Here is a 54,246-nt window from a genome sequence, read left to right as displayed (position 1 = left end):
AGGCTAGAGGCTATGGCTAAACGTTGCTGTTTTGCATAGCGTTCAAGTGCTTGATTGACAGCGTCTCTGATTTCGTCCTTGAGACCATTTGGTACTGAAATATTTAGATTTGTAATTGTTACACGGGCGTCTACTTCAACGGGTTTATGAACCGTAATTGGCTTTGGAGTTTTAAAGGCACCCACTTTATTTGTTGCCTGCATTTGTCCTGTTTCAATGACACTTGTATTAAAACCACTCTTGCGTTTTTCAGGTGGGGTATTTGTAAGCACTACTGTATCCAGCAGTTTTTTTGCCCGTGTATTGGTTTCATCGGTAAAGGTTTTAATGGTTTGGGTTGAAGTTTTGTTAATTGAAACATTAAACCCTAACTTTTTTTTCATCCAATTAGGCATCCAGTTGGTTAATTTGCTTATCATGCCGCTAAACCATTCGGACAAGGTTTACCACGTGCTTTTGATGCCGTCTCACAAGCTATCAATGAGATCGGATTTTATCTCCAAAAATGCATGCAACTCACGAGCATTTATCGTTTGAACTGTATCCTGCTCAATAATTTGTTCTTTAATTTCTATAAGGGTATTCATAAAGGACTCCTAGTTGTTAGATGTTTCTTAATGACACTTTAAAAGAGCTCTGGGTGCTAAGAAACATGGGCAACTAGCCCGTCGTTATATTTTCCCCGTAAAGGGTCTTGTATAGTGTAACTATACCCGACAAAGTTATTATATGCGTGTAACATACAACGAGTCAAAACTTTAATTGGCGGAGAAGATATTGTTCCAGCAATCCGTTCGCTAGTTGCTTTAAAGTGTTTCTTAGGCACCTGATTCGATTATTCATATCGCTGTAATAATGTCACGCAGCAATATCACTTTTTTCTAAAAATTATAAGCACATCTTTACTTTATTTGTCGACTCACTTTAAATTTTTTGGCTTAGTTTTTTATTTATAGTGGAGGGGGAAATAATGCTCGATACGCTTGATACAATTGCGGTGATCGTATACTTGTTATCATTCCCAGTGATGGTTGTCGGACTTGTTTTAGTGTGTATAAAAAAATGGCGGAAAAACGGACTGAAAACTCTTGGTATTGGAGTTTTATTATTTCTCGGCTCTGCAATATTAGGTGCGTTTTTTTTTCACAAAATCGAACCAGATCAAGTTACATACAATAATGAAATTTTTTCCTCCTCCTCGACTTCATTAATATATGTTGCTACTCAAAATGAAAGCGTGAAACAGGTACTACCTGAGAATACTGATAAGCAAAGTATCCATGTTCAAGACAAAAAGTCAGACGAAAATAATGGTCTAGGTTTTTGGGGATGGTTCAGGTTAATTTTCTTTGCATTTATTGCTTTGTCTATTTTTGTTCATTGGCAAGATAGACGCAAAAAGCGTTTTAAAGAAAAAGTTTCAGAGCAGGTTTTAATGCCTCCCCCCCATATCCACCCTTCTTCTGATTTATCAGTTGTTAATAAAATGTCGCTGGAACTTGAAAAAAAACGGTTAGAAAAGAGGGTACAGATCTTTCTCCTTTGTGTTCTGTTGAGTGGAGGCATTGTGGTAACAGTAACTATTACACCATGGTTATTAGTACCCATTCTTATTGTTTTAATTTTTGTTATTATTGCCTATCGTGAGGCGAAAAAGGAAAAAAACTTTGAGCAAGAAGTTTCTCTGTGGCAATCAGATATTCCTCCCTCTAATTTTGAGGAAGCATGTGAAATGTTTCAAGAACTTGATGCAAGTGAATATGATTATCGTTTAGCAAAAAATGAAAAACTGTTGGGAGTTCAAGAACGCGTTACCTTCAATATTGGCGAAAAGACTCCAGCTTTAGGACGTCTTTTAGTAACAAACCAAGCTATTGTATTTGAAAGCCCTGAAGATAATGAAAGGACTACTTGGGCAGGAATTGCATCAGTCACTATAACATACCAAAGATGTCACATCAGTCACCGTACTGGCGCACCATGGAATTACCGATTTAGTGCCATTCCAAATCCAAGGTTTGCAGCAGTAATCCGGGCTCTTGGGCAGCCTTATTGATTTTTAAACACACAAGATAAAGTTGCGTCCATTTTTTATCTCCCGCAAGATAAGCTTATACATACCAGATTCTGAGGCTTGGACATCTGTGATCACGAAGTGCTCTTGGGAAGAGGGAGCTTTGCTGTTTTTAGGAACCATCACAATAACACTATCTTGAGGGTTTGGTGGCACCCGCCCCCAATATCATTGATACAAAGATCAAGTTCCTTTCTTGCAATTGTGGTAGGGATTCTGCCACCAGCGTCCGATTCTGAATGCTTAATGGTGTAAATCGCTGTGATACGAAAAGATTGTTGGTTGTCCTTTCGCGTGTAGATGATGGGCTGCCCAAAAGTGTTGCGCACATCTTTAACCATTTGGTTTAGCAGCCCGTGCCATCGCATGTTATTTCGCTCCAATCACGGCTTTAAACAGCATTTCTGGGCGTGTGCAAATGTAAAGCGGATAGCTGTAGACCTCCGGTTTTACCCATGCATTACGGTCGTGATCAACGATCAGCATGGTGTAGAGAGGCTTTCCAACCGTGTTGGCAAAATCCAAGCTTTCACCTAGTGCAAAGGTTTTTTGGAAGACACCAGGCGCATCAACAGGGAAGAATTGACATTCATCAGGCTTAATTCCTATGGTGCGCTTTGTTCCAGCCTTCGCACTTACATTATAGTTGTGAATACTCCGGTAATTAATGAAAGTGACACCTGCAAAGTCAAAACTGCCAAAGCTGCCCGAGCCAAGAGCGCTTGGTGTTGCAACACCTCCGGCGCTATTAAGTGTCTGTGCTAAGGCTGTGTTTAAATAGGTCTCACGAATTGTTTTATGGTTTTTCAACTTGGAAAAGAATTCATTTCCACAAAGCCCAATAATGCGTGAACGATCAGAAAATGCTCCTTTTGAAGCCTCAATCATCCTCATAATGACTCGATCAACATTGTCAGCAACATTGGTTGTCTCAACATTTAGTTTAAAGTCAATGGGCTTTGGTGGTGTGATTTCCCATTCTTTGTACCAATCGACAATCACGGAGCCATCAGCATCAAGGACAACACCTTGAACAGCGCCAAGCTGCATATTTTCCCATGTCAATTCGATTTCAGAAATCAGTTTCTTTTGTTTTCTGGCAATATATTTCATTGCTGTTTCTAACTGATCTTCTGTGCCAAATTCACGACGGTTTTGGATTTCTTCTGATTTCACTGTATCACTTTTGGCAATCCGTGTTGTTTTGAAAAAGCGAAGATTACGCCCCTCTCTATCACCTTCTGCCAAAGGTGCGCCACGTTCGCTGGTTTGAATAAGCGAAAATGTATTATCACGCCGTTCAATCCCAACCACTGTGGTACTGGTTTCAACTTCCTCAAAAAGATTAAGAGAGCTTACAAGACCAGGTTGAAACTCATAGTTTTCAATGGCTTTCATCATTGTGATGCTTGAGAAAGCATCATGTTTAAAAAAATTCATATCCATGTGTGCATTCTCCTATCGCAATAGAATGTTGTTCTTGTCTTCTAAAGACTGAATGGCTGCTTTCTTTTGCTCATCCGTGATGGCATCTGGCCATAGCAGTTCAGAAGCTTTTACAGTGCATAAGCGTGCTGTAATCACGGCGCGTTGATCTGCGCCTGTTGCGTCAATAGTGGCAAAAGAAAAATCCCTGCCGGTGTTTGACTGCCATCTGCTGCTGCTGGATTAAGGGGGATGTATTTTTCTGATGCTTGAGGAATGGGGTTTTCGGCGTATCAGATAAGCCAAACATTTTGCGGTTGAAATTAAACTCCAATTGTATTGCACTGAAATACAGTTACAAGAGGAGAGATCATTATGGCTGCTAGTCGTATGGTTCAGGCGCGTGTACCAGAAGAAATTCAAAATATCGCTAATCAAGTTATTCAAGCTTCAGATTTATCAGTAAGTGATGTTGTGAGAGTGTTGATGACGCGTATTGCACAAGATAAAGCTATTCCGTCCTTCTTGTTTCAACCCGATGCGGAAACCATAGCGGCTTTTACGGAATTAGATGAAGGCAACTTAAAAAAGTTTCATTCCGTAGACGAATTATTTGATGATCTATGTGGACGATTGAACGCACCACTATCTCCAAACGTGATTTCAAGCGTGAAATGAAAGGACGGTATCGGCATCTTTTAGATATTGATTTGCGCCAAATCATTGCAGCATTAGCAATTGACCAGCCTTTAGAACCTCGATATCATGACTATGCATTGACTGGGAATTGGAGCAATTATCGAGATTGCCATATTCGACCTGACTTAGTGTTGATTTATCGCTTGATTGGTCAAGATCGATAGGTTTTAGTATGTCTAGGCTCTCATTCAAAACTTGATCTTTAAACTACCTCCCCATTTTTGAGAATGGAGAGGGGAGTTATGTTTTTAGCTAAGCAGCTTCCACAACAGGGCTCTCCAAAGTAGGAGCATAAGCTTGCAATAACGAATTCATGCTATGCGGGAGTTCTGAAGTTCCAAAGCCTTTAAGAACTGCTAGAATCTTTGTAATATTCGGTACCTCATCTTGAAGTTTTAAAATCAAAGCTTTTTCTATCACACCCATAATGTTAACCAGAGTACTACAATTTTTTTTATCTACATATTCACAATTGACAAACTGAAACAAAGCCATTCACACATTACATAAAAAGTTGGTATCTACCTTCATTGCATACCCCCAAAGATATTTGTTCTCTCAAACATGCCAATCCTTTTGGTGTAATTTTTGTTGAAGGCAGTATCTTTTCTGTAGCATCAGGTCCTTGAATAGTGATAGCAGGATAATCCATAAATCCTTTCTTGATTTTATCCTGATAGGGTAATAATGGACCACTTGGAATACGGCGATACACCCAATCATGTTTATGTAAGTAATCTGTTAAGTCCTTTGGCCGTACTTCAAAAATTTTTTCCGCTTCAATAAGACCGAACAAACCATCAGAAGGCTTTAAATCCTCAAGCGCGTCTGCTTTGGGTGCTATTCTGCGATGATGCTACTTTCTGTTCGATTTGATTTTGTAGGTGATTCAAGACGCCAAGTAATGCTTCGGGCTTGGAGTAATCGATTTGCGGTGTCGCTACTTGTTTTGCAAGCTTTTCACATTCGATAAAATACTCTTTTACTTGATGACCTTTATCATTACGCTCGATCATTGAAAGGTGTTTTGCCATGTCTAAGGTGAGGTGATATTCCATGCTTGGACGCCCACCTTTTTCTAAATTTTTAGAAAAAGCTATAAGTCTATATTTTCTCGAAATTTGCATTCTTTAATACGATTTTTAATCCAGTCTGCAAATTTTGATGTAATTTCCAAAAACGCATGCAAATCACGAGCATTGACGGTTTGAACAGCCTCTCTATCAATAACCCGTTATTTAATTTCTATAAGAGTGTTCATAGTGAACTCCTATCGATTAGAGGTTTCTTATTGACATTCCAGAAGAATGCTGGGCGCTAAGAAAGACGGTCGATAGTCCGTCGTTACGCTTTCCCCATAAAGAGTATTGTATAGCGTAACTACACCCGACAAATCCATTATATGCATGTAGCATATAATGAGTCAAAGTCCCTAATGTGCGGAGAAGAGATTGTGTCGGTAATCTATCCGCTATCGATTTAAGGTGTTTCTTAGGCACCTGATTCGAAAATATACATTGACGCAATAATGTCGAGAATAAAAATAATTTCCATCTCAAAATAATTATATACTGTACAGTGTACATATTGAAATCATTATTTATCAATGAGTTAAGTGTACAATGTACAGTTAATTTGAAAATTCTGTCGCTAGCGATAGTTTGCGCAGCCTGCCCCGTAACGAAGCTAACTCGCTGGGAAGTATCTTTTATATTTATTTTATTGACTTTTTTATAAAAAAACAAAGCATAAGTGATAATCTGTTTTTAAAATTGCAATCAAAGTGTGTAATGCATAAACTCATAAGGATACGGGATAGGTAGATAAAGCTTGAGAACATTATTTAGCTTTCTTATTAGCAGCGTATTCTTGACGTTCAAGTTGTCTCTGTATGTTTTTAGTTAATCTTTCACTGGTATATTGTGCGATAGAATTTGCAATTTCTGGCTTGGACATCACTCCAGCAATTGATGGTCCTTCTTGTTTTGCAATGGGGAATTTACCTCCGTCTACTCTTTGAAAAACATTACTCTTCATCTTTTTTAAATCAACACGCTTTGGAAAATTTCCACCCTTAATAAAACCATGAGGCAAGATTTCTTTTTTCCAAACATTGTGTAAGTTACGCCGCGTTTTGTTTTTTTTTGCTTGAAAAAATTAAGAGGTATCGGTGTTCCAGAACCAATGATATCTGTCTTGAGAAGTTTTGTTTTATAGCGGCTTTAGCCAAGGCGTTTCACCTTGGCAAGCAAAGCGAACGGAAAAAGCAAACCGAGAATGCTTTAAAGACAGCAACAACGCGGCTTGAGGTGGAAAATGAAGTTAATCAAAAAAGTGATGCTGGTGTGCGCTCTGAACTTTCTCGTTGGGTGCGCGGCAAATAGGTCTGTTTCTTGTGGTGGCTGGTTGCCCATTTATTTGGATAACAAGGATGTTGCGGTCATCAGTTCCAACCTTGCAAGAGATATTTTGAAGCATAACAAGCAGGGAGCCCATTTATGTGGTTGGAAAGATGGTCAAGAAACGAAGCAGCAAAGATAAAGGTCTTACAGAAAAAGAACAACAGCTCCTTCATGAGATGATAGAGACCTATCAAGGCTTAAAGATGATGTCACGTATCATGAAATTGATTGCCTTCATCCTCTTTATGTTTGTAATAGATTTTTCCCGTTTTGTGGACGCCGTAGAGAATAGCTTCTCACACCTCAAAAAGTGGATAACAAAAAAGTTAGATATCCAAATCTCTCCTTAAAAAATATGATGAAACAAGAATTTACACAAATATTGTTTGCGTGGATGGGGGGTAAACACTATCTGCGTAAGAAAATTATACCGATTTTAAATAATATTGGCCATGAAACCTATGTTGAACTATTTTTAGGTTCAGGTTTTATTTTTCTAAACAAAAGACCAGCAAAATATTCCGTTATTAATGATCTGAATGGAGAGATCACGAATCTGTTTCAATGTGTTCAAAATGACTTTGATGATTTAGCCAAACGACTAGAATGGTTTGTTTCTCCAACGTTGTGTGATGTATGGGAAAAAAGATTATGTCTCTTTTAGTTTTGGAAGAAAAAAGCTTACATTATTTAATCCCGATAAGCTTTTAGCAAGGATGCGGCGTGTTAGACAGAAGCTTCTTGATACGACGATCTTAAATTTATCGTGGGAGCGAGTTGTCGAATTTTTTGATGCCCCCGACAGTTTATTTTACCTAGACTTGCCTTATCTTGTAGAGAGGAGGTATTACAGCTCTGGGAATTTTGTTGAAGATGATTTTGTGAGGATGGCAAAAGTTCTCAAAAGCATCCAAGGAAAATTTGTCTTGAGTCTGAATGATAGTGATGAGGTTCGAGAGATCTTTAGGGATTTTGACTTTTTAGAATTAGAGACCCTTTGGACATCTGGTTTTGCTAAAAAAAACTCTTCGAAAAGAACTCTTGATTCGTAATAACTGAGGAAATCATAAAAAGATTTGTTAGAATCAGAAGAAATATTTTTTCTCTAACAGGACGTTTTTGATGCTTACATCCTTTGGTAAAATTTTACGGAAACTTTGTCTTGATCACTCAGAACGCCTCTTAGATATGGCTAAGAAATTAGACATATCTGTAGCATTTTTATCTTTTGTATAGATCAGAAAAAAATCTGTTCCTGTAGGACTGGAGGAAAAGATAATTGAACTCTATGCTTTAGATCAAGGGGTAGCAGAAATTTTGAGAAGAGAATCGGATGCTTGTCGCACAAGTTTTACAATCAAGACTTCTGATCCGTTGAGGCGTGAAATTGTTGGCATGTTTTCTAGATTTATAGATATTTTTACACAAGAGGATTTAGAAAAATTCAAACAAATACCAGAAGTAATTCGCGAATCAAAAAGAGAGAAAAATGCTACCTTTGTAGAGAAATGTTAAAAAACCCTATTCCTCTAACTTTATTCAGACATCCCTCACAGTAAAAAAGATGTATAAATACAGCAAGTTATAGGATAAGAAAAAGAATCTGGTGGGCGTGACAGGGATTGAACCTGTGACCCCTACGATGTCAACGTAGTGCTCTCCCGCTGAGCTACACGCCCATTCATTGATGTTGCATACACCATATAGAATGATAAACGTCAATGCCTAATTTCGTTTTCTCTTTCAAGAGATGCAAATAACTTAAAAAAATACTTTTTAAGCAGCGATAAGGATCTTTTCAACCTCATTGACGAGTTCACGTAAGTGAAATGGCTTAGAGAGAACCTTTGCATCAGGAGGGGCATCACTATTTGAATTGAGTGCTACCGCTGCAAAACCTGTAATGAACATTACTCGTAAATCAGGGTCAATCTCAGTAGCACGTCGTGCGAGTTCGATTCCATCCATCTCTGGCATCACAATATCAGTCAAGAGAAGGGAAAATGGCTCTTCTTGTAAACGTTCATACGCGCTAATACCATTATCGAAATCGGCGACTTCGTAGCCTGCACGTTCTAAGGCTTTTACGAGAAAGCGACGCATATCGTTATCATCTTCTGCGAGCAGGATTCGTTTCATGATTATGTTCCAATGGCTCCATTTGTCAGAGTTTTGCCGCATCAATTATACAATATAGAGTATTTATAAAAAAGACGGTAAAATGCTCATAATTGAAATGAATGGCAAAATGGTTAATTCTTACATTCTTATTCAGAATACAGCATATTCGTTGTGAGTTGGTTAAATTCAAAATATATGTGATTTTGAAAAAAGAAGGGGTTCTCTAAAACTTTTAAGATGATTCATTGCTATCTTTTCTTTTAAATTCGCTGATTATTATCAGAATTTCATTAAAAAACTTATGAAAACCGTTACTGTAGGGACTTGCTATATAGAGAAATTAGAAGAATATTATGTTAATTTATTGTTTTTTAAAAATTCTCTTAAGAAATAGAAATTTCATAGTTATTTGTTTTTATAGAGATTTGTAATAAATATTATAAGTGCGCTTTATTTTCAGTTTTTTCCTTAAATAGATGAAAACTATTATTTTTCTAGATATAATATTAAATTAGCACTTAATAATAGATCAAAAATAGTATTTTGATGTTTTATTTATAAATATGTATCATGTTATATTAAGGTAGATTTATTATCTTCATTTTATTAATTATACAAAATATTTTTTTATTAAGTTATTTTTTATGATGTAAAATAATTTTGTTTAATGTAACGATATACTTTGTATATTAGTTTTTTATTAGAATGCGTGGTAAATATTTAGGTCATGGCTTGCCTGTAGAGGCTAGAAAACGAATCATATGAGTGGTTGGAAAGTAAAATCCATTATATTAAAAAGTGTTTGTAGATCCAACGCTCGTAGAAATTTTCTTTTTTATGGGGTGGAGCGGAAATTAAGATTTAGTGTTATTTTACAAATACATTATCGGGAATAAATGCATCAAATGCAGCCCAAAATTGCTTTTTATAATTTTCGTTAACCATAATTGTATCCAGTTTAGCGCCTGTAATAGTAATACTTTCTGTCAGGCGTGTGTGTTGGCATAATTGCCGCACTTCAATGTTGTTTGCAATATTGTTTTGATTGGCTAGAATAAAGAGTGTTGGAATTCGTAAATCTCCGTGGAGTACATTTCTCTTCATAGAATCGATCGCATTAAATACCGATGCCATCCATTGGGATGTTGGGGGCTTAATGGAATGGAACGGCACTTTATGCATGTGTTCCGATTTTATATTGTTTTGTTTTTTTTTGTTTAATTTTTTCCCATCTTTCGCTGGTATAAAGCCAAGACCTATATCAGAAAGAAATTGTGTTAATTTATGTTGAAAACCATTCGTTTTATTACCGAATGGAGCAAAAAGGGGAGAAACACAGAGCAATTTATTAAACTGATAATTAATGAGATCTAATCCGCTAAGTGCTATCAATCCACCTATACCATAGGCGAGCATAGAGTAAGGAGGCGGACAATTAGGATAAACAATATTTTTAAGAAATTTATATAAGTCATTAATATCATTATTTATATCAAAACAATGATGTCGGCTTTGTTTTCTTATCTTGAAGGATTTTTTTTCTTGATCAAACCAGTCAAATATTGCTGTATGAAAACCGCGTTTAGAAATTTCATTTATTAATAAAAAATATTTTTCTAAAGTACTTGCGTAGCTTTTGAGAATAACAATTGTTCCCTTAGATTTTTCCACCTCAGGATATGTTATCGCAAAACGAATTTCGTGATCTATTGCTATTTTAAGAGTACCATGATGGATATTAGGAGGAGTGGAAGCCCAGTCTATGGGATAAATAGGTGTTTCCAATTGAAATCCTTTACAGTGTATTTGCCGCTTAGTGCAACGTGAGATAATGAGAGGACTTTGACATTTATGTAATGAAGAAAAAGGATTTAAAAAGGGGTATATTGCTTTTTAGATAGTTTTTATCAATTTAGGTTCCAAAGAGTTGAAATAAAGAAAAACAATTACCAGATAATATAGTGTGGTTGCCATGATGGGGCCGCAGGTTCACAAGTAAGTTTGCCATTTGGGAACTTTGTGAATTAATTATAAATTATAGTCGCTCTAGAGGAGGGCAATATTATGCGTCAAGTAGATTTTTCACCATTTTATCGTTCCACAGTAGGTTTTGATCATCTTTTTAACTGGTTTGATTCTAGAAGACAACCAGATGAAGTTTCTTCTTATCCCCCTTATAATATCGAGCGTTTAACTGAAGATTCTTATAGAATTTCTATGGCTGTTGCTGGTTTTTCTCAAGATGAAATTGATATTGAAACGCATTGTAACCAGCTGATCGTTAAGGGAAACAGAAAGTCTGAAAATGATGATGAAGAGCGAGAATTCCTTTATCGAGGCATTGCTTCGCGTGCTTTTGAACGGCGTTTTCATTTGGCTGATCATGTTAAGGTTATTGGAGCAGAACTTGGAGATGGGCTTCTTCATATTCAGCTTAAAAGGGAAATGCCAGCTGAATTAAAACCCAAAAAGATAACCGTACAGATGTCACCATCCATTACAAAAAATGATAATAGCGACATTGTCGTGTAGGAAAATTTAGAAAATATAAGACCGAATAATTATAAATTTTTCTGAAGAATAAAAAACGCGAGGCAAAAGGTCTCGCGTTTCGTGTGTGTGTTTTCCTAAGAACGAAGCTTATTTTAATAAAACAGCTTATTTCGAGTTTGTGATAAAATGTTATTGCACATTATTTTACGTTGAAGAAAAAATTCATGTATGTGCTAATTGAAATGCATAATAATTCACTTTTTAAGTAAGCTTATTTTTTATTTTATAGCATTTGAAAAATGGTCGGAGCGGCGGGATTTGAACCCACGACCCCTTGACCCCCAGTCAAGTGCGCTACCAAGCTGCGCTACGCTCCGAGTTTGTGTAAAACGATTAAATGACTGTTTCTTTAAAGGCAAGAGAAAAAATAAACAGAATAAAATCTAAAATGCTCTTGCACTTAGAGCTTTTGAAAGTAAAAAATTTTGGACATCAATATCTTGTTATCAATTCAAGATACGTAACAAATCTGTAAAATTCTTTGTAATCATTTTGTGAAGGGGTAAGATTGGTGGATTTAGGGGTATGAATTGGAGAAGGAGGGGAGAAAATGAGTACGGGGGGTATATTTTTTCCTTATCTAATCGTTACTTTTCTAAAAAGATAAAGATTTTTAAAAGGAGAGGAGTGAATGTATGGTATTGAAACGTTTTCCTTTGTTTAGAGTTTTTATAGACGAAGTATTTTGTGTTTTATGTGGACAAAAAATTGTAAGTTCTGGATTGTATAATCATAAATCTCATTTTATGGGTACGCGTTTTTATCCAAATAAACAAGGTCAGAATACTTTAATTTAGGTTTTGTTGTTTTTTTTCTAAAATACTAGATACAATATTATAGAGGAAAAACTTTCAAAATGTTTATTGAACTAAGAAAAGAGTAAACCATGAGCCGTTTTTCGGTAATAAATTTGACGGAAGCAGCAGTGGATCGTGTTAAAGCGATTATGGATGCAAAAGATGCACAGGGTATTCTTGTTGGTATCAAAAAAGGTGGTTGTGCAGGGATGGAGTATACAATTACTCTTGTCAAAGAAAAGGGGATAGATGCGGATGTTGTTGAAGTGAATGGTGCCCGTGTTTTCGTAGCACATGATGCGGTATTATTTTTATTAGGGGCGCAGATGGATTATGAAGTGACAACGCTTCGTTCTGGTTTTGTCTTTAAAAATCCTAATCAAGTTTCAGCATGTGGGTGTGGCGAATCGGTGGAACTTCGTCCTGCTACGCAGGATCAATATAAAACAAATTGAGCTGAGCTGAATTATAATTCAGTAATTTTAGAGGGACTTGTTCTTTGAGGTAGAAAAAATCTAATATTTTTATTGTTCATTTTTAGCTTGTTTCCAAAGTGCTTCCATTTCATTCAAGGATGCGTCAGTGAGTGTTTTAGATTGAGTGGATAGCTTTTCTTCAATATAGGCAAAACGGTTTCGAAATTTTATATTCGTTTTTTTTAATGCTTTTTGTGGATCAATCGCTAAGTGGCGTGCGAGATTAAGGAGAATAAAGTAGAGATCTCCAAACTCTGCTTCTATCTCTGAATTTTGTTTATTTTTGATGGCTTCTTTGAGCTCTTCGAGTTCTTCTTCTATTTTTTCAAAAACTTTATCACTTTTTTTCCAATCAAAACCTACTTTAGCTGCTGCTTCTTGTAAAGCAAGTGCCTCTTGGTTTGCTGGCTGGATTTGTTTTACTTGTGCGAGTATGCTTGTGGAGGAATTGTTGTTTTTTTCTTCGCGCAATTTTTTTTGTTCAACCTGTTCTCTTTTTTTTATATATTCCCACTCTTCTTTTATAAATCCTCGTTTTTTTTGCTCGGCATTTCCAAAAACGTGAGGATGGCGTCGAATCATTTTTGCCGTGATTGCATAAACAACATCTTCAAAAGTAAAGCTGCCTTCTTCTTGTGCAATGGTAGCATGATAGATAACTTGTAAAAGAAGATCTCCAAGTTCTTCACAGAGATCCTTTCGGTTTTTTCGTTCAATGGCATCGATTACTTCGTAAACTTCTTCGAGCATATAGGGTATGAGGGATTCAAAAGTTTGTTTTTTATGCCAGATACAACCGCTATCAGAATTTCGTAATGCAGTGATAATTGCAATGAGATCTTTGATGTCTTTTGAAGCTAACATTTGCACTTCCTTTGTAAGCAATAGAGCCTTATGTTAGGTGTCCCAACGTCTATGTAACCACATCCATTGTCCAGGATATTCACGGACCCAAGATTCAACAATATCATTTAATTTTTGCGTAGAAGCAGCTATATCGATATCATTTTTTTCATCACGTGGAAGTTCTATATGTTCATATAACTCTAAACGATGACGTCCATTAGGCAAACGAATACAACGTGCTGGATAAATATCACAGTCATATTGTCGAGCGAGTTTTATAATTAAGGGATTTGTTTTAAGAGGTCTGTTAAAAAATGTTCCCATGATACCGCGGCGAAATTTTTGATCAACGAGCATACCAACATTTTCACCTTTTTCTAATTTGGCTGCTAATGCCCATGCTGCACCGGCCTTGGAGGGAATAAGATGCCCCATAGAAGTTTGTCGTGCTTTAAGGACTCGTTTGGCAACATAGGGATTATTGGGTGGTCTAAATAATACTGTAACATTAAGATCAAAACTTTGTGCACAAATAGGCAGAAGTTCAAAATTTCCAGTATGTGCGGTGAAAAAAATATGTGGTTTTTTTTCATTTTTTAATCGCTCAAATATTTCAACGCCTTTAACCTCAATGAAACCTGGCTCGTCTGCATGAGGATCAAAATCAAAAATTTTATCAAGAAAAATATATTCGGCTAGGAAACGTCCTATATTTTCCCACATTTCTATTGCAATTGCATGGAGTTCTTGCTCTGTTTTTTCTGGATATGCACCTCTAAGATTTTTAAGTGTGATTTGATGACGATGTAAAAGGGGACCAATTTTTTTTACCAACCAAGAAAAAAAAGAGACTCCCATTTTGGCAGGAAAGCATTTTAGAATAAATAAAGAACCAAAGAGCAGATATGCCCATAACAAGTAGGATATTTTTTTAGCTATAATTTTAATAAGATATATGAGATTTTTAAGAGAAAGCTTCATCATGATTTAATCGATTTTAAGGATAATTTTACCAAAAACATCACGGCTCTCCATTCGTTTTAAAGCTGTATCAATTTCATCAAGCTCAACAATTGTATCAATGACAGGGTGTACAGTTTTTTCTGCCATTTTTTGCATGGCATTTTTCATATTTTCCATACGGCAGCCAAATGAACCGAATATCTTAAGTTGTTGTTGGAATAATTGCATGAGATTTATTGGTGCTGAAACACCAGAGGTAGAGCCGCAAGTCACTAAGCGTGCTCCTTTTTTCATACATAACAAAGAACCGTTCCATGTATCTACACCAACATGCTCAAAAACAACGTCAACACCTTTTTTTTGGGTTAATTTACGCACCACACCTTCAAAACGATCTTTACGATAATTAATCACATGATCTGCTCCAAGAGAGTGTGCTTTTGCAATTTTTTCATCTGAACCTACAGTTGTGATAACTGTACAGCCCATGTGTTTTGCAAGTTGAATGGCTGCAGAGCCAATACCTGAACCACCAGCCTGTATCAGGATTGTTTCTCCTGCTTGTAGTTTTGCGTTATCGAAAAGCATATGTTCTACGGTACCAAAAGTAATTGGAGCAACCGCTGCCTGCAATTCATCACATTGGGGAGGTGATGGAACTAATAAACGTGCTGGCAAATTGACAAGCTCACACGCAAATCCATCAAGGTGAAAACCGTAGACTCCCTTTACATGACTGCAAAGATTATCTCGTCCTTCATGACAAGCTTGGCATACTCCGCAGGTTTGTGCACCATAAATTGAGACAATCTGTCCAAGTTGGAGATGTTCAACGCCATCTCCTATTTGTATAACTTCACCAGAGGCTTCTGCACCAATGATGAGGGGCATTTTTCTTTTCGCAAAAGCCATGCCACGCCATCCCCATACATCAATATGATTAAGAGCAACGGCTTTTATCCGCACAGTTACTTCACCTAGACTAGGTGAAGATGGCGGGGAAATATTAGTGATTTCAAGCCGACGATCATCGAAGAGTTGCAGTGCACGCATTACCATTCCCTTTAAATATGTTATTAGGTTAGCGTTATAAAATTTTATTATTAAAGGATTATCCTTTATATGCAGTGATGACAAGACTCATATTTTGACCACCAAATCCAAATGAGTTGGACAAAACTGCATTGACACAGGCTTTACGGCTATGATGAGGAACAACATCTAAAGGGATATCAGGGTCAGGATTATCATAATTTATTGTAGGTGGAAGTATCCCCGATTGAATGGTTAAAAGCGAAAAAACCGCTTCTATTGCACCAGCAGCAGTTAATGTATGCCCAATCATTGATTTATTAGAAGAGACTGGAATATGCTCTAAAAGATCACCGAATACTGTTGATAATGCAAGATATTCCATTTTCTCATTTTCAGGTGTGGAAGTTCCATGTGCATTAATATAATCAATTTCATTGATGGTTATTTTTGCATCATCTAAAGCTTTGCGGATGGATTCAATTGCTGGTGATGCATCGGGTTTTGAACGAGTACGGTGAAAATCATCGGCTGTTTCTCCACAGCCAGCTAAAATTCCTAAAACTGTAGCATTACGGTTTAATGCGCTTTGAAGAGATTCAAGAACAAAAGCACCTGAGCCTTCTGCCATAACAAATCCATCCCGATCACGGCTAAAGGGTTTTGCTGCTTTTTCAGCAGGATCATTTTGGGTTGAAAGAGCAGATAGTAACGAAAAACGGATGAGAGATTCTGCTGAAACTGATCCATCTGTCGCAATTATGAGAGCTCGATTTGTCTCTCCCCGTCTAATAGATTCAACTCCTAATTGAATTGCTGTTGCACCAGATGCACAAGCAGTGGAAAGTGTAACAGGAAGTCCTTTTGTGCCAAATGTTTTTTGAAGTTTTTCTGCAATTGCACCAAATTGTGTGGCTTCAAAAAGCGTTTCATGGAGTTTATTCTTACAGACTTTAAGAAGGTGTGCATAAGAAGGTTCACCATTGAATTCGTCCTCTTGATCAAGACTAAAACGTGCGGTCCATTCAAGTTCAACAGGAGGAGCAGCTAGAAAGAGTGGTCCATTAAAATTTTTTTTATCAACAGCAGCTTGTTCCAAAGCTTCTTCAGCGGAAAGATGTGCAAGCTTCTCAGAAAGAGCTGAAGCACCAAGTGTACTTTCTTTGAGAAAATCAATTGTTCCAGCAATATATGTATTTAATCCCTCAACGGGAAAACGTGTTATTTTGTGGATACCGCTTACACCGCTTGTTAATTTTTGCCAATTTTCATGTTTTCCTTGTCCCAGTGATGTGACGATGCCTGCCCCAGTTATTGCTACAAGTGGACGTCCAAAATGATCATGATATTTCACTATAGAAATTCCCTTCAAACAGCTGTAAGACGCACAATACCTTCAGCTCTTTTTATACCAATAGTTGTAACAAATATTTCACGTACTTCTTTAGAAAAAGGTTTTTCATGAGGACTTAACGCTGGAAAACTGTGTTTTTTTTCAATTGAAAGTGCTGCAAGAGCTAGAGCTAGAGGAAATTGTGCTTCCCGCATATAACCAAATAATGTTGTAATGCCACGGTAAGATAGATCAGCATTATCAAGAGCATTTTGTTCTGCTTTTGTTGCTTCGTGAGCTCCTGAGGCTGCTGAAATGGCTAGGGCAGATTTAGCGCCCGCAGTTTTTAACATTGTTGCAATTGATTCTCTAAGTGGAATTTTGGTTCTATCTGTTTGGTTTGTAATAATTTGGCTAATTTCAGCATAAGCACGTGCGTTGCGCTTTTTTGCATGTTCTCCACTTTCAAGAACTAGGAAGATACCACCAGAACCGGCTATGATACCGCCGCCGGGGTGGATTTTACGATCCCACACTGGGCTCCATCCATTATGGGTTAAAAGACCACCAAGTTCATGCGCCAACAACATATCATAACTTTGTGCATTATAGGAACCTCCTACAAGAGCATGGGTACTTTGACCTGATTTAATGCGAGCTACAGCAATTTGAAGAGCAGAAAGCCCACTGCCTTCTTCTCCCATAAATGTACGAGATGATCCAGTGACTTTATGAACAATTGAAATGTTTCCTGCCAAAAGGTTTGAAAGTTGTGCCAAAAATAATGTTGGACGAAGTTCGGTTGAAAGAGCAACATTTAACATAGAGGCATGATCGGCAACTGCGCGCGCTTTAGAAAGAATCTGTGTATCAACAGTAATATCACGCTCTCCTCCACTTGCTGCTACAATCATGTCCATTGTTGAAGTGAGGTGTTCATCATTTTTCATGCCAGCATCATCAAGAGCAAGACCAGCCGCATAGGTACCAAGACGCTGCCATGTTCCCATTTGCCGTTGATCACTTTTTTTAGGAATTTGTAAACTCCAATCAATTTCGGGCAATTTATGAACCGTGTAGGGTGAAAAAGTTGTACAATCTAGGTTTGGTGTACGGATTGGATCATTTAAGAGATTCCAATGTTGATCAACTCCTTCCCCCAGAGAGCTTATGAGGCCTATACCAGTGATGAATACAGATTGATCATGCATGGTGAAAAAACTACTCCGCCTGTTTTAAGGCAACGAGATCATCAATTTTTGCACAAAGGTTTTTAAGAACAAAGTATTCTTCTGTTGCAACAGTACCTTCGTTGACTTCTTGTGTCCATTGTTCTAGAGGGACTTTTATTCCGAAAGCTTTATCAATAGCGAAAACAATATCAAGAAAATCAAGACTGTCGATTCCTAGATCGTCAATTGTATGACTTTCAGGTGTAATTGTATTGCGATCAATTTCACTGATTTCTGCTATGATATTAGCAACTTTATCAAACGTGGAAGGCAATGTACGGATTCCTTATTATAGAGTTAGTAAATTCAAAATACATTTAATATCGTTCTTCTAGCCTTTTTTCTCTTAAAAAAAAAGACTTAATCCAGAATATAGCTATCTTTCTCTATAGAGAAAAGAGGTTTACAGTACATGAAACGCTATATCTCAATATTTAAAAAACTTTGAAATTTTATTGCGCATTTATTTTACGAGACTATTTTTTCTATTGGCTGCAAGGACAGCAAGGGCTGTTATATTAACAACTCCCCGTGAAGTTACTGAGGGCGTTAAGATATGGGCGGGACGTGCTGCCCCGATTAGAATAGGACCAACATGGAGTGCATTTGTGAGGCTTTTAACAGTGTTGAGCGTGATATTGGCTGCATCAAGTGTTGGAAAGACAAGCAAATTAGCTTCACTTTTAAGACGAGAATCAGGAAAAACACGATCACGAAAAACTTTGGAAAGGGCAGAATCACCATGCATTTCACCGTCTGCTTCTAAATCAGGGTGTAATTTGGCAAGAATTTCTGTTGCACGTCGCATTTTACGCGCACTTTCTGTGTTTTTAGAACCAAAGTTTGAGTGTGATAATAAGGCTGCTTTTGGTGTTATTCCAAATGCTTCAACTTCTTGAGCTGCCAATACAGTCATTTCAGCGATTTCTTCTGCAGAAGGATTTTCGTTGACGTAAGTATCTGTGAGGAAAAGAGTACGTTGTTGAGAGATAAGCAAACTCATAGCAGAAAAACGATGAACATTAGGATCAAGACCGATAATTTGTTCAATCAATTCAAGTTGACGTTCAAAACGTCCTTCTAAGCCGCAAATCATTGCATCTGCTTCTTCACGCATGACGGCAAGGGCAGCAATAGCCGTTGTTGATGTTCTTACTACTGTTTTTGCCATTTCAGGCGTAACACCACGCCTTCCTGTATAATGAAAAAATAAATTAACATAATCACGAAAACGTGGATCATCTTCAGGGTTGGTTAATTCAAAATCTATACCAGGACGAATTCTTAAACCAAAGCGTTTTAATCTCGCTTCTACGACATGTGGACGGCCGATAAGGAGAGGCGTTGCGGTTTGTTCTTCAATGACAACTTGTGCTGCACGAAGGACGCGTTCATCTTCACCATTAGCATAGATGACGCGTTTACGTTTTGCTGTTTTTGCTGCAGCAAAAACAGGTTTCATTGTTAAACCAGAAAGAAAGACAAATCGATTGAGGATATCATAGTAGGCTTCCATATCTTCAATGGGACGAATGGCAACACCAGTTGCCATTGCTGCTTTAGCAACAGCGGGAGCAATACGCAGTATTAAACGCGGATCAAAAGGAGAGGGGATCAGATAGTCTGGTCCAAAATTGGGTGGTTCTTTTGAGTATGCACGTGCTACAACATCTGAAGTTTCTTCACGTGCAAGGGCAGCAATCGCATGAACAGCGGCCATTTTCATTTCTTCATTAATTGCACAAGCACCTACGTCTAATGCACCACGGAAGATATAGGGAAAACAAAGGACATTATTAACTTGATTGGGATAATCAGAGCGTCCTGTACAGATCATTGCATCTGGTCGTATAGAGCGTGCTTCTTCAGGCATAATTTCTGGTACTGGATTAGCCAGCGCTAAAATGAGTGGATTTTGAGCCATTCTTTTAAGATATTCAGGCTTTAAAACACCACCCGCAGATAGGCCTAGAAAAATATCCGCATCATCAATAATATCAGATAAAGTTCGTGCGTCCGTTTTTTGTGCGTAATTGATTTTCCAACGATCCATAAGGGTCTTGCGACCTTCATAAACAACCCCCTCTAAGTCACTAAGCCAAATATTTTCAACTTTCGCCCCAAGACGAACCAAAAGATTAAGACAAGCTAGGGCAGCAGCACCTGCACCTGAGGTAACTATTTTTGCATTTTCAATTTTTTTTCCTGAAAGAGTTAAGGCATTTAATACAGCTGCAGAAACAATAATGGCAGTTCCATGTTGGTCATCATGAAAAACTGGAATATTCATTTTAGCACGAAGCTTTTCTTCGATATCAAAACATTCAGGAGCCTTAATGTCTTCAAGATTAATACCACCGAATGTAGGTTCTAAGGTTGATATCGTTTGTACCATTTGTTCTATATCGAATGCATCAATTTCAATATCAAAAACATCAATATTCGCAAATTTTTTAAATAAAACGGCTTTGCCTTCCATAACTGGCTTTGAAGCGAGTGGACCAATGTTTCCTAAACCAAGAACAGCAGTTCCATTGGATATAACAGCGACTAAATTAGCACGGGAGGTATATTGAGCAGCAAGATTGGGATCTTCATGAATCGCAAGACATGGTGCTGCAACGCCTGGAGAATAAGCAAGAGCTAAATCACGTTGATTATCAAGAGGTTTTGTTGCTTGTATTTCCAATTTTCCAGGTTTTGGGTGTTGGTGATAAAAAAGTGCGGCACTGTCAAGTTCAGCTTTTGGTGAACTGAAATCACTATTTCGTTCTCTAGACATTTTTATGATATCCAAGTTAGCGTATGTGTATATGAGATGTTCCATCTACGATAAGGTTTTGTCCACTAATAGATCCTCATTTCTCTGAATATCAAAATGCATGAGCATGAGCAAATTCTTCTGGATCGTAAAACCAGTTTGATGATTCTTTTTGTTTGTGTGCATGAATAATTTCATTGATAGCAGCACATTTGTTTTTCTTTCCTTAATAAAACTCGTAAAAGTTGATTATTTTACAAAAAAATAAAATATTTTCTAACGATTACATTATCAAGCCATTATTTTTTTGCAATGTTTACAAAATAAGGAAAGAACAGAAGAACGGTTCCTATCAATTTCATCCATTTTTTATAAAATATATATTTTATTTAAAGTTTTATACGGAGGTAGAAGAAATTTTAAATAACAATTTGTAATTTATAAATTGTTTATTCAGCTATTTTAAAGGAAACTGGAACGTTGAGAATGGAAGTTGTGTTGTTCATTGTTCAATTGGATTCTTAATAGTGAAAGCTGTATCTTTTATATACTGACAATTATGTGTTTTAATAAACAAAGATGTGGCTGAAATGGCTGTAATTGCGGATTTGATACATGAAAATCATATGTTTAGCATAACGCTTTTCTTTATAATTTATAATGCATCATTTCGTATGTTGAATGAGAAATTTGAATACAATAAGATTCTTTTATTTAAAATTCACCTAATATAATAAAAAATATTCAATTACATAATTCAAACGAGAGTAATGTGTGGATAAAAAACGTTTGAAAAATAAATAGAAATGTTTCTATGAGCTATTTTAATATAAGAGCATGGGATTTTTTCACAATTAGCAAAAATAATTATTACCTATTTTGTACCTTTATGAAACTATGAAAAATAAAGGAGTTAAGAAAAAGATAAGAAAATAGAAAATATGCTTATCATTCTTAAAGTGATATGTTGTTTGATAAGTCATTACGCTTCTTTAGGGTTATTGCTTAGGATATCAAAGAAAACCGCATGCCAATTATTCCAGCCTTTGAAGTACAAAGCCGTAGTTGAAAGCAAAGTACTCTACGATGAGCCATTAAAACAACTGGAGAGGAAAAAAGTGGAAAAAATATCTTTTTCCACTTTTCTTATTTTTTATTGGATTCGACCACTTGCATGAGCAAGCATAGTATAAACTTTTCCGGTATCTGATATCAGGTATTTGCGAACTGAGCTGGAAGAACCAGAACTACGCGATATATCACGTAAGAGCTTTTCGAAATCTGTAACATATTGATTCACTGAACGTTTAAACTCAAAATCGCTCATATATTTTCTCTTAATCATTTCAAATATTTTTTGTCCATTTAAGGTATAAAGGCGTTCTGTTACGATGTTTTTTTGTCCACGTTGATAATGATCCCATAGCTCAACAATGGCATTGTGATTAATAGCTTTCACTATACCAGAAGCTAATGAATTAAGAGAGCTGTTTGCAGGAGATGGTTTTGTTTGCACTGATGTTAAAACATCATCACTAGGGGGAGCATCATAAAACGTTTCTTCACGTGAAGCTCTTTCTAAGAGATTTGACACCCATTTATTTGGTCTTTTTTTGCTTTGATCTTGTTGCAAAATAGGCTTAGGTGGTACGATCTTTTTAACGGACTCAGTGGAATTGTCATTTCTTTGATTAAACATTGATGATGCAGGAAATTCTGATATCAGCTGTTTTTTTGCGCTCTTTTGATCATTTTGTATAACACTGACTAGATCTTGTAACGCTGTAATCTGTTCATTCAAAGCTGTGCGAATTGTTTGCGTTGTTTCTTTTGTCTTTTCTGGAAGTTTTTTAACATTTTCATTGATATCATTATTAATCTTTGAAAGCTCTAAACGAACTTCATCAGCGGAGCGACGTATGTCTTCTGCTGCTTCTGAAAAACGCGTCGATGCTTCACTAACAAGCCTATTAAGTGATTGTTGGAATGAATTTGTGGAGTTACGTGCATTCTTATCAGAGCGTTCAAGTGCTGAGTTGAAGATTTTTTCATAATGTCCAATCAATTGATTAATTTCATGAGACTTTGAAACAAGAGCATCGCTTAATACAGAAAGCATATTATGTTTTTCTTCAAGTGTTGCACTAAGTGAATTTTCAGACTGTTCAAGAACATGAATAGTTTGGGAGAGTGTTTTTGCATGTTCACCAAAACTGCTCGTTATATGATTAATTTGTTCAAAGGTATTCTTTGAAAGTCCTTGCAGAATTTCAACATTATTATTGAGCGCTTGATTTGAGGCTGACAAACGCTCTGCTACTTGGTCCGTGTTGCGGAAAAAATTATTCGCACTCTCATTAAACTGACCATCAATATTTTGAACAGCTGATAATAAAACATTACTATTTTCGTGAAAATTGTAAATTGATTGATTCAACTGTGTTAAGACGGATGAGACATTATTAACAAGTTCTTCCTTCATAACCGTTATTGTTTGAATTGTTTCAGAGTTAGCTTTGGTTAAGCTATTCACTAAAAATTCATTATGTGCATAAATTCTTTGTTCAGCTTCTTGTGTGGAGAGAGAGAGTTGTTCACCGATATGCTGTGTTAAAGAATCTATTGATTCTGTCGTATTTTGCGCTGCTTGATTTAAGTGATTTGTCAGCTCTGTTATTTTTCCAACATGTTTTGAAATTTGTGTTGCTGTTTGATTTTCTGCATCTTCCAGACGGCTCGTTACATCAGAGAGCTGATACCCTAAATCATTTTTAAAATTTTGCATAGAGTGATGAAGAACATCACAGCGTTCATTAAGAACTTGCTCTATTGCTGTTGTTGATGTGTGAATGGTTTCATTCAATAATGCTTGTGCATTATGACTGGCTGTTGCGAAAGCTTCGACAGTATGCGCTGTTTGTTCAGACAGAACGGACAGAACTTTTTCACTGGTATCATAAACAGTTTTTTTGACATTTGATACAATGCGATTGCCTGATTCTGAGAGAATATTTTCTGCTTGTGCAGTAACATTTGTAACAGATGAAAGAATTTGTTCACTCGTAGAAGAAAGAATATCAGAAGCTTTTATAATCTTGTTATGCAGATTATCTGTAACTGTATTAACAGAGTCTTCTAAGGTTACACGCATATTGTCAACACTGCTTTCCAGCGCTTGTTGAATTATCTGACTTTGCTCATTATTAAGCATGAGAGACGTTTTTAACGTGTCAGAACGTTCCTCAATAACAGATGTTTGCATATCAATGGCTTCACAGATTTGGCTAAATTTTTCAGATAATGTTTCCTCTAGCGTTGTTGTCCGTTCAAAAATCTTGTGTGCACGATCTTCTAGATCTGTATCGAATGATTCCATACGTGTTTCAAGGGTTTCAAAGAAAACACCACTCGATTGAGAGAGAGTATTCTTTAAAATTTCGGCATGGCTTTCAAGGTTTTTGATATGATCTTGAACCGTTTCAGTAATGTTCTTATTATTGGCAACAAGTGCACTCTCAACTAAATCTATTTGTTGTTTCAATGCAACATCGACACGTATATCACTTTTTGCAATGAGGTTATGGATTGTTTCCATGCGTTGCTCAAGTGTGCGTGCTTGATCGGCAAGAACTTCATTGAGAGAAAAACTATTAATCGCTAAAGAGTCACGCAGAGCATCGGCACGGATATCAATATTTCTCGCTTGTGCTTCTAAAGCATCTTGGGTTGTATTGCAGCTTTGTACAATGACATCTTGTAGTTTTTCAGTGCATTGAATGATGTTTGTGATATGATTTTCAGCCTGTTTATCAACGACTTGAATATTGTCAGCCAAAACTTTTTCAATATGAGAAGTATTTTGGGACAAGACATCAATTTGATTTCTTAATGTATCCGCAATTTTATTCTTCTCGTTATCGAGCATGTCTGCCATAAGAGCTCGTTGATCAGAAAGTTGTACTTTAAAATCTTGTGAACGTTCTTGTATGATATCAACAATGGCATTGTCGACATACTGAATTTCTTCTCTCAGACTTTCTTTACTTTTATCAATTGCAGAAAGAATAGCTTCACGTCCATTTGTAAATGCATGGGTAATGTCTGCTGTTTTTTCCTGGAGGTTTTCATTTATTTTCAAGACATGAGATTCCAAGAAGTTACCAAGTTTTTCAGCATTATCTTCTAAAGCTTGACTGCGTTCTATAAAGGAATCAATGATCGAATCACTATGTTCTTTAAGAGAAAGATCAACAGTTGCTAAACGTTGTTCAAAGGCTCCAATTGCTTGCGAGGTTACGTTATCAAATTTAGAAGAGAGTTTATGTGCTTGGTCGTCGAGCTTTAAGATCTTCTCATCAAAATTCTGTAGAGATTGATTATTACGATCAATAAGAGCTTTATCCAAGGCTTTAAACTTTTCATCGACAGCGTGCAAAGTTTGATCTGTTACTGCCTGTATATGTGTTGCAATTTTAGCAACATGTACTTCCGCTTTTTCAGCTGTTTCATTAAAGGTTTTTTCTATTTGCTTTTCATTATGATCAAATCGTTTTGCAAAACCATCGAAGTTTTTTCCTAATTCATGAAAAAAATCTGTGTTTTTCTGCTGAATTTGTGTTGTTGTTTCGTTAAATTTTTCAACAAGCTGATTTGTTACGCCATCACCGGCATAGGAAAGTTTTTCAACAAGGTCTTCACCTTGTTTTTGTAAAGTTTGAGAGAGAGTTTGTGCAAGCTTTTCAACATTGGTTACAATTTTAGAGGTAACTAAACCAAATTCATCACTCAGTTGTTCTTGGGTTCCTTTAATTGTTGATTGTACGCGATCTGCGTGATTCAAAATGGCGATGCGTTCATTGCTCAATTCTTTGATTAATGTGTGAATACGTGATTCATTCTCAGCATAGGCTTGTTCTAGGTTGTGAACTTCACCTTGTATGATTGCTTCAAGTTCAACAGCACGTCCGAGGGTACGTTCAATACCTTCGTTCATTGCCGCTACTTCTTCACGAATGGTTTGCCCTATAGCAATAGCTTGTTTTTCAGATAAATGTTGTGGTTCACTAAGGCGTTGTGCAGCATTTGTCATAAGAAGAGCAATGTTATGCAAGTCGTTTGAACGTTTTGTTAATTGAGCAACGCCCCAAGATATAAGGATAGGAATTGCTGTTCCGGCTGCTACAGCGAGTCCTGTTGGGGATGTAACAAAAGTGCTGATATTGGATAAGGAGCTGAGTCCGGTAGGTGCGAGCTTATGCGCAATAAAAGCTCCTCCCGTTGCCCATAAAGCACTAAGCGCTGTTGTATACCAGTAGACTCGAGAGGAAGAACGCTGCTTTAATAGTCCAAAATTTACAGGGGTTGTTATATCATCATTTGCAGGAAGAAGTTTTGTAGACAACAATGTATTATGAACAGTTCCACCTGAAATATCAGGTGAAGGTTTTGGAGCAAAAAGCTGTTCAACAACGGATTTATCAACAACAGCTTCATCATGAATATTAGAAACAAAAGTTGACGTACCGTTTTCAGCAAAGAATTCTTCTTCTGCCATTGCAATTTTTTGAATCAGATCATCGACATTAACAATATTTTCAGAATTATTGGATGATATTGTTTCAAATTCTGTGTCATTGAAATCAAAGTTCATAGCTTTTGTGAGGGCTTCTTCAACTTCAACTTCAAATGTTTGCAATTTGGTTCTGCGTGCCATACTCGCCTCGTACTCTTACAGACGGAAAAGGGATACGTCCTCTTCCACATAATTTCTACATACTAGCTGTTAATTATTTAGAAAGGAATATGCTTAGGAAAAAATTTTAAAAACTTATCAAGATAAAGTTAACGCGGTTTCTTATACCCTGTTTAAAAATGTTATAAAATATAGTAAAAACAATTTATTATTTGAATCTAACAAAAACAAAAATACTGTTTACAACTTGTGTTTATAAAAAACTTTATAAGCCGCTAGTCTTTGAAATAAGGATAATTTAATGGCGGTTATATATACAGTAGGGTGGCGAATACCTCTCTATTAATACCGATGATCGTTAATAAATATTGTTGTCCGTTTACTTTTATTGATTCTAAATGAAGCAGCTTCATCATCACATATAGTCTGTAATAGCTTAGGATGTATAAAAGTATGCCTTTGAATTGTAAGCTCATAAAGTGGAAAAATTTTTAATTTAATATAGCTTTTCGTAAGTTGCGCTTTATTATTGCCTTAAAGAGCCGTTTTTTCTCTAATTTCAGTTGTTTGTTGCTAAATTTTGAAGCTTCTACGTTGACAATTGGATATTTTTCAGTCGATATGCATGCACGAATATTTTATGCAATCGAGATGAAGGTGTAAGAATAATGGCAGAGCGATCACAACACCTGCAAGATGTGTTTTTAAATACGGTGCGTAAGCAAAAAATTTCCCTTACAATTTTTCTTGTCAATGGCGTTAAACTCACAGGTATTGTAACTTCATTTGATAATTTTTGTGTTCTTTTACGCCGAGATGGACACGCGCAATTGGTTTATAAGCATGCTATTTCTACGATTATGCCTGGACAGCCTGTGCAGATGTTTGAGGGTGAAAGTCCTGAGTAAGCATGTCATTTTAAGATAGACCTCTTATCCCATTTTAAAAGTACTTAGATTGCTATGATAAATGAAAATGAGAGATTAGGAGGGATATTTTCGCAGAATACAGGACAGGTGCGCGCACTTGTTTTGATACCAATTTTTCAAGAAAATAGAAGTGAAAGCTCTTTGAGAGAGTGTTCGATATCTTCTCGTGTTAAAGAGTCATTAGGCTTAGCGTGTGCTATAAGGTTAGAAGTTGTTAATTATGAAACGATTAATATTGCAACGCCTCGCTCTGCAACTCTCTTTGGAAAAGGTAAAGTAGATGCGTTAACCTGTTACATAGATGAATATTCTATTGAGCTTGCGATTGTAGATCACTTTTTAACACCAGTACAGCAGCGTAATTTAGAAAAATTATGGAATTGCAAAGTTATCGATAGAACGGCTTTGATTCTTGAAATTTTTGGGGATCGTGCACGAACAAAAGAAGGAGTTTTGCAAGTAGAGTTAGCGCATTTGTCCTATCAAAAAGGGCGACTTGTGCGTAGTTGGACGCACTTGGAAAGGCAACGGGGGGGGCGTGGCTTCTTAGGTGGACCTGGTGAAACGCAAATTGAAGCAGACAGGCGTCTTTTACAAGAGAAAATTATTCGTATTCGACGCGAATTGGAAACGGTTATTAAAACACGTGCACTTCATAGAGCAAAAAGGAAAAAAACATCTTATCCTGTTGTGGCACTGGTAGGATATACGAATACAGGAAAATCAACTCTCTTTAACCGTTTAAGTGGTGCAGATGTTTTAGCAAAGAATATGTTATTTGCAACGCTTGATCCGACTTTGCGCAAAGTTGTTCTTCCCCATGGAAAAACTATTCTTTTGTCTGATACTGTAGGGTTTATTTCTAACTTGCCAACAAATTTGATTGCAGCTTTTAGAGCAACCCTTGAAGAAGTGGTTGAAGCGGATCTCATTCTTCATGTAAGAGATATGTCAGATCTTGATCATCGTGCACATGCTCAAGATGTTTTAGAAGTGCTTTCAAGTCTTGATATCGATATTGATGATATGGAGCATATCATAGAAGTTTGGAATAAGATTGATATGTTGGATGAGCAGGCATTGAATGTTTTACAAACAAGCGCAAAAACACGATTAAATCCTGCTCTCATGGTATCAGCGCTTAAGGGGGATGGACTCGATCAATTATTAAGAGCCATTGAAAAGCGAATTTTTGGAGAGGTGCAAAGCATTGAATATCTTTTAAAACCTCATGAAATGTCGCTTATCGATTGGTTTTATGAAAACTCTGCGGAAATAATGCAAGAAGGACATGATGATGGGTCTGTTACCATTAGAGCCGTTATTACTTCTGAAGCAAAAAAACAATTAGAGAACATCAAAAAAAATATGAATTAAGTTCTTTAAAGCTATTGCTGAACATTTGTGCTTAAATTTTATGTTTTTATTATCTGAAAATAATATGACAGCAAGTTAAGAGGATAGTTACTACTTTCTCTTAATAAAACAATATGAAGAAGTATTTTGCTGGTTAAAATAAAGATGAGTCTTAAGTGTAATAAAAGACTATTCGTACGTACCGTATGGCGAAGCATTTTGATTGTTTTGCTATTACAAGTGCTATGTATATCTTTGATTTGGTTGTATTATTTTGTCCAGCCCCGTGGTTACCAAGCAACTTTAATATTTTCATTATCTGATTCTGTAGGAAAACCGTTACCAATCAAAAAGCAAGACAATGTTATCGCCTTTTTGTTTTCACAGCCTATGTTCTTCAATGATTCGCAATTTTCTTTAAGTGCTTTTAATAAGAAAAAAAATCATGAAAATATCCGTTTATCGCGTCGTGGTGATTTTATCGATTTGACTTTTGAAGCTGAGACACTTGAAGCAGCTCAACGTGGGTTGGAAACTTGGTTTTCCGCATTTTCACAAGCAATTATAAAACAGAAACAATTCTTGTTAAATGATAAATTAGAAGACAAACAATATGATAATACCGCAATCGTTAATATCGTGCAGGGATTTCGTACATCTGTTGAGTCTTTTATTCAGCAGGGTGTAAAACAAACAGAGCTTCATGATCTTTCTATGCAATTAACGGAAGCAACTTTAAAGCGTATTCATTTAACAAGTTTGAACTCAACGATTAACACGATGCGTGAAAAGGGACAGTCTTTATTGTCTTTATCGTTTATTGCAGGTAATTCAGCAATTGTTGCTCTGGAATCTAAACGTGATCTTTTGGAAACGCAAAGAGCACATATGGCGGTGCAATTGGGGTGGACACATCCTCAAATTAAAGCAATGACTGCGGAATTAGAAACAGTTTCTCATCAATTAAAAAATAAAATTTTACAAATCGTTTATCAAGTTCATTCAGATGAGGTTATTGCAACGGAATTAGAAAAACAGCTCAAAAAAAGAATGAACTTTTTTGTAAAAGATCAATCCCAATCTTTGAATGAAATATTTAACGAGTTTGAAAATAAAATAAAAGCAGCAGTCGATGCACAAAATAAAGCGATGAGTAACTCTGCTCAACGAAGAGAAAAAATTATTGGTTCATATCGGAGATTGAGTGATGATCCTCTTCTTTTACAAAACACAAATATCCACGTGGTTATGCCAACAACGTTAGCACCAATTTCTTTTATGGCTCTTTATGGAAAAAATATTTTTGTGAGTGCATTGGCTAGCTTCCTTACTCTTTTACTAGGAATATTGTTATTTTATCCGTGCTTTAAAAGCAAAAAAGATCAACCTTCAGAAGAGGATTTGAGATCAAAAGAAAATGCTCTTAAGAAGAACGAGAGTATTTTAGTCTCTCAAGAAATGAAAAATCTTGAAGCTTTTATTACGATAGAGGGATTATCTGATGTTTTGAAATGGCGTGCTTCGACCATTATTTCAATCATTGGACCAGAGGCTGCACGGACAGCGGCAAAGCTTTCACTTCATCTCACAAAAGAGAACAAAACAATTTTGTTGGTCGATATTTCTGGTCAACAAATAGAGAAGGTCATTGGTCCACATCGCGGACTGAGTGATATTTTAACGGGCAATGCCCAGTTGCATGATGTTATTTACCGTGATTATGATACGGGGGTTGATATTCTTCCTCAGGGGTTAACAAGTGCTATTTCTGCACAAGATTTTTCAAATGACATTTCTCATATATTACAAGAATTTAAAAAAGAATATGACTTTATCATCCTTGAGATGGCAAGCGAACCAAAATATGGATTTGAGCAATTTGCAGAGCTAACAGACTATTATATTTGTAATACTGTTCTTAATGAACAAGAATGGATGATGCGGATGGTAAGCAGCTTTCCAAAGACTGTTTATCGCGTTGTTGCATCATAAACTTCGTAAAAAAGAAATATGTATCACATGTTATAGTAGTACGCTTGTTTTTTGCTAAAGTTATAGTACATACTAAAATACACAAAGATTTGATGTTTAAATTTTAAAATGCATTGTAGTTGGAGAGAAGCGTGGGGCAATCAGAGATGGCAGTAAAGAGATTAAACAATAGCATTTTAACGCCCGTGCAAAAGAAAAATAGAAAACAAATACAGGTGTGGCTTTACTCTATTTTATTGCTTTGTTTAGCAATTGTCTTAGTAGGTGGCGCTACTCGTTTGACGGGATCAGGATTATCTATAACGGAATGGAAGCCAATACACGGCGTTATTCCACCGATTGGTGTGGATCAATGGCAAGAGGAATTTTTAAAATATCAACAGATAGCACAATATAAGCTGCTTAATCCTGATATGACCTTAAGTGCTTTTAAGGTCATTTTTTGGTGGGAATGGGCGCATCGTGTTCTTGGGCGTCTTGTTGGTCTTGTTGCTTTATTGGGGCTCATTTGGTTTTGGGCGACTAAGCGTGTTGAAAAAAATATCTTACTCCCGCTTATTATCGTGCCTATTCTTATCGCCTTTCAAGGCTTTATTGGTTGGTGGATGGTTGCTTCAGGGATTGGGCAAAGCAATTTAACAAGTGTGAGCCAATATCGTTTGGCATTTCATCTTATAACGGCATGTTTTGTTATTGTTTTTGTTACTTATTTATCTCGAGGACTTGCAGAATACTCAGAAAAGCCAGCAAATCAAAAGGTGCAATATTTTGCGGCTTGGCTTGTTGTTCTCGTCTTGATAGAGATTTATTTTGGAGCTTTGGTTGCGGGGCTTCATGCTGGAAAAGTCTATAATACATGGCCTCTTATGGATGGGCAGATTATTCCTGATGGATTGTTGCAGCTTCGTCCTGTTTGGCTCAATTTATTCGAAAATTCCTTAATGGTTCAATTTATTCATCGGTTTTTTGCTTATTTTTTATTTATTATCTCAGTTATTCATGCTTTCTATGTACAAAAAAACATTCCACATTCAACCCATTCTCGTCGTGCATTTCTTATCTGTGTTATGATTATTATTCAAGCACTCTTGGGTATTTTAACGCTGTTACATGAGGTTCCGATAAGTTTAGGGCTCATTCACCAAAGTATGGCACTAGCAGTGTTGTGTTTTGCGGTTGCGCACTGGCGAGCAACGAAAGGGGCATATCGCGTTGTTGAATAAAAGTTTGTATTTAGGGAGTTTTAGTCGCTTGAAAGCATTAAGTCGAGGTTCTGGATAGCCGCAGCTGATGCGCCTTTTCCTAAATTATCGAATATGGCGCTGAGATTAAAAATACCTTCACGATCATTTCCAAATATGAACAGTTTCATATTATCTTTATTGGCTAAACACTCTGGATTAAGTCTTTGAAGTGAAGCAGTTTCTTCTTGTGATGCAACTAAAATGGTATTTTGTCCATCGTAATGGTTTGCGAGAATTTCGCGCAAATCAGAACAGTTTGCTGATTTTGTGAATAAATGGCGATGCAGAGGAAGATTCACAATCATTCCTTGGGGAAAACGACCAACACTTGGTATAAAAATTGGGGTTTTGTTGATTTGTCCATAAATTTTAATTTCTGGCACATGTTTGTGTTCAAGATTAAGACCATAGATAAAATAATTGTCCTGAATGTTTTGTTGAGATTGATTTTCCATTTGTAAAATCAACTGTTTTCCACCACCAGTATAGCCGGAGATTGCGTTAATCGATATGGGATAATAGGCGTCTAGCAGTCCTGCTTCACGGAGTGGGCGAATCAAACTAATGGCACCGGTAGGATAGCACCCAGGATTGGTTACATAATGTGCTGCTTGGATGCGCTTTCTTTGTCCTGCTGTCATTTCAGGAAAACCGTAAATCCAGTCTGGTGCAACACGGTGGGCTGTCGAGCTATCAATAATCCTAATGTTTTTATTTTTTTTAAGCCAATGAACTGTTTCGCGTGCAGTATCATCTGGAAGACACAAAATAGCAATATCGGCTTGATTAAGATAGTCTTGTCGCAGATGAACATTATGGCGATCTTTATGAGCAAGAGAGAGTAGTTCTAAATCTGTACGTTTCTCTAAGCGTTTTTGTATTTGTAGTCCGGTTGTGCCATGTTCACCATCAATAAAAACTTTGGTTAGCATTCTTATTTGCCTTGTATTAACTTTGCCTATTATATTCAGCTTTTCACATTATAAATTATTTTTAATCATTAAATTATTGAATTTCTTTAGATTATAGATACCTTTTGTAAAAGGTGTAAACAAATAAGAGTGTAAAAAAAGAAATGTAATCTCATTTTTCATCATTCTTGAGAGGGAAGTTTTTCACTGTTTTTATAACAAAGAGTAAGATAAATATTTGCATCATTATTTTTGAGTGTAAGTGGTTTAAAATGTTTGGTTTGCATGGTTTGCTGTGTTATCGTTCAGTGACTTTATTTTTTTTATGTTAGGAACGTGTTTTATGACTCAGCAAGCAAGTGACGCAGAAAAGCGCTTTTTTAATGATAATTTACAAACTGTTGATGGTGCAATCTTTGATGCAATTAGAGGGGAGTTTGAGCGTCAACAACATGAAATTGAGCTGATTGCTTCAGAGAATATTGTTTCAAGGGCGGTCCTTGAAGCGCAGGGGTCTGTTTTAACTAATAAGTATGCAGAAGGTTATCCAAGAAAGCGCTACTATGGCGGGTGTCAATTTGTTGATGTCGTTGAAGATTTAGCCATCGAAAGGGCAAAACAGCTTTTTGGTGCTGCTTTTGCGAATGTACAGCCTAATTCTGGTAGCCAAATGAATCAAGCTGTCTTTTTAGCTTTACTTCAGCCTGGTGACACATTTATGGGATTAGACTTAAATGCTGGTGGTCACCTTACGCATGGTTCATCTGTTAATATGTCAGGAAAATGGTTTGATGTTGTTTCCTATGGTGTGCGTCAAGAAGATCAGATTATTGATATGGATGAGGTTGAGCAGCTTGCAAAAGAACGTAAGCCCAAACTTATTATAGCGGGTGGCTCATCTTATCCACGGCTATGGGATTGGAAACGATTCCGTGAAATTGCAGATGAGATTGGTGCTCATCTACTCGTTGATATGTCTCATATTGCCGGTCTTGTTGCTGGTGGCGTGCATCCTTCACCCGTTCCACATGCGCATATTGTAACAACAACAACACATAAGTCGCTTCGAGGTCCTCGTGGTGGTTTAATATTGACAAATGATGAGTCTTTATCCAGAAAAGTTAATTCTGCAATTTTTCCTGGTCTTCAAGGTGGTCCTTTAATGCATGTAATTGCCGCAAAGGCTGTTGCATTTGAGGAGGCTTTGCGTCCCTCTTTCAAGAGTTACAGTGCCAATGTGGTCGCTAATGCGAAAACTTTAGCAAAAATATTACAGAGTAATGGTTTTAATATTGTTTCTGGTGGTACAGATAATCATTTGTTGTTGGTTGATTTACGTTCCAAAAATCTAACAGGTAAACGTGCTGAATTGGCTTTGGGGCGCGCTCATATTACCTGCAATAAAAATGGTATTCCTTTTGATCCTGAAACGCCATCTATAACATCGGGAATTCGCTTGGGATCACCTGCTGCCACAACACGTGGTTTTTTAGAAAAAGAGTTTATTCAAGTTGGTCATCTGGTTTCAGAAGTTCTTGATGGTCTTCGGAGCGCAAAAAGTGATGAAGATAATTATGCCGTTGAAATGGCTGTTGAGAAAAAGGTAAAAGATATAACGAGTCAATTTCCTCTTTACTCTTATCTTAGTACTCGTTAAGGACACAAAAGATGCGCTGTCCTTACTGCCAATATGAGGATACACAGGTTAAAGATTCACGTCCAGCAGAAGAGGGGGCAGTGATTCGCCGCCGCCGTGTGTGTTCCGTTTGTGGTGGTCGTTTTACAACTTTTGAACGTGTTCAGTTGCGTGAGCTCTTGGTTGCTAAAAAAAGTGGACGATGTGAACCATTCGATCGTGATAAGTTAATGCGTTCAGTTGATGTGGCTGTACGTAAGCGCAATATTGATCCTGATCATATTGAACGAGCAATTTCTGGCATTGTGCGCCAGCTTGAAAGTTTGGGAGAACCAGAGATTGCTTCAGAAAAAATTGGACATCTTGTGATGGAAGCATTGAAAAGAATTGATGATATTGCTTATATTCGTTTTGCTTCTGTGTATCGAGATTTTCGTAATGCAAGCGATTTTCACGATGTTATAGATGAATTGTCAAAGGGTATCGCGGATACAGAATCTCGTTTTGATGAATAAAAAAGTGCAAGATGAACGGTTTATGGCTGCAGCTATTCGTTTAGCAGAACGTCATGTCGGTCTTACAGGTGAAAATCCTTCCGTTGGTACGTTAATTGTGCGAAACGATAATAGTGCGGGGGCATTTATTGTTGGCTATGGCGTAACAGCTATTCATGGGAGTCCTCATGCGGAAGTGCAAGCTTTACATATGGCTGGTTCTTTAGCTCAAGGAGCGACTGCTTATGTTACTTTAGAACCTTGTGCGCATTATGGAAAAACTTCGCCGTGTGTGAATGCACTCATTGATTCAGGTGTTTCTCGAGTTGTTGTTGCGCTGACTGATTGTGACAAGCGTGTTGATGGTCATGGTATTGCTCTTTTGCGAGCAGCGGGTATTGAAGTGGTTGAGGGCATTTTAGCTGAAGAGGCTTTTGAATCTTTATGGACACATTGGTGCATAAGGAAGATACAACGCTGTGCGGTCACTTTTAAAATGGCAATTTCTGCTGATAATGGTGTTGGAAAAAGAGAAAAGGGCAGCGTAAAAATTAGTGGAACACTTTCTCATGCCCATACGCATATTCTACGTGCTCAAAATAATGCTATCCTCGTTGGTATTGGTACTATATTAGCAGATGATCCACAACTCAATTGCCGCTTGCCAGGGATGGAGGTGCGCTCACCAATTCGTATTATTTTGGATGCAGATTTATCTATCCCCCTTGATGCAAAAGTTGTCCAAACAGCCATGAAAATTCCTACATGGGTTATTTGTGATGTGGATCTTTCAAAGAAAAGCAAAAAAAATGCATTGGAGCAATATGGTGTGTCTGTTTATTCGGTAGAGATGAACAATGGTTGTGTAGAACCCTTTGCTCTTTTACAGATGCTTTATAAACATGGGATTAATAGTGTTTTATTGGAAGGGGGCGTAAAGACAGGGGAAACGTTTTTAAATGCTGGTTGTGTGGATCATTTGATATGTTTTTATGCACCCGTTATTTTAGGCGAAGGTCGTGTTGAAGCCCCTCATTTTGGAAATTATCTTTCGCAATTTCATAAGGTTGAATCAAGAATGTTTGGAAATGACCGTTTTTATAAATGGAGACGTAAGACATTATGTTCACAGGGATTATAACAGACATCGGTTGTGTTGAAGATGTACAACCTTTAAAGCAAGGGGTGCGTTTAGATATTTCTACACGCTATGACATACAGAGTTTGGAAATTGGTGCATCGATTGCGTGTTCAGGGATTTGTCTGACAATTGTAGAGCGGGGGGTACAACAAGCGACTGCTGGTTGGTTTGCTGTAGAAGCATGGGAAGAAGCATTGCGTTTGAGTAATCTTGCACAATGGACAAAAGGAACTTTTGTTAATTTGGAACGTTCGCTTCGATTAGGTGATGAAATGGGAGGACATTTGGTTTCTGGTCATATTGATGGTTTGGCTGAAATTATTGATCAAAAAAATGAAGGGGATGCAATTCGTTTTTATTTAAAAGTTGCAAGACAATTTATGCCTTTCATTGTCAATAAGGGATCTATTGCACTTAATGGGACATCTTTGACTGTTAATGGTGTTGAGGATTGTGTTTTTGATGTTCTTATTATTCGCCATACACTCGAAATGACAACGTGGGGACAAGCTAGAATTGGAGATCGGGTCAATTTGGAAATTGATCAACTTGCTCGTTATGCTGCGAAACTTTTTGCTTTAAAAAGAGAAGATGAATAAGCCAAAACTCTATTGATCGTTTTCAGAATTTTATGCTTTATAACCTTGATTTTTTTTGATTCGTTTTTGTGGAATTCCATTATGAAGAAAGAGATACGTAAAAAGCCTCACGTATTGATTGTTGAAGCACGTTTTTATGAGGGGATTTCTGATGCGCTTTTGAGAGGTGCAGTGAATACTTTGCAAAAAGCTGAAGCAAGTTATGATGTTGTAACGGTTCCTGGAGCATTAGAAATACCAAGTGCAATAGCTTTTGCTGAACAAAATAACATATCTTATGATGGTTATGTTGCTCTTGGTTGTGTTATTCGGGGCGAAACATATCACTTTGAAATTGTTGCTAATGATTCTTGTCGTGCATTGATGGATTTAACTGTTCATCAGCATTTGGCTATTGGAAATGGTATTTTGACTGTTGAAAACGAAGAACAAGCATGGGTGCGTGCAAAACTAGATGACAAAAATAAAGGTGGTTTTGCGGCTGAAGCTGCTTTATGTATGATCGCTCTAAAAAAGAGATTTGGAGATAATCGTTAAATATGGCTGATATAAAAAGCAGACATTTTCCGCGTTCAGCCAATAAACGTGGAGCAGCAAGACTCGCTGCAGTTCAAGCCCTCTATCAAATGGATATTGTGGGTTCGGGGGTTATGGAAACAGCAGCTGAGTATGAAGCTTATCGTTTGGGAAAAGATATCGATGGAGACCAGTATCTTGAAGCTGATTTTCAATGGTTTTTGGCTATTATAACGGGTGTTGTAAAAGATCAAAAGCAGCTTGATCCTCTGCTTCATCAACAGCTTTCTGCTGAGTGGTCTCTTTCACGTCTTGATTCTATATTGCGAGCAATTTTACGAGCAGGTTTATGGGAGTTGATCAACCGTAAAGATGTTCCTGTTGCGGTTGTCATGAATGAATATGTTGACATAGCGAAGGCGTTTTTTGAAGGTGATGAGCCAAAACTTGTTAATGCAGTTCTCGACAGTATGGCAAAAAAAGTCCGCCTATAAGAGCTAAAAATCCCCCCTATTATTAGGTCTGATAGTATCAGACCTAATAATATTGAGACGGTATGTAGACTATATGATTTAGTTATGGGGTGGCAAATTCGCAGGGCCTTTTATAATTTGAATTAAGAAAGGATGTTCTTTTGTTACAGTTGGCGTTGTTTGTGTAATAAAATCAAATACTTGACCGTCTTGTAATCCGTAATTAGCAACTTTTGCAACCTGATTATTTTTATTGAAGTAAATGGCTAAAACTTTGCGATCAATAATCTTTGTTTTCATAAACTGCATCCCACGATAGCGTGTCTGTGAGATGTAATAAAAAACTTCATTATCATATTTTGTTTTTAATGAAGGGGTCCCTAAAGTTAAAAGAACTTGCTCTTGACTTGAGCCAATAGCAATAGAACTTAGAGCATTTTTATCAAGAACATAGCCCTCTCTATAAATTTGGCTCGAACCTGAAGAATCGAGAAGACTACATCCCGCAAGCATTCCTATGCTTGCTATTGATAGACCAATCAATAATTTACGTTTGATTAAGGCTATTATGTGAGGCATTTGAAACAATGATATCTCCTTTTTATACTGAGGTGTAGGACAAGAAGGCAACCTCAAGTTTTTTCTTTTTAGCTTAATCTACCGTAGCTTACACTGAGTTTCCCTGTTATAAAGCAAATTATGCCATATAGAATTTCTTTAGAAAAGAAAAAAATGCATGAATACTTGAGATAAATAAAAACACAGTATTTTATGCGTTTTTATGTTTGGGAGTTGTCAATGAATGTTCAAAATGTTCCTCAAATGACATTTGCTTTGGCTTATCCAATATCCGTACGTTCTCTACCTGCTAAAGGTATAAGGGTTCATTTTTGTGCAAACAAAAAAGAATGTACACATTTAGCTCAGAACCATGATTTAATTGAAGTAAAATCTTGTGAGGGAAATTTCCATATTTTCCCGTGGAAAAAACGCGGAGTGCGTATAAAAGGTCTGTTGCAAGCGCGCATACTACAGTTATGTGTTGTTACATTAGAACCATTAGAAAATATCCTTTGTGAAAATATTGAGGTTGTTTTTGTTCCTGAAGATTCAAATTTGATGAAGCCGAAAACATCAGAGGATACAGGGGAATTGTTTTTAGATGTGGAGGGGCTTGATACTCCTGAAGTGTTTTATGATGATAAAATTGATATTGGTGCAATCATGGAAGAGTTTTTTGAGTTGTCTATTAATCATTATCCACGTAAAGAGGGGATAAAGATGGATATGGTTGAAAATTTAGAAGAAGCAGAGCAAAAATTCTCGCCATTTTCTGTTTTGAAAAATTGGAAGTGATTGTAAAAACATAAAAAAAATATCTATTGTATGCTAAACGGTATTTTCTGCGGAGCGATTTTTGCAAGATTTGCTTTGTGAGTGTTCAGGAGCCAAAAAATCATAATATGTGTTTAAAGATGTAAATGAAAAGATGTGGGATATGCAAGCGTGATTAGAATTTCTGTGGATGTCATGGGCGGTGATTACGGTCCAGAAGCAGCTATTGCAGGAGCAGCAATTGTACAAAAATATTTATCAAATATTTATTTTCTGTTTTATGGAATAGAGGAGGACGTTCGTCCGGTTTTAAAAAAATACCCTTGTTTGGATTCTGTATCGCGCTTTTGCCCTACAGAAAGTTATACACGCATGGATGAAAAGCCAAGCCAAGCACTTCGTAATGGACGTGGTAAATCATCAATGTGGTACGCCATTGAAGCGGTAAAAAATGGTGAAGCTGATGCTTGCATTTCTGCTGGTAATACGGGTGCACTTATGGCCATGTCTTATTTTTGTTTGAAAATGCTAGCAGAGGCTGAACGTCCTGGTATTGCGGGTATCTGGCCAACACTTCGCAGTGAGAGTATCGTTTTAGATATTGGAGCAACAATTGGTGCCTCTGCTAGTCAGTTGGTTGATTTGGCGGTTATGGGAGCGGGTATGTTTCGCGCTTTATATCACACTGAAAGACCAAGTGTTGGGCTTTTAAATGTGGGGGTGGAAGAGGTTAAAGGACTTTATGAAATAAAAAAAGCAGGAATGATATTGCGTGAAGTGCAATTAGAAGGATTGGAATATAAAGGATTTGTTGAGGGCAATGACATTGGAAAAGGAACAGTCGATGTTGTTGTAACAGAGGGGTTTTCTGGTAATATTGCTTTAAAAACCGCAGAAGGAACCGCGCGACAGATAGGAGAGATTTTAAACTCTGCACTGCGCAGTTCTTTTTTAACATCTCTTGGTTATTTTTTATCGCGGGGTGCTTTTCGTACGCTGAAACACAAAATGGATCCCGAGAGGGTGAATGGAGGAGTGCTTTTGGGGTTGAATGGTGTTGTGATCAAAAGCCATGGGAGTGCTAATGCTAACGGTTTTGCTTCTGCTATCCGCGTTGGTTATGAGATGGTTAATAATGGACTTTTGAAAAAAATAACAGCTGATTTGCGACGGTTTCATGAGAATAAAGAAACACTTTTTGATCAAGAAGGTGAAGAGACAGTGAATGGAGAGTCCTTATGATAAGCTCTTATAATAGAAATGAAAAATTTGAAGAAAAGGTAAGAGCTGAATGATTCGGTCAATTATACGTGGTGTAGGAAGTGCTTTGCCGAAGAGAAGTTTATCAAATGATGAGATTGCAAAGTTTGTTGAAACGTCAGATTCATGGATTGTTCAGCGTACAGGAATACGCCAACGTTATATTGCCAGTGAAAATGAAACAACTGTTTCTTTAGGAGTTGAGGCTGCGCAAGCAGCACTTACAAATGCTGGTTTAACAATAAAAGACATTGATTGTATTATTTTAGCAACGTCCACCCCGAATCGTACTTTTCCTGCTTCTGCTGTTGAAATTCAGTGTGCTTTGGGAATGAACCATGGATTTGCTTTTGATATTCAAGCTGTTTGCTCTGGTTTTATTTTTGCTTTAACAACAGGAGATTCTTATTTACGGTGTGGAGCGGCTAAAAGAATTTTAGTTATTGGATCCGATACATTTTCTCGGATTTTAGATTGGGAAGATCGTACGACATGTGTTTTGTTTGGTGATGGTGCGGGTGCTGCTATTTTGGAAGCACAAGAAATTGAGGGGGGTATTGCTTTTGAGCGTGGTATATTGTCTGCGAAATTGCGCTCTAATGGTGCTTATATAGATAAGCTATATGTTGATGGTGGACCTTCAACAACACAAACGACAGGCTATTTGCGTATGGAAGGACGAGAAGTTTTTAAATATGCTGTTGGTATGATAACGGATGTGGTTGATGATTGTTTTGCAGCTGCAGGTATGGATTCTTCACAACTAGATTGGTTTGTACCTCATCAGGCTAATAAGCGCATTATTGAAGCATCTGCTAAAAAATTGGGAATTTCACTAGATAAAGTTGTGATTACCGTTGATCAACATGGTAATACGTCTGCGGCATCAGTTCCGTTGGCTTTAACAACAGCTGTTTGCGATGGAAAAATAAAAGAAGGAGATCTTATCATGTTAGAGGCCATGGGAGGTGGATTTACATGGGGAGCAATTCTTATTCGTTGGTAAATTATGGCTACTTGACCATATTTCAAGAAAACGTATAAGTCATTTTGTAATTTTTAATATTTTAATAGGTGGTTATAATGACAAGTAAGACAGTAACGCGTGCAGATTTAGCGAGCGTAGTTTGTAAAAGAGTGGGCTTGTCACATACTGAATCAGCAGCTTTAGTCGAATTGGTTTTGGATGAGATTTGCAACTCACTTGTAAGAGGTGAAGCGGTTAAATTATCCTCTTTTGCAACTTTTCAGGTTCGCAGTAAAAATGAACGAGTTGGACGCAATCCAAAAACGGGTGTTGAAGCACCTATTCCGCCGCGACGTGTTGTGACGTTTAAGGCTGCTAATGTCCTTAAACAGAGAATTTTAGATTCGCATCGTGCAAGACAGAAAAAATGATATCTCATAAATGAATGCCATGATATGTTTGGTATTTGTTAAAAAAATGATAAAATAAAGGTCTTTGTTTTTTAGAAAAAGACAGTTGAGTAAGTCGTCAATGATGGTCTTATTTTTGACTAATCTTGTTGAGAAATTGAGACAGAATGAGTCATTGTAAAGTAATTTATTTTGTTTTAAATAAGGTGTTGCAAAATGGATAAAAGCTCTGATGCTTTTCGCACAATTAGCGAAGTAGCCGAGTTATTGGAGCTGCCGCAGCATGTCTTAAGATTCTGGGAAACACGTTTTAGGCAGATTAAACCAATGAAACGTGGGGGAGGAAGGCGCTATTATCGTCCGGTCGATGTTGATTTGCTCAATGGTATTAAGCAGTTATTATATGATCAGGGTTATACGATAAAAGGTGTGCAACGCCTTTTAAAAGAAAATGGTGTTTCTTTTGTGATTGCATTGGGTAATGGTGATCTTGATGCTATGAATGTAGTCATAGAGAAGAAACATGCAGGACAAACTTCTGAAAATGCTAGCAATAAGCCTAAGAAATCTTCTTTTGGGCTTTTGAGTTTCATGAGGAATGAGGAAGAAACATCTGTTGGTTCTGTGAATCTTTATAAAGATAAAACTGATAAAGCATTGTTGCAAGAAATCCTATTTGAACTCATTGAATGTAAGCGTGTTCTTGATAGAGCACGATAGCAATAATATTTTTTGTTTTATACGTGTTGCTTTTTTAGCAAAACATGTGTTTTGAAATTGTTTTACAAATCAATATCTTGCGTCTAGCGTAGCAATGTGTTTCGTAGATATAGACGTTTTATGGGTGTGCCCAGAGTTTTATACGTTCAACGAGTAGTAATGTATCGTATGTGTATATTTAACGAGTTTTTTATAAGAATTTTTAATTTGGTAAAATATAAAGAGGGGAAAGAATAAACGCTGAGTTTTACCATTTTTCTCTGATTTGGCTTTATAAAAGCTAAGGCAATATCTCATCAGTGTAGGTTGCAGGATATAGAATGCTATTAGTTTACCAATTTATGTGCTTGTTTTAAAGAGATGTTTCCTAAGGCTCCTTGAGCTTATTTTATCATGATTCCTTGTGAATCATATAATGCTAAACCCGTGGAGTACCGCTATTTTTACACTTATGAAAGAGAAAGTCGGTATCATCATTATAGTTTAGCTTGCTCTCAATGATTGCAACAATCCTCAGCACTTGAGGCGGTTCATTGTGGGCATTTTAAAGTCCGTTCTCAATAATTTTTATTCACACACTCATTCCGCTTGTCTCGTACAAGAAAATGATTTTGATAGATGCAATATAAACATATTTAAAATGAGAGAAATCTATGATATTCGAAACCCTATTTAATATAAATAATGATATGTTATCATTATAAATCAATATATTGTCTTTTTTATAAGAGCTTATCTTACGAATAAGACATATCATTGTTCAGCTAATTTTACATATTTTTTATTAATAAATATGATCTTGTTTTCAGTCTTCTTGCTTGATGTTGCTATAATTATCGTAATGATCTATCTATGATAATAGCGCCTTCTTTTCATTATAAAGGTAAAAGATTAATGTTATTATTAATATTCAATTGTCTATGATTTTTGCATTTAAACAGCTCATAGCTTACATTCAACTTTTTCACCAATCCACCTTGTAGAGAGTGATCACGTGATTCTTTCTGGTGATAGGTAGTTGTGCATGAAACAAAATGCACTACAACATCAAATTATTTCATTTTGTATAAAAATTGAAGATTTATAGTAAAAAATTAACGTATTACCATCTTCTGTGATGTTATGTATTTATTACACGCTGCAAATCCGGAGGTGTTGCTTCATTTGAGAGTTGCTTAATCACATCTTCTACAGATAAAAGGGTTTTATTTGTACTTCCTAAGCGGCGCATATTTACGCTGTTTGTTTCAGCTTCACGTTTACCACATACCAAAATTACGGGGACTTTTTGTAAAGAATGTTCTCGTATTTTATAGTTAATTTTTTCATTGCGGAGATCTATTGTTGCGGAAAGCCCAATAGCTCTAAGTTTTGCCGTTATCTTTTGGGCATATTCATTTGCTTCGGACGTAATTGTTGCAACAACAACTTGTTCAGGAGCAAGCCAAAGTGGCATATGTCCAGCAAAATTTTCGATTAATATACCAAGAAAACGCTCCATTGATCCAAAGATAGCACGGTGTATCATAACAGGTTGACGTTTTTCTGAATCTTTATCAATATAGAATGCACCAAAACGTTCGGGGAGATTAAAGTCTATTTGTGTTGTTCCACATTGCCATTCACGACCGATAGCATCCTTTAATGTATATTCAAATTTTGGACCATAAAATGCTCCTTCACCTGGAAGGATGCTTGTTTTGATTTGTCCTGCAAATTTTGTTTCAATCGTTTTAAGGACAGATTCCATGATACTTTCTGCATGATCCCATAATGCATCAGACCCAACTCGTTTTTCTGGACGTGTTGAAAGCTTAAGACTGATTTCTTTAAAACCAAAATCAGCATAAGTTGATAAAATAAGATCATTAATACTGAGACATTCATCGGCTAATTGTTCATCAGTACAAAAAATATGCGCATCATCTTGCGTAAAACCACGCACACGCATAAGACCATGTAAAGAGCCCGAAGGCTCATAACGATGAACAAGTCCAAATTCAGCAAGTCTAATAGGCAAATCACGATAAGATTTTAAACCATGTTTAAAAATTTGCACATGACCAGGGCAATTCATCGGTTTAAGGGCATAAACATTCCCATGATCTGAATTTTCTGCTGCTGGAATTACTTTGAACATATTCTCCTTATACCAGCCCCAATGGCCAGATATTTCCCAGAGTGACCTATCCAGAACTTGTGGTGCATTAACTTCAGCGTATTGATGATCATCAAGGCGTCTACGCATATAGTTGATCAAATTTTGGAACATTTTCCAACCTTTTTTGTGCCAAAAAATCATTCCTGGCCCTTCTTCTTGAAAATGAAATAAGTCCATTTCACGTCCCAAGCGGCGATGATCACGTTTTTCAGCTTCTTCTAGCATATGGAGGTAGGCTTTTAAGTCATTTTCATTTGCAAATGCTGTTCCATAAATTCTTGTGAGCATTGGATTATTGGCATCGCCACGCCAATAAGCTCCTGCGACTTTCATTAATTTGAAAGCAGTTCCAATTTGCCCTGTAGATTGCATGTGCGGTCCGCGGCAAAGATCAAACCAATCGCCTTGATAATAAATTTTTAAATCTTGATCTTCGGGGATGCTATCAATAAGTTCAACTTTATAAAATTCCTTTTTCTCAGAAAAAATTTTTCTCGCTTTTTCACGAGACCAAATTTCTTTTCTAAAAGGTTTATTGCGTTGGATAATTTCACGCATTTTCTTTTCAATGATGGTGAGATCATCTAATGTAAAAGGTTGTTGGCGTGCAAAATCATAATAGAATCCATTTTCAATGACAGGACCTATTGTTACTTGCGTTTCAGGAAAGAGTTCTTGCACTGCTTCCGCAAGGACATGGGCGCAATCATGCCTTATGAGCTCAAGAGCACGTGAATCTTCTCGGGTAATAATCTCTACTTGACCAGATTGTTCCAATGGATCCGATAAGTCTCGCGTGATACCATCAAGACTATAGGCGACTGCTTTTTTTGCGAGTGATTTAGAAATGGATTCTGCTAATTCCAAACCAGTCATTTCGGGGGGGTAATTACGTTTTGAACCATCAGGAAAAGAAAGAGAAACAGAGCAAGACATAAAAACACCCTTTTAATCCAATTCCGCTAACGATTGCGGATGGTTTTGTGAAAATCGAGTAAAAAGCTTATAGAATGATTTTTTATCAATACATACGAAAAAAGAAAAGGATTATTTGTTGTGTTTGTCAGAAATTTTCCAGTAACGCCAAGGTTTATAAAAACAGCAAGAATTTCCAAGAGAAATAGGTACTGGATCAAAGCCATCTGTTCCAAAGGGCCCACAACGTATGATACGAAAGAGTCCCATCCATGCACCAGCCCAAAGCCCATGGCGTGCAATCGCTTCATATGTATATTCTGAACAAGTCGGAGCATGGCGACATTGATTGCCTATAAGACTTGAAAGTGTTATTTGATAGAAACGTATTAAGAAAATACCCAATAATCGTCCAGGTGTTTTTTGCCAAGTGCCTGTGTAATTTCGAGTTATTTTTTTTTGTCGAGATTGTGATTTGAACATTTATTTTTCTTCAATTTTTTGAATGCAGTCTATCGTTGCATCAAAGGGTAGTAGTGTTGCTGCATGGCGCATTTTATAGTCTTTAATGGGCTGTAAGCAAGAAAAATCCTCAAATGGAGCTTGAGGAGAAGGACCATTTTGCGTTAGCATTTGATAAATAACTTCACGCAATATTTTAAGATCTTGTGTTGTTTGTCCGATGATATGAGATGCTAAAAGTGAAGCCGATGCTTGCCCTAGCACACATGCGTGTATTTCATGGGCAAAATCCGTAACAATACCATTTTCCACTTTTAAATCTACAGTGATTGTCGAACCACAAAGGTGTGCATGTTTTCTTGATGTTGCATCAGGATTATTAAGACGCCCAATTTTGTCTATATGTGCAGCATATTCAAGTATTTTATCATTATAGATATTATCAATCATGCGCTATTACCTGAAATTTTGAGAGTCGTGATTGTTTAAACTTTTAATTCGCTTATATAGAGATTATACAAAATGAAATAGGTATGGAGCAAATGCTTTGTATAGAGTAAGCTTGGAGTTTTTGAATGCGTAATGTTGTTAAAGAAGACGCGAAGGATTCTTTTTTATCTGAAGAAAAGCGTCCGAGTATTGAAGAGGTGGAAGAAGCGATTCGTACATTACTCTTATGGATAGGGGAAAATCCAAATAGAGAAGGGCTTTTAGATACTCCAAGACGTATAGCCAAGGCATATCGCGAGCTTTTTAGTGGTTATAGTCAATCGGTTAAAGAAATCTTAGGTACAGTTTTTGAAGAGGTTTCAGGATACAATGAAGCCGTAATCGTAAAAAATATACCTTTTTATTCACACTGTGAGCATCATATGATCCCAATTATTGGGAAAGCACATATAGCATATCTTCCTAATGACAAAATTGTTGGCCTTTCAAAAATTGTACGTGTTGTAGATATTTTTTCTCGTCGTTTACAAACACAAGAAGCTATGACAGCGCAAGTGGCTCACGCGTTAAAAACGTATCTGAAGCCTCATGGTGTAGCAGTATTGATTGAGGCTGAGCACATGTGTATGGCTATGAGAGGAATCCAAAAACAGGGCTCTACAACAATTACAAAAAACTTTCATGGTTATTATGAAAAAGATCAAGCTGCACAAGCACATTTTATGATGATGATTCAAAGATCGTAGTAAAGTCCATATTTTTAGTAATCTCTATTAAGTTATAAATTGTCCGGATAAAAATAAATTATGAGAAAGAGAAAATTGGCTTGTACCTTTCTTTATGATTTGTTAAAGGCTAAAAACCAAAATGTTTTTCTTCCCACGTGCGGTCGTGGCGGAATTGGTAGACGCGCAGCGTTGAGGTCGCTGTGGGGCAACCCGTGGAAGTTCGAGTCTTCTCGACCGCACCAGTTAGCAGTGAGTCTCTCTGTAATGAGATGAAGTTATGTAGAGAGAGGGGATTTACGGGCATTATAGAAAAATCTTTTTTGTATGTTATTTGTTGATGTGTTGCTAATAATGTTTCATTTTTTATTACTTTATCTGTGCATTTGAAATGTTATATTTTTATAGGGTGGGGGTGAAGTTGCAGTGAGAAGTATAATGATTTTGAGATATTTAACACTTCTTATTTGTATTTCTTTATTGTCAGCATGTAGTGATTCACGCGCTGTGCTTTGGCATGGAGTGCATGCAACTCCTTCTATGACTGCAGTAGAAAGGGAAGTTGAAGGGAACCCGATTTCTCCAAAAGCCATCATTCCAGTGTATGTTGCAACAAGTCGTATGATGCAAAATAATTACGCTCAACCTTATGGTGCAGAGCGATCAAATAAAGTACATTACAATCGCGTTGATGTAGGAATTCCTCAGCAACATATAAAGGGAGTTGTTGAAATAAATGCGTATAAACCTACGCATGATAAGTATTTTGCAGCAGTAGCATTGCAAAAATACGATAATAAAGAACAGTTTAAACAGCAATTAAATGCTGCTTTAGAAAAAAAGCCAAAAGGAAAAAGAGAAATTTTTCTTTTTATCCATGGGTATAATAATAATTTTGCAGATGGTACATTTCGTACAGCACAGTTTACACACGATTATTCTTTAAATGTTGTCGCTGTGCATTATTCTTGGCCTTCTGCCGGATCTGTTCCTCTTTATATTTATGATCGTGACAGTGCTAATTTTGCCCGTGACGGATTGATAGAGCTTTTAACACTTATTAGTGAAACCAATGCTGATCAGATTTCGGTTATTGCGCATTCTATGGGCAATTTTGTTATAATGGAAGCATTTAGAACTTTAGCTTTACAGAAAAAATATAAGCCTATTCGTCGTATTACAAGTTTATTAATGGCGGCACCAGACATTGATGTTGATGTATTTGAGCGCCAACTTAATGATATAAAAAAACTTCCGCAGCCAACAGCTATTTTAGTATCCAGAGCGGATAAAGCTCTCGCGGTTTCAGGACGTCTTACGGGTGGACATCATCGTGTGGGCGATGGCTCAGATATTGAAATGTTGCGTAAAAATGGAATAGCTGTTCTTGATTTCTCTCATGTGGATGGGGGAGCACACAATGTCTTTGCATCTTCGCCAACGTTGATGGCTCTTTCTCGGGAAGGTTCTTTGGCTTCCACAATTATGCAAGGTACAGAATTGTCACCTAGTCAAGCCCTTCTTGCTGACGGTAGTAGTGTGTTGGAGAAAACAACACATCTTATCCTTTATACACCTGTACGTTTTCTCTCTCCACGGATTCCACGTTGATAGTGAAAAGAGAGAAGGGGACATCGAATAATGCATTGGAGGTAATATTTTTTAGCACTTTCTTTAGAATGGCTTTGTAAAATGAAAAATAAATAGCGGGATGAATGTAAAAAACAGTCATTAGGTGAGTTTGTGATGATTGCACGGAAACGCTATGTTAATACGCCTACAGTTGTTGATTATTTATCTCATTCCGCAATTAAGTTGTTAGATATTCATGCTATGCTTGTGAAGGTGAGAAAAGGTGATATGGGGGAAAAACCAAATTTATTGCGTCAAATTGATTCTACAAAAAAACAGTTAGATGAGATAAGCCATGCTCTTATTTTAGAATATCGTAAACGCCAAGAAAATGAGCGTTTTTTAAAACAAATTCTGCTATCCATTTCCGATCAACTTTTTGCACTTAACAATGGTTTTAAGGAAACAGGACGTCTTTTTTTTCAAGAAGTTAGAATACTTCAATCTCAGATGCAATGTTTATATGAGGGAAAGGAGAGGCTGCATTTGTTGGATAGCCAAGAATCTTTTTGTTCTCCATCAAAGATTGATGAAGTCATTAAACAGTTACAGAAAGCACGAGAAAAGCTTATTCTTGAAAGCCCACATCTCTTTGAAAAAAGCACAAAAGCTAAACAATAAAAGTTCTTTTAGTTGAGCAGGTAGATAATTTGAGTTTTACAGCAAAAAACGCTGTTAGATAGAAGGCTATAATCTTATTAAAGAAAAGAACTTTCTTTAATAAATGAGACACATGTATTTTATAATCACACTCTTTACCGTGTTAAAGCTTTAAAAGACTTTGGTTATATCTTTGGTAAAGTTAAGGCTGATGCATTAGGTGGCTTTATTGAAGAAAATATTTGTGGAAAGAAACTTTACAAAAAACTTTCTGATTCTTTTAATAACGGTTCACTGGATAATTTTGCCAATGTTATGAAGTTGTTAGTATATTCATTAGAAACTTAAACTTTAATATTTTCCTTGGTAGGAATTAGCTGAATTTAAAACATTAAAAAAGAAGTTTGATAAAAATAACACGTTTTGTAAATTCACGTCCAGCTCTACCTTCTCTTGAATTTAAAATGCTTGGAAAATGAATAAGCTACACGTAATTAAAAAAGCGTACGGTGCCCCCAGAGAGCGAATCAGGCTTTAGCAACAAGATTCAAAGTATATAAAGATGTGTAAGGGCGTATTGATGTCTATAGCTTTTTATGATTCAATAAAAAAAGTAAGTATTAAAGAAAAAATCTCAAATCAGAAATTAAAGGTGGTCTAGAAGGTGGACCAAAAAAGGTGGACGAGCAATGCTTGAAAAGGTGGACGAGAGGGGACGTTAAGTGAGGGCGATTCATCGGTTGTCAGCATCATTCGTAAAGACGTCCTCGCAGGGTAAATATTGTGACGGGGCGGGGCTATGGTTGAATGTTCGAAAAGACAATACACGCTCTTGGTTTTTTCGCTATACGCACCACAATAAGCGCCGTGAAATGGGACTTGGTCCTGTTACGAAACTCTCTTTAAAAGAAGCGCGTGAGCTTACAAGATATTATAGTGATATTCTTAAAGAAGGCAATGATCCTATTGTCTTTCGAGAACAGACTATTTTAAAACAGCAAAGCAATATTTTTCAAGAAATTGCAAAAGCGGCTTTTGAAAGCAAAAAAGCAGAGTTGAAAAATGAAGGTAAAAACGGTCGCTGGTTTTCTCCACTAGAGTTGCACGTGATTCCACACATAGGTAATTTACCTATAGAAAAATTAACAGCCAATATCATTCGCAATGTTCTCGCGCCCCTTTGGCATGAAAAAGCAGACACAGCGCGAAAAGCACTTAACCGTATCAATATTTGCTTGAAATATGCTGCGGCTCTTGGTTTAGATGTTGATTTACAGGCTTGTATGAAAGCACGCGCGCTTTTAGGAAAACCACGTGCGACATCAACAAATATTCCTGCTATGCCATGGCAAGAAGTGCCGGTTTTTTATCAAAGCTTGGATGATAAGATCCTTTCAAATTTAGCACTGAAGTTATTGATTTTGACAGGCGCACGGTCATATCCATTGCGCTATTTGCGCCTTGAACAAATAGATAAAAATATATGGACGATACCAAAAGAAAACATGAAAGGTATTGTAGGGAAAGTTTCAGACTTTCGCGTGCCACTAAGTGATGAAGCTTTGAGAGTTATTGAAAAAACTCTCCCCTTTGAAAAGAATGGTTTTCTCTTTTCTGGTCTTACCGGCAAGCCAATTTCTGATGCCACCATGGCAAAGTATATGACAGTTTGTGGTTTGACTTATCGTCCCCATGGTTTTCGTTCAAGCTTACGGGATTGGATAGCAGAGACAACGTCAACACCATTTGAGATTGCCGAAACTGTTCTTGCACATACAGTTGGGAGTTCAGTGACGAAAGCCTACATGCGAACGGATTTTTTAGAGCAACGGCGTGTTCTTTTAGAGCTGTGGGCTTCATTTATAACAGGATAGAATTTTTACAATTACCTCTGCAGTGTTTTTGGCTATTTTGAAGAGAAATTTGATATGTCCAATTCTGTGAAAATAACAGTTTTAAATGTGTAAAGCTATTATTGATAGTCTCCATGAGACGAGTAAAATTAAGAAATCATTTTCTAAAAAATTTCGCGCGTCTCAGAGTATGTTTAGAGTCGGATATTTGGTTTTTGTGTAAAAATACTTACAAACGCATCCATAATACGTGAAAAATCAAGCGCTAATAAGAGTATAATGAGTACAATCCATTTCGTATAACGAGACATCACTTTTACACTTTTGTAGGTCATGATGATTTCTTGAAGTATTTCTTTTTCTGCTTCTGTAAGCTCTATATCGTCTTGTGTTTTTTTTCTAGCCATGTTTCCACCCACACACGCGTTCACCTAGATTATTGTGCTTTAAGATTTCTCTTGCTAAGTTTGAACTGATGGCGTTCAGATCTTGCCGGCTTAAATAAATTGGCAACCAGCCAACATAAGAAGAAACATATTTATTTGTCGCGCAACCAGTCAGAGAGAGCAGCACGCACATCAGCATCACTTTTTTGATTAACTTCACTTTCCACCTCCAGACGTGTTGTGGCTGCTTTTAAAGCTTTTTCCGTTTGCTTTTGCTGTTCACTCTTTTTACCAAGGGTAAAAGCTCTTGCTAATGCAATAAAAAAAGCGGCTAAAGCCGCGCCTGTTAGCATCAGATTTCTTTTCATCCATAAGATCATAGGCGGTGCTCCTGAAAGCGTTTAGCAACAAAGAAAATGCCAGCACATGCGGCTAAAATCATAATGGTTGCCAAAGCCCATTGGATTGGTCCATTGCCTGCTAACAAACCACCAAGCCCAGAAAAAGAGCCAATAATTGGTGCAAGTGCTTCGGCTTTGAACACCCCCGTTGGTGCTTGCGTTTCTACTGTTTGATAATTGGAGGAAACATAAGCCCCTTTTGCCCATAAGCCTGTTTCTGCCGCGCGCCGGTGTGCTAGACCTTCAAGACGCTTACCTCCTGCTTTGGTCCATTTCTGTAGCTCGGCAGGGACAGCTTCATATTCACCTTGATTGAGCTTTTTTAACAGTGTCGAGTTACAAAAGGCTGTTGTTCCTACATTATAGCAAAATGACACTAACGCCGCGAATTGTTCATCTGTTAATGAAACTGTAACAGCGCGTTCAACGACATTTTCAAATTGTCTTAAGTCTTGGCAAAGAAGTTCTTCTGCTTGCTTTTCCGTGATGGTCATGCCTTCATAAACAAAAGGCTTTCCAGCATTGTTTGTATGTCCATAACCTATTGTCCACACACCAATGGTATCTTTGTAGGCGTTTAAACGCAAGCCTTCCCATTGTTTGATAAGTGCAAGTCCCTCTAATGATATTTTTCGCATGTGTTGCTCCATAAAAAAGCCCCACACAAGGCGGGGATGAGTGAATATTAAAAATTGCAATTATTGCCTTTTATTAAAAATCTCGTTTCATGTAACTTTTTTCTGTGTTATACGTTACATGAAACATAATGGAGATTTTGTTATGGCTACAATGCACGTCAATGAACGCGTTCAAAAACATCGCAACGCACAAAGAAAAGCAGGTTTGCGTTTAATGCAAATTTGGGTACCAGATATTCGCCAACCGAACTTTGCAGAAGAGTGCCGACGCCAATGTCGCTTAGTCGCAAAAATGGATAAAACAGATACATCTATGCAGTTGTTGATGGATCAATCTTTAATGGATGTTGATGGCTGGACAGAATAATGCGTGGATCTCTCGTCACAATAGCTATGCAAGGCGATTTTGGTAAACCAAGACCTGCGTTAATCATTCAAGCTAATCAATTTAGTGAGCATACAAGTGTAACGGTTTTACCAATTACAAGTACACTTGTTGATGCGCCATTACTCCGCATTACGATTCAGCCAACCGCTAAAAATGGTTTGCAAAAACCTTCGCAAGTAATGATTGATAAGATTATGACGGTAAGATGTGAAAAAGTTAGTCCAGCTTTCGGCTCCATTCATGCAGATAAAATGGTAGAAATTGAACGCTGTTTAGCTGTATTTTTAGGAATAGTAAAATAAAAATAGTATTTCTTTTTATCATCATAAAATAGCTTTGTTTATCTATCTTCTTCATCCATATGGATGACGCCTTCGCCTTCGTCACATGCGTTTGGTGGGGCGTTTGGATCAAGGGTATCATCCTTGTCTGGTGTTGTGTTTGCAACGTTTCCAGCCGCATCTTCTTGCGCTTTATCAAAAAGTTCGCACTCTATTTTTGTGGTGTAACCGCCCGTTTTATCAAGTTTGTGCTTAACGCTCTTGATGCGCCATTCTGCTGGAATATAGGGGCGGAAAGGGGGCTCTTGAACAAGCTTTGCTTCTGCTTGCACAAACGGATCACCACCGATATCACATGAGAAAGAAGACTTACCGCGTGATGATTTATTGCGATAAGCAGCAATGGCCGCAACAGCCTCTGATTGGTTATGGTAGGTGTATTTGAGTTCATGGAACGGTGGGTTACCAACTTTGACTTCTTTTTTTTCACCACTGCGGATATCATGATAGGTTGCAAGAACACCGCCTTTTTTCTCTTCTTCTTGCTTTTCCGATTCTTTTTCTGCTTTTTCCGATTCAGATGATGATGGTGCTGTTCTGTCACTATCATCCATATGGATAAAGTTTTCATCATCATCAATCTCTTCTGGTTCTCGTGCATCAGCAGCGGCTTTTTGGTCGTCTCCCACATCCGTTTCTAAGCCATTGGCTGCACCTGCTTCATCCCGTGCGCTGTATTTAAAATCCCAAGAGGTGCAATGTTCCTCATGAATAACAACAATAGGGAGTGTTTCACCGGTGATGGCTTTGCCTTCACCCCGTTTGGCGAGCACAAGTTTGCCATCAACGGGCTTTGCTACCGCATCATATTCTTCTGCAAGGCGTGCGGCAAAAGCCATATCGCTTTCAGCTGTTTGGTCAATGTGACGCACAACGATTTTTGCAAGAGAAGGATCAACCTTTGG

General features: G+C 37.0%; 52 protein-coding genes, 3 tRNA genes and 6 pseudogenes. 32 read left to right on the top strand and 29 right to left on the bottom strand.

Annotated elements, in window-relative coordinates; all coding sequences use genetic code 11:
- Window positions 1–467: pseudogene (locus ACFIKB_RS07845) on the bottom strand (phage tail protein); the annotation flags it as partial.
- Window positions 468–476: 9 nt separating this feature from the next.
- Window positions 477–587: pseudogene (locus ACFIKB_RS07840) on the bottom strand (phage antirepressor Ant); the annotation flags it as partial.
- A gap of 383 nt (window positions 588–970) precedes the next feature.
- Here ACFIKB_RS07840 and ACFIKB_RS07835 point away from each other — a divergent pair.
- Entirely contained in the window at window positions 971–2,056 is a 1,086-nt protein-coding gene (locus ACFIKB_RS07835) for a hypothetical protein (protein ID WP_375635919.1), read from the top strand.
- Window positions 2,057–2,059: 3 nt separating this feature from the next.
- Here ACFIKB_RS07835 and ACFIKB_RS07830 read toward each other — a convergent pair.
- The 3 genes and pseudogenes from ACFIKB_RS07830 to ACFIKB_RS07820 all read right to left on the bottom strand — a co-directional run.
- Window positions 2,060–2,442: pseudogene (locus ACFIKB_RS07830) on the bottom strand (hypothetical protein).
- A 1-nt stretch (window position 2,443) separates the two neighbouring features.
- Window positions 2,444–3,520: a major capsid protein gene (locus ACFIKB_RS07825; protein ID WP_375653228.1), complete on the bottom strand. Its 1,077-nt coding sequence runs from the start codon at window positions 3,518–3,520 to the stop codon at window positions 2,444–2,446.
- Window positions 3,521–3,532: 12 nt separating this feature from the next.
- A pseudogene (locus ACFIKB_RS07820) lies at window positions 3,533–3,768 on the bottom strand (head decoration protein); the annotation flags it as partial.
- A 106-nt stretch (window positions 3,769–3,874) separates the two neighbouring features.
- On the opposite strand from ACFIKB_RS07820, the gene ACFIKB_RS07815 reads away from it, so the two are divergent.
- On the top strand, window positions 3,875–4,177 hold the full coding sequence (locus ACFIKB_RS07815) for a type II toxin-antitoxin system RelB/DinJ family antitoxin (RefSeq protein ID WP_375645097.1): 303 nt from the start codon (window positions 3,875–3,877) through the stop codon (window positions 4,175–4,177).
- Window positions 4,123–4,362: a type II toxin-antitoxin system YafQ family toxin gene (locus ACFIKB_RS07810; RefSeq protein ID WP_375645096.1), complete on the top strand. Its 240-nt coding sequence runs from the start codon at window positions 4,123–4,125 to the stop codon at window positions 4,360–4,362. The genes ACFIKB_RS07815 and ACFIKB_RS07810 overlap by 55 nt, the downstream gene beginning before the upstream one ends.
- An 88-nt stretch (window positions 4,363–4,450) precedes the next feature.
- On the opposite strand, the gene ACFIKB_RS07805 is transcribed toward ACFIKB_RS07810, so the two are convergent.
- From ACFIKB_RS07805 to ACFIKB_RS07795, 3 genes and pseudogenes are all read right to left on the bottom strand, one after another.
- Window positions 4,451–4,693, bottom strand: a complete 243-nt coding sequence (locus ACFIKB_RS07805; protein WP_375635922.1) for a hypothetical protein — start codon at window positions 4,691–4,693, stop codon at window positions 4,451–4,453.
- A gap of 7 nt (window positions 4,694–4,700) precedes the next feature.
- Window positions 4,701–5,426, bottom strand: a pseudogene (locus tag ACFIKB_RS07800) (antA/AntB antirepressor family protein).
- A gap of 611 nt (window positions 5,427–6,037) precedes the next feature.
- Window positions 6,038–6,405: pseudogene (locus tag ACFIKB_RS07795) on the bottom strand (hypothetical protein); the annotation flags it as partial.
- Here ACFIKB_RS07795 and ACFIKB_RS07790 point away from each other — a divergent pair.
- The 5 genes from ACFIKB_RS07790 (at window position 6,355) to ACFIKB_RS07770 (ending at window position 8,115) form a co-directional block, all read left to right on the top strand.
- Window positions 6,355–6,582 (top strand): hypothetical protein, encoded by a 228-nt coding sequence (locus tag ACFIKB_RS07790; RefSeq protein ID WP_375647604.1) that lies wholly within the window; start codon window positions 6,355–6,357, stop codon window positions 6,580–6,582. The pseudogene ACFIKB_RS07795 and the gene ACFIKB_RS07790 overlap by 51 nt on opposite strands.
- Before the next feature lie 116 nt (window positions 6,583–6,698).
- Window positions 6,699–6,950 carry a hypothetical protein gene (locus tag ACFIKB_RS07785; protein ID WP_375647602.1) on the top strand — a complete coding sequence of 84 codons (252 nt, stop codon included), beginning with the start codon at window positions 6,699–6,701 and terminating at the stop codon, window positions 6,948–6,950.
- Between the two features lie 5 nt (window positions 6,951–6,955).
- On the top strand, window positions 6,956–7,264 hold the full coding sequence (locus ACFIKB_RS07780) for a DNA adenine methylase (RefSeq protein ID WP_375635924.1): 309 nt from the start codon (window positions 6,956–6,958) through the stop codon (window positions 7,262–7,264).
- On the top strand, window positions 7,233–7,652 hold the full coding sequence (locus ACFIKB_RS07775) for a DNA adenine methylase (RefSeq protein WP_375647601.1): 420 nt from the start codon (window positions 7,233–7,235) through the stop codon (window positions 7,650–7,652). The genes ACFIKB_RS07780 and ACFIKB_RS07775 overlap by 32 nt, the downstream gene beginning before the upstream one ends.
- 184 nt (window positions 7,653–7,836) lie before the next feature.
- Window positions 7,837–8,115, top strand: coding sequence for an XRE family transcriptional regulator (locus ACFIKB_RS07770; protein ID WP_375653229.1), 279 nt, complete (start codon window positions 7,837–7,839; stop codon window positions 8,113–8,115).
- Window positions 8,116–8,204: 89 nt separating this feature from the next.
- On the opposite strand, the gene ACFIKB_RS07765 is transcribed toward ACFIKB_RS07770, so the two are convergent.
- From ACFIKB_RS07765 to ACFIKB_RS07755, 3 genes are all read right to left on the bottom strand, one after another.
- Window positions 8,205–8,279, bottom strand: a tRNA-Val gene (locus tag ACFIKB_RS07765).
- A 97-nt stretch (window positions 8,280–8,376) separates the two neighbouring features.
- A complete protein-coding gene (cpdR, locus tag ACFIKB_RS07760; RefSeq protein WP_005773448.1) occupies window positions 8,377–8,739 on the bottom strand; it encodes a cell cycle two-component system response regulator CpdR in 363 nt (120 codons plus the stop codon).
- Between the two features lie 849 nt (window positions 8,740–9,588).
- Window positions 9,589–10,506: an alpha/beta hydrolase gene (locus tag ACFIKB_RS07755; protein ID WP_375636041.1), complete on the bottom strand. Its 918-nt coding sequence runs from the start codon at window positions 10,504–10,506 to the stop codon at window positions 9,589–9,591.
- A 279-nt stretch (window positions 10,507–10,785) separates the two neighbouring features.
- Here ACFIKB_RS07755 and ACFIKB_RS07750 point away from each other — a divergent pair, with 279 nt between their 5' ends.
- Window positions 10,786–11,253: an Hsp20 family protein gene (locus tag ACFIKB_RS07750; RefSeq protein WP_273788169.1), complete on the top strand. Its 468-nt coding sequence runs from the start codon at window positions 10,786–10,788 to the stop codon at window positions 11,251–11,253.
- Between the two features lie 261 nt (window positions 11,254–11,514).
- Here ACFIKB_RS07750 and ACFIKB_RS07745 read toward each other — a convergent pair.
- Window positions 11,515–11,591, bottom strand: a tRNA-Pro gene (locus ACFIKB_RS07745).
- Between the two features lie 569 nt (window positions 11,592–12,160).
- On the opposite strand from ACFIKB_RS07745, the gene ACFIKB_RS07740 reads away from it, so the two are divergent.
- Window positions 12,161–12,526, top strand: a complete 366-nt coding sequence (locus ACFIKB_RS07740; RefSeq protein ID WP_375636042.1) for an iron-sulfur cluster assembly accessory protein — start codon at window positions 12,161–12,163, stop codon at window positions 12,524–12,526.
- Between the two features lie 69 nt (window positions 12,527–12,595).
- On the opposite strand, the gene mazG is transcribed toward ACFIKB_RS07740, so the two are convergent.
- From mazG to ACFIKB_RS07700, 8 genes are all read right to left on the bottom strand, one after another.
- Entirely contained in the window at window positions 12,596–13,411 is an 816-nt protein-coding gene (gene mazG / locus ACFIKB_RS07735) for a nucleoside triphosphate pyrophosphohydrolase (RefSeq protein ID WP_375647598.1), read from the bottom strand.
- 33 nt (window positions 13,412–13,444) lie between these two features.
- Window positions 13,445–14,374, bottom strand: coding sequence for a lipid A biosynthesis lauroyl acyltransferase (locus tag ACFIKB_RS07730; RefSeq protein ID WP_375636125.1), 930 nt, complete (start codon window positions 14,372–14,374; stop codon window positions 13,445–13,447).
- Window positions 14,375–14,380: 6 nt separating this feature from the next.
- Window positions 14,381–15,409 carry a zinc-binding dehydrogenase gene (locus ACFIKB_RS07725; protein WP_375636044.1) on the bottom strand — a complete coding sequence of 343 codons (1,029 nt, stop codon included), beginning with the start codon at window positions 15,407–15,409 and terminating at the stop codon, window positions 14,381–14,383.
- A 58-nt stretch (window positions 15,410–15,467) separates the two neighbouring features.
- On the bottom strand, window positions 15,468–16,742 hold the full coding sequence (locus ACFIKB_RS07720) for a beta-ketoacyl-ACP synthase (RefSeq protein ID WP_375644950.1): 1,275 nt from the start codon (window positions 16,740–16,742) through the stop codon (window positions 15,468–15,470).
- Window positions 16,743–16,756: 14 nt separating this feature from the next.
- Entirely contained in the window at window positions 16,757–17,932 is a 1,176-nt protein-coding gene (locus tag ACFIKB_RS07715; protein ID WP_375636046.1) for a beta-ketoacyl-ACP synthase, read from the bottom strand.
- A 10-nt stretch (window positions 17,933–17,942) separates the two neighbouring features.
- The gene (locus ACFIKB_RS07710) at window positions 17,943–18,227 is read right to left on the bottom strand and encodes an acyl carrier protein (protein ID WP_375653225.1); all 285 of its coding nucleotides are present in this window, start codon (window positions 18,225–18,227) and stop codon (window positions 17,943–17,945) included.
- A gap of 189 nt (window positions 18,228–18,416) precedes the next feature.
- On the bottom strand, window positions 18,417–20,735 hold the full coding sequence (locus ACFIKB_RS07705) for an NADP-dependent malic enzyme (RefSeq protein WP_375644952.1): 2,319 nt from the start codon (window positions 20,733–20,735) through the stop codon (window positions 18,417–18,419).
- A gap of 1,132 nt (window positions 20,736–21,867) precedes the next feature.
- Window positions 21,868–26,427, bottom strand: a complete 4,560-nt coding sequence (locus ACFIKB_RS07700) for a hypothetical protein (RefSeq protein WP_375653223.1) — start codon at window positions 26,425–26,427, stop codon at window positions 21,868–21,870.
- Window positions 26,428–27,074: 647 nt separating this feature from the next.
- On the opposite strand from ACFIKB_RS07700, the gene hfq reads away from it, so the two are divergent.
- From hfq to ACFIKB_RS07680, 4 genes are all read left to right on the top strand, one after another.
- Window positions 27,075–27,314, top strand: a complete 240-nt coding sequence (gene hfq / locus ACFIKB_RS07695) for an RNA chaperone Hfq (RefSeq protein ID WP_005773461.1) — start codon at window positions 27,075–27,077, stop codon at window positions 27,312–27,314.
- Window positions 27,315–27,368: 54 nt separating this feature from the next.
- Window positions 27,369–28,712, top strand: a complete 1,344-nt coding sequence (gene hflX / locus ACFIKB_RS07690) for a GTPase HflX (RefSeq protein ID WP_375636049.1) — start codon at window positions 27,369–27,371, stop codon at window positions 28,710–28,712.
- Window positions 28,713–28,856: 144 nt separating this feature from the next.
- Entirely contained in the window at window positions 28,857–30,683 is a 1,827-nt protein-coding gene (locus tag ACFIKB_RS07685) for a hypothetical protein (RefSeq protein WP_375636050.1), read from the top strand.
- A gap of 146 nt (window positions 30,684–30,829) precedes the next feature.
- Entirely contained in the window at window positions 30,830–31,906 is a 1,077-nt protein-coding gene (locus tag ACFIKB_RS07680; protein ID WP_375636051.1) for a COX15/CtaA family protein, read from the top strand.
- A 20-nt stretch (window positions 31,907–31,926) separates the two neighbouring features.
- On the opposite strand, the gene argC is transcribed toward ACFIKB_RS07680, so the two are convergent.
- Window positions 31,927–32,859: an N-acetyl-gamma-glutamyl-phosphate reductase gene (gene argC, locus ACFIKB_RS07675; RefSeq protein ID WP_375636052.1), complete on the bottom strand. Its 933-nt coding sequence runs from the start codon at window positions 32,857–32,859 to the stop codon at window positions 31,927–31,929.
- A gap of 322 nt (window positions 32,860–33,181) precedes the next feature.
- On the opposite strand from argC, the gene glyA reads away from it, so the two are divergent.
- From glyA to nusB, 6 genes are all read left to right on the top strand, one after another.
- A complete protein-coding gene (gene glyA / locus ACFIKB_RS07670; RefSeq protein WP_375636053.1) occupies window positions 33,182–34,495 on the top strand; it encodes a serine hydroxymethyltransferase in 1,314 nt (437 codons plus the stop codon).
- 11 nt (window positions 34,496–34,506) lie between these two features.
- Window positions 34,507–34,989 (top strand): transcriptional regulator NrdR, encoded by a 483-nt coding sequence (gene nrdR, locus ACFIKB_RS07665; protein WP_015856456.1) that lies wholly within the window; start codon window positions 34,507–34,509, stop codon window positions 34,987–34,989.
- Window positions 34,982–36,109 carry a bifunctional diaminohydroxyphosphoribosylaminopyrimidine deaminase/5-amino-6-(5-phosphoribosylamino)uracil reductase RibD gene (gene ribD / locus ACFIKB_RS07660; RefSeq protein ID WP_375636054.1) on the top strand — a complete coding sequence of 376 codons (1,128 nt, stop codon included), beginning with the start codon at window positions 34,982–34,984 and terminating at the stop codon, window positions 36,107–36,109. Before nrdR ends, ribD begins: the two co-directional genes overlap by 8 nt.
- A complete protein-coding gene (locus tag ACFIKB_RS07655; RefSeq protein ID WP_375644957.1) occupies window positions 36,091–36,708 on the top strand; it encodes a riboflavin synthase in 618 nt (205 codons plus the stop codon). The genes ribD and ACFIKB_RS07655 overlap by 19 nt, the downstream gene beginning before the upstream one ends.
- An 81-nt stretch (window positions 36,709–36,789) precedes the next feature.
- Window positions 36,790–37,245 carry a 6,7-dimethyl-8-ribityllumazine synthase gene (locus ACFIKB_RS07650; RefSeq protein WP_375636056.1) on the top strand — a complete coding sequence of 152 codons (456 nt, stop codon included), beginning with the start codon at window positions 36,790–36,792 and terminating at the stop codon, window positions 37,243–37,245.
- 2 nt (window positions 37,246–37,247) lie between these two features.
- Window positions 37,248–37,718: a transcription antitermination factor NusB gene (gene nusB / locus ACFIKB_RS07645; protein ID WP_015856452.1), complete on the top strand. Its 471-nt coding sequence runs from the start codon at window positions 37,248–37,250 to the stop codon at window positions 37,716–37,718.
- Between the two features lie 78 nt (window positions 37,719–37,796).
- Here nusB and ACFIKB_RS07640 read toward each other — a convergent pair whose 3' ends face one another.
- Window positions 37,797–38,276: an outer membrane protein assembly factor BamE gene (locus ACFIKB_RS07640; protein WP_375636126.1), complete on the bottom strand. Its 480-nt coding sequence runs from the start codon at window positions 38,274–38,276 to the stop codon at window positions 37,797–37,799.
- Between the two features lie 219 nt (window positions 38,277–38,495).
- Here ACFIKB_RS07640 and ACFIKB_RS07635 point away from each other — a divergent pair, with 219 nt between their 5' ends.
- The 5 genes from ACFIKB_RS07635 (at window position 38,496) to ACFIKB_RS07615 (ending at window position 42,389) form a co-directional block, all read left to right on the top strand.
- Window positions 38,496–39,053, top strand: a complete 558-nt coding sequence (locus ACFIKB_RS07635) for a DUF177 domain-containing protein (protein WP_375636057.1) — start codon at window positions 38,496–38,498, stop codon at window positions 39,051–39,053.
- Between the two features lie 150 nt (window positions 39,054–39,203).
- Window positions 39,204–40,274, top strand: a complete 1,071-nt coding sequence (plsX, locus tag ACFIKB_RS07630; RefSeq protein WP_375636058.1) for a phosphate acyltransferase PlsX — start codon at window positions 39,204–39,206, stop codon at window positions 40,272–40,274.
- A gap of 49 nt (window positions 40,275–40,323) precedes the next feature.
- Window positions 40,324–41,298 carry a beta-ketoacyl-ACP synthase III gene (locus ACFIKB_RS07625; protein WP_375636059.1) on the top strand — a complete coding sequence of 325 codons (975 nt, stop codon included), beginning with the start codon at window positions 40,324–40,326 and terminating at the stop codon, window positions 41,296–41,298.
- A gap of 77 nt (window positions 41,299–41,375) precedes the next feature.
- Entirely contained in the window at window positions 41,376–41,690 is a 315-nt protein-coding gene (locus ACFIKB_RS07620) for an integration host factor subunit alpha (RefSeq protein WP_015856447.1), read from the top strand.
- Window positions 41,691–41,885: 195 nt separating this feature from the next.
- On the top strand, window positions 41,886–42,389 hold the full coding sequence (locus ACFIKB_RS07615; RefSeq protein WP_375636060.1) for a MerR family transcriptional regulator: 504 nt from the start codon (window positions 41,886–41,888) through the stop codon (window positions 42,387–42,389).
- Window positions 42,390–43,509: 1,120 nt separating this feature from the next.
- Here the strand turns inward: ACFIKB_RS07615 and thrS are convergent.
- The 3 genes from thrS to ACFIKB_RS07600 all read right to left on the bottom strand — a co-directional run bounded on the left by thrS (window position 43,510) and on the right by ACFIKB_RS07600 (window position 46,377).
- Entirely contained in the window at window positions 43,510–45,486 is a 1,977-nt protein-coding gene (thrS, locus tag ACFIKB_RS07610; protein WP_375653221.1) for a threonine--tRNA ligase, read from the bottom strand.
- A 111-nt stretch (window positions 45,487–45,597) separates the two neighbouring features.
- Window positions 45,598–45,948, bottom strand: coding sequence for a membrane protein insertion efficiency factor YidD (gene yidD, locus ACFIKB_RS07605; protein ID WP_375636062.1), 351 nt, complete (start codon window positions 45,946–45,948; stop codon window positions 45,598–45,600).
- Window positions 45,949–46,377 carry an iron-sulfur cluster assembly scaffold protein gene (locus ACFIKB_RS07600; protein ID WP_375636063.1) on the bottom strand — a complete coding sequence of 143 codons (429 nt, stop codon included), beginning with the start codon at window positions 46,375–46,377 and terminating at the stop codon, window positions 45,949–45,951.
- Window positions 46,378–46,502: 125 nt separating this feature from the next.
- On the opposite strand from ACFIKB_RS07600, the gene folE reads away from it, so the two are divergent.
- The 5 genes from folE (at window position 46,503) to ACFIKB_RS07575 (ending at window position 51,208) form a co-directional block, all read left to right on the top strand.
- Complete coding sequence (gene folE, locus ACFIKB_RS07595) at window positions 46,503–47,123, top strand: GTP cyclohydrolase I FolE (RefSeq protein WP_375636064.1); 621 nt, start codon at window positions 46,503–46,505, stop codon at window positions 47,121–47,123.
- A 139-nt stretch (window positions 47,124–47,262) separates the two neighbouring features.
- A tRNA-Leu gene (locus tag ACFIKB_RS07590) sits at window positions 47,263–47,347 on the top strand.
- Between the two features lie 193 nt (window positions 47,348–47,540).
- Window positions 47,541–48,713, top strand: a complete 1,173-nt coding sequence (locus tag ACFIKB_RS07585) for an alpha/beta hydrolase (protein WP_015856441.1) — start codon at window positions 47,541–47,543, stop codon at window positions 48,711–48,713.
- Window positions 48,714–48,848: 135 nt separating this feature from the next.
- Window positions 48,849–49,355, top strand: coding sequence for a hypothetical protein (locus tag ACFIKB_RS07580; protein WP_375653218.1), 507 nt, complete (start codon window positions 48,849–48,851; stop codon window positions 49,353–49,355).
- A 701-nt stretch (window positions 49,356–50,056) separates the two neighbouring features.
- Window positions 50,057–51,208, top strand: coding sequence for a tyrosine-type recombinase/integrase (locus tag ACFIKB_RS07575; protein WP_375653217.1), 1,152 nt, complete (start codon window positions 50,057–50,059; stop codon window positions 51,206–51,208).
- Between the two features lie 173 nt (window positions 51,209–51,381).
- Here the strand turns inward: ACFIKB_RS07575 and ACFIKB_RS07570 are convergent, their stop codons facing one another.
- The 3 genes from ACFIKB_RS07570 to ACFIKB_RS07560 form a co-directional block, all read right to left on the bottom strand.
- On the bottom strand, window positions 51,382–51,594 hold the full coding sequence (locus ACFIKB_RS07570; protein ID WP_015856478.1) for a hypothetical protein: 213 nt from the start codon (window positions 51,592–51,594) through the stop codon (window positions 51,382–51,384).
- Between the two features lie 131 nt (window positions 51,595–51,725).
- Window positions 51,726–51,953, bottom strand: coding sequence for a hypothetical protein (locus ACFIKB_RS07565; protein ID WP_375645204.1), 228 nt, complete (start codon window positions 51,951–51,953; stop codon window positions 51,726–51,728).
- Window positions 51,950–52,612, bottom strand: coding sequence for a lysozyme (locus ACFIKB_RS07560; protein WP_375653215.1), 663 nt, complete (start codon window positions 52,610–52,612; stop codon window positions 51,950–51,952). The genes ACFIKB_RS07565 and ACFIKB_RS07560 overlap by 4 nt, the downstream gene beginning before the upstream one ends.
- 142 nt (window positions 52,613–52,754) lie before the next feature.
- Between ACFIKB_RS07560 and ACFIKB_RS07555 the strand changes: the two genes are divergently transcribed.
- The gene (locus tag ACFIKB_RS07555; protein WP_273791685.1) at window positions 52,755–52,979 is read left to right on the top strand and encodes an antitoxin MazE family protein; all 225 of its coding nucleotides are present in this window, start codon (window positions 52,755–52,757) and stop codon (window positions 52,977–52,979) included.
- On the top strand, window positions 52,979–53,302 hold the full coding sequence (locus tag ACFIKB_RS07550; RefSeq protein WP_273791686.1) for a type II toxin-antitoxin system PemK/MazF family toxin: 324 nt from the start codon (window positions 52,979–52,981) through the stop codon (window positions 53,300–53,302). The genes ACFIKB_RS07555 and ACFIKB_RS07550 overlap by 1 nt, the downstream gene beginning before the upstream one ends.
- A gap of 38 nt (window positions 53,303–53,340) precedes the next feature.
- On the opposite strand, the gene ACFIKB_RS07545 is transcribed toward ACFIKB_RS07550, so the two are convergent.
- Window positions 53,341–54,246 (bottom strand): late control protein (locus ACFIKB_RS07545; RefSeq protein ID WP_375653212.1); only part of this gene is annotated, 906 nt, incomplete at its 5' end.

Source organism: Bartonella sp. MR110HLJHH (assembly GCF_042194225.1).
GTDB classification, from domain to species: Bacteria; Pseudomonadota; Alphaproteobacteria; order Rhizobiales; family Rhizobiaceae; genus Bartonella; species Bartonella grahamii.
The sequence above is the reverse complement of the archived record's forward strand: the minus strand, read 5'-3'. Positions and strand labels throughout refer to the sequence as shown.

Coding starts and splice junctions, on each gene's coding strand:
- ACFIKB_RS07835 (WP_375635919.1), top strand. CDS start 971: ATGCTCGATACGCTTGATACAATTGCGGTGATCGTATACTTGTTATCA.
- ACFIKB_RS07825 (WP_375653228.1), bottom strand. CDS start 3,520: ATGGATATGAATTTTTTTAAACATGATGCTTTCTCAAGCATCACAATG.
- ACFIKB_RS07815 (WP_375645097.1), top strand. CDS start 3,875: ATGGCTGCTAGTCGTATGGTTCAGGCGCGTGTACCAGAAGAAATTCAA.
- ACFIKB_RS07810 (WP_375645096.1), top strand. CDS start 4,123: ATGTGGACGATTGAACGCACCACTATCTCCAAACGTGATTTCAAGCGT.
- ACFIKB_RS07805 (WP_375635922.1), bottom strand. CDS start 4,693: ATGGCTTTGTTTCAGTTTGTCAATTGTGAATATGTAGATAAAAAAAAT.
- ACFIKB_RS07780 (WP_375635924.1), top strand. CDS start 6,956: ATGATGAAACAAGAATTTACACAAATATTGTTTGCGTGGATGGGGGGT.
- ACFIKB_RS07775 (WP_375647601.1), top strand. CDS start 7,233: ATGTATGGGAAAAAAGATTATGTCTCTTTTAGTTTTGGAAGAAAAAAG.
- cpdR (WP_005773448.1), bottom strand. CDS start 8,739: ATGAAACGAATCCTGCTCGCAGAAGATGATAACGATATGCGTCGCTTT.
- ACFIKB_RS07750 (WP_273788169.1), top strand. CDS start 10,786: ATGCGTCAAGTAGATTTTTCACCATTTTATCGTTCCACAGTAGGTTTT.
- ACFIKB_RS07740 (WP_375636042.1), top strand. CDS start 12,161: ATGAGCCGTTTTTCGGTAATAAATTTGACGGAAGCAGCAGTGGATCGT.
- mazG (WP_375647598.1), bottom strand. CDS start 13,411: ATGTTAGCTTCAAAAGACATCAAAGATCTCATTGCAATTATCACTGCA.
- ACFIKB_RS07730 (WP_375636125.1), bottom strand. CDS start 14,374: ATGAAGCTTTCTCTTAAAAATCTCATATATCTTATTAAAATTATAGCT.
- ACFIKB_RS07725 (WP_375636044.1), bottom strand. CDS start 15,409: ATGCGTGCACTGCAACTCTTCGATGATCGTCGGCTTGAAATCACTAAT.
- ACFIKB_RS07715 (WP_375636046.1), bottom strand. CDS start 17,932: ATGCATGATCAATCTGTATTCATCACTGGTATAGGCCTCATAAGCTCT.
- ACFIKB_RS07705 (WP_375644952.1), bottom strand. CDS start 20,735: ATGTCTAGAGAACGAAATAGTGATTTCAGTTCACCAAAAGCTGAACTT.
- ACFIKB_RS07700 (WP_375653223.1), bottom strand. CDS start 26,427: ATGGCACGCAGAACCAAATTGCAAACATTTGAAGTTGAAGTTGAAGAA.
- hfq (WP_005773461.1), top strand. CDS start 27,075: ATGGCAGAGCGATCACAACACCTGCAAGATGTGTTTTTAAATACGGTG.
- hflX (WP_375636049.1), top strand. CDS start 27,369: ATGATAAATGAAAATGAGAGATTAGGAGGGATATTTTCGCAGAATACA.
- ACFIKB_RS07685 (WP_375636050.1), top strand. CDS start 28,857: ATGAGTCTTAAGTGTAATAAAAGACTATTCGTACGTACCGTATGGCGA.
- ACFIKB_RS07680 (WP_375636051.1), top strand. CDS start 30,830: ATGGCAGTAAAGAGATTAAACAATAGCATTTTAACGCCCGTGCAAAAG.
- argC (WP_375636052.1), bottom strand. CDS start 32,859: ATGCTAACCAAAGTTTTTATTGATGGTGAACATGGCACAACCGGACTA.
- glyA (WP_375636053.1), top strand. CDS start 33,182: ATGACTCAGCAAGCAAGTGACGCAGAAAAGCGCTTTTTTAATGATAAT.
- nrdR (WP_015856456.1), top strand. CDS start 34,507: ATGCGCTGTCCTTACTGCCAATATGAGGATACACAGGTTAAAGATTCA.
- ribD (WP_375636054.1), top strand. CDS start 34,982: ATGAATAAAAAAGTGCAAGATGAACGGTTTATGGCTGCAGCTATTCGT.
- ACFIKB_RS07655 (WP_375644957.1), top strand. CDS start 36,091: ATGTTCACAGGGATTATAACAGACATCGGTTGTGTTGAAGATGTACAA.
- ACFIKB_RS07650 (WP_375636056.1), top strand. CDS start 36,790: ATGAAGAAAGAGATACGTAAAAAGCCTCACGTATTGATTGTTGAAGCA.
- nusB (WP_015856452.1), top strand. CDS start 37,248: ATGGCTGATATAAAAAGCAGACATTTTCCGCGTTCAGCCAATAAACGT.
- ACFIKB_RS07640 (WP_375636126.1), bottom strand. CDS start 38,276: ATGCCTCACATAATAGCCTTAATCAAACGTAAATTATTGATTGGTCTA.
- ACFIKB_RS07635 (WP_375636057.1), top strand. CDS start 38,496: ATGAATGTTCAAAATGTTCCTCAAATGACATTTGCTTTGGCTTATCCA.
- ACFIKB_RS07625 (WP_375636059.1), top strand. CDS start 40,324: ATGATTCGGTCAATTATACGTGGTGTAGGAAGTGCTTTGCCGAAGAGA.
- ACFIKB_RS07620 (WP_015856447.1), top strand. CDS start 41,376: ATGACAAGTAAGACAGTAACGCGTGCAGATTTAGCGAGCGTAGTTTGT.
- ACFIKB_RS07615 (WP_375636060.1), top strand. CDS start 41,886: ATGGATAAAAGCTCTGATGCTTTTCGCACAATTAGCGAAGTAGCCGAG.
- thrS (WP_375653221.1), bottom strand. CDS start 45,486: ATGTCTTGCTCTGTTTCTCTTTCTTTTCCTGATGGTTCAAAACGTAAT.
- yidD (WP_375636062.1), bottom strand. CDS start 45,948: ATGTTCAAATCACAATCTCGACAAAAAAAAATAACTCGAAATTACACA.
- ACFIKB_RS07600 (WP_375636063.1), bottom strand. CDS start 46,377: ATGATTGATAATATCTATAATGATAAAATACTTGAATATGCTGCACAT.
- folE (WP_375636064.1), top strand. CDS start 46,503: ATGCGTAATGTTGTTAAAGAAGACGCGAAGGATTCTTTTTTATCTGAA.
- ACFIKB_RS07585 (WP_015856441.1), top strand. CDS start 47,541: ATGATTTTGAGATATTTAACACTTCTTATTTGTATTTCTTTATTGTCA.
- ACFIKB_RS07580 (WP_375653218.1), top strand. CDS start 48,849: ATGATTGCACGGAAACGCTATGTTAATACGCCTACAGTTGTTGATTAT.
- ACFIKB_RS07570 (WP_015856478.1), bottom strand. CDS start 51,594: ATGGCTAGAAAAAAAACACAAGACGATATAGAGCTTACAGAAGCAGAA.
- ACFIKB_RS07565 (WP_375645204.1), bottom strand. CDS start 51,953: ATGATCTTATGGATGAAAAGAAATCTGATGCTAACAGGCGCGGCTTTA.
- ACFIKB_RS07560 (WP_375653215.1), bottom strand. CDS start 52,612: ATGCGAAAAATATCATTAGAGGGACTTGCACTTATCAAACAATGGGAA.
- ACFIKB_RS07555 (WP_273791685.1), top strand. CDS start 52,755: ATGGCTACAATGCACGTCAATGAACGCGTTCAAAAACATCGCAACGCA.
- ACFIKB_RS07550 (WP_273791686.1), top strand. CDS start 52,979: ATGCGTGGATCTCTCGTCACAATAGCTATGCAAGGCGATTTTGGTAAA.